Here is a 54,889-nt window from a genome sequence, read left to right as displayed (position 1 = left end):
GAACAATGCCGTCACGGGCGGGGCGTTGGTGCCGACGCTGGCGCTTGGCGTGCCGGGCGATCCGATCACGGCGATCATGCTGGGCGCGCTCGTCATCCAGGACATCGTGCCGGGGCCGCGGCTATTCACCCAGCACGCCGACCTGGTCGCGGCGCTGCTGCTCGGGCTCTTGATCATCAACCTGCTGATGCTGCCCATCGCCAAGTATTTCGCCTTTCTCTGGCGGCGGCTGCTGTCGCTGCCGGATGCGCTGCTGATGGCGGGTGTCGTCATCCTGATCGGGGTGGGCATTTTCACGCTCAACAATTCCGTGCTCGACCTCGTGACCGCACTTGTCGCCGGTCTGGTGGGGTACGCCCTTCGGCGCGCGGGCTATCCGCTGGCGCCGATCATCATCGGGTTCGTGCTGGGCAAGCTGCTGGAGCAGAACCTGCGCATGGGTCTGATCGTGTTCCAGGGCGACTGGACCCGCTTTGCCGCCAGCCCGATCGCCGCGGGTTTCCTGGCGCTGACGCTGGGCTTTTTGCTTTGGCCTCCGGCCCGGCGGCTGTGGCGGAAAAGGTCAACGAAAGGAACCGACTGATGCGGACCTGCCTGCCGCCAAGACCGCCCCGCCGTCCCGGCCGGACCGTGCCGACCGGGCTGATCGACGCCCATTGCCACATCGTCGGGCCGGCCGACCGTTTCGCGCTGGCGCAAGGCCGTGCCTACACCGCACCCGACGCGCCGCTCGAGCAATACCTTGCGCTGCGCGAGGCGCTCGGCATTTCGCGCAGCGTGGTGGTGCAGCCGGGGGCGCACGGCTTCGACAATGCCGTGACGCTCGATGCCATAGCCCGCATGGGCGAGAGCGCGCGCGGCATTGCGGTCGTCCCGCTCGACGTGTCGGAGGGCGTGCTGGCCGATTACGACGCCGGCGGCATCCGCGGCGTCCGCCTGTCCTCGATGCTGCGCGGCGCCTCGGGGACCGAGGGCATGCAGCAGCTTGCCCACAAGATCGCGCCCCGTGGCTGGCACATCCTGTTCCACCTGCACGACGCCGACGAGATTCTGGAACTGGAAAAGGCAATCCGGGCGTCGCCCGTGCCGATCATGCTGGATCACATGGCGCGCACAACCGGCGACATGGGGCCGGGCAGCGCGGCCTTCGGGTGCCTGTTGCGCCTTTTGGAGGATTGCGACCACGTCTGGACCAAGATCTGCAGCTGGTACCGCCTGTCCTCGCGCCCCGACTGGACCGACATGGCCCCGCTTGCGCAGGCGGTTCTGGACACCGCGCCGGACCGCGTGGTCTGGGGCTCGAACTGGCCTCACGTGATGCTGTTCGACGGGCCGGTACCCGACGATGCGGCGCTGCTGGACCAGGCGATCGACTGGTTCGGCCCGCACGCGCGGCAGGTTCTGGTCGATAATCCCGCCCGGCTCTATTTTCCGGGCGATTGACCCGGTCTAAGGGTCTGCCAGGATGTGGATATCCGGCATATGCGCAAGGTGATGCCCGTTCACCAACACATGCAGGAAATCGCGGCGAAACCGTTCGGCGATGGTCTGAAGCGGCACGCCTGTCCGGGTCGCTATCCCGACCTCGCGCTGGATCTCGGGCTCGGTCATCGGCAGGTGGACAAGCTGCGTTTCGGTCGGCAGTGCGGCCAATGTCAGGGCCGGCAGCACCGAACTGACCCCGCCTTCCTCGACGATCTTCAGGATCGACGGCACCCGCGATACCTCGTATTTCGCCTTGTCCAGCACGCTTGCATCCGACAGGTGACGGTCGATCAGCCGCCGGATCCCGGTGCCGCGGGTCATCACGACGAGGTTGGCCTGGTCCAGGTCGCGCCAGCGGATGAACTTGCGCGTGGCAAAAGGGTGGTCCTGGGTGCAGACAAAGCGGAACCGGTCCCGCAGCACCGGCTCGAACGCGATCTCACGGTCGTCCGAGAACAGGCAGGTCACCGCGAAATCGACAGCGCCCGATTTCACCTGATCGAGGATGCCGTCCACGTTCTCGTCGCGGATCGACACCGAGACCTTGGGGAATTGCTGTTTGAACACCCCCACCGTCGGCGGCATCAGCAGCGTTGCGACGGTCGACAGGCACGCGACCGATATCGCGCCTTCGTTGGTGTTGATCTCGCGCTGTACCTCGTTCAGGGCGCCGTCGAGATCGTCGAGAATCCCGCGCAGCCGCCGCATCAGCACCGCGCCCGCGGGCGTTGCCACGATCGTCCTGTTGCGGCGGTCCAGAAGCTCGGCATCGAGCAGGAACTCCAACTGCTGAACCGACTGGCTCAAGGCCGACTGGGACAGGCCAAGCTCGCTGGCCGCGCGGCTGAACGAGCCAAGGCGGGCCACCGCCATGAAGCCCTGCATCTGCCGCAAGGTCGGCCGGATGCGGGTCGGCTGGCTGCTCGCTTTCGGGCCTTGCTCGCTTGTCTCTTTTTCCCCGGTTTCGATCTCGGTCTTCTTTCGCTTAACCTCGGACCCGGCGAGCGTGCGTCGCACAGCGACCGCAGGTCAACCGGAACGTCGCACCAATCCCACCCGGCACAGAAACGATGACCTGAATCCCGGACACCGAAGTGGGCCGGAAGGTGAACTGGAAAAGCGCTGACGACGCCACCGCGCAGAAGGGCCAGGCGTTCGCACACGGTGCAGACGCCGGATTGACGCCGCGCTCCTCGCGCCTTCGCCTTTCGTCATGGCCTCTGCGCGCCGCTCACCCCGACATAGACCGCGCACAGCGTGTGGGTGGAGGCGATGAAGAGCCGATTGCGCTTGGGGCCGCCGAAGGTGAGGTTCGCCACCATCTGGGGCATCTTGATGCGGCCCAGCGGGCGGCCCTCGGCATCGAACACCCGCACCCCGTCCTGCGCGCTGGACCAGAGGTTGCCCTGCACGTCCACCCGGAACCCGTCGGGCACGCCGGGCGCGACCTCGACGAAAACCTCGCCGCCGCTGAGGGCGTTGTCGTCGCCCACGTCGAAGACGCGGATATGGTGGGGCCCGTCGGGATCGTGGCTGAGCCCGGTATCGGAGATGTAGAGCTTGCTCTCGTCGGGCGAAAAGGCCAGCCCGTTCGGCTTGACGAAATCGTCGGCCACCACGGCGATCTCGCCCGTGGCCGGGTCAACGCGAAAGACGAAGCAGCCTGCCTGCTCGGGCTCGGCCCGGTGGCCCTCGTAATCCGACAGGATGCCGTAGGTCGGATCGGTAAACCAGATCGTGCCGTCGGATTTGACCACCACATCGTTGGGCGAGTTCAGCCGCCCGCCCTTGTAGCGGTCGGCGATCACCGTGATGGTGCCGTCGGGTTCGGTCCGGGTAACGCGGCGGGCGCCATGTTCACAGCTGACCAGCCGTCCCTCCCGGTCGCGGGTGTTGCCGTTGGCGAAGTTGCTGTCGGCGCGGAACACGCCGACGCCCATGTCCGGCACCCAGCGCAGCATGCGGTTGTTGGGGATGTCCGACCAGACCAGATAGCCCCCATCGTCGAACCAGACCGGGCCCTCGGCCCAGCGGCAGCCGTCGAACAGCACCTCGACCTCGGCGATCGGCACGGTGAGGTCGCGGAAGCGCGGGTCGAAATACTCGTAGGCGTCGCCGACAAGGGCCATGGTGTCCTCCTTCAGGTTCGGCGGCGCGTGCCGCTGGCCGCAACGATCACGCCGATGATGATGAGGCCGGTCAGCACCATGCGCACCCCCGCCCCCGCGCCGAAGGTGTTGAGCATGGTGACCAGCAGAAACAGAAACAGCGCCGCGCCCCAGAGGCCCGGCACGTTGGCAAAACCGCCCGCGACCGAGGTGCCGCCGATCACCACCACGGCGATAGAACTCAGCAGGTATTCCTCGCCCATGTTCAGCGCCGCGCCGCCTGAAAAGCCGGCCAGCAGATAGCCGCAGAGCCCCGCCAGCGTGGCCGACAGGATGTAGGTGGCCGCGCGGATCCGCTCGACCCCGACACCGGCCAGATGGGCGGCGCGCGGGTTCTGACCGATGGCGACGACGCCGCGGCCGTAGAGCGTGCGGGTCAACAGAACGTGCCCGGCCACGGCCAGCACGGCCACGCAAAGCGCGATGACCGGGACGCCGGCGATCTTGGCGGTGGTGAAATCGGCCAGCGCCGCGGGCGGCTTGACCCGCAGGCCACGGTTCCACCAGATCGCGGCGGACTGGTAGATGAAGCTCGACGAGAGCGTTGCGATGATCGGCGGGATGCGCAGCAGGCGGATCAGCGCGTAATTCACCGTGCCGACCACCAGCCCGATGCCCAATGCTATCAGCAGCCCGACCGGGATCATCGCCGCCGCCCCCGCCATCGTCTTCATTGCGACGGTGCCCGCCAGCGTCATGCAGGCCGGGATCGACAGATCGACATTGCCGGGCCCGAGGGTGACCACGAACATCTGGCCCAAAGCCACGATGACGTAGAACGCCCCGAAGGTCAGCGCCGCGCGCAGCACCTCGCCCGCGCCCTGCCCGCCGGTAAAGGCGGCGGTGGCGCCCCAGACCCCCAGCGCGCCGACCCAGGCCCAGACCCAGGGCTGTTTCAAAAGGTTCAGCGTCGCGGTCATCGGCGAACCTCCCCGCGGCTGATGAGAACGCGCAGCGCCAGAACCAGGATCAGGATCGCCCCCTGCGCCCCGATCTGCCAGTCGGGGTTGAGCCGCAGGAAGGACAGGAACGACCCGGCCAGCGCCAGCGTCACCGCGCCGATCACCGCGCCGATCGGCGAGACGCGCCCGCCCACGAATTCGCCCCCGCCCAGGATCACCCCGGCGATGGACAAAAGCGTATAGCGCAGCGCGATATTGGCGTCGGCCGAGGTGGTCAGCCCGACCAGCGCCATTCCCGACAGCACGCCGAAAAACCCGGCCAGCGCGAACATCGTCATCTTGATCCTCAGGATCGACCAGCCGGCGCGCGCCAGCGCCTGCGGGTTGCCCCCTGCCCCGCGCAGCACCGTGCCCCAGGCCGAGCGCATCAGCAGCACATGCACGGCCAGCGCCAGCACCACCGAGGCGATGATCGGGAACGGCACGATGGGCGGTTTCAGCGTCATCAGGCTGCGGATGTAGTCGGGCGCCGCGCCGCCCGGTGTCGGCAGCACCAGTACCGCCAGCCCAAGCCAGACGAAGGACATGCCCAGCGTGACCACGATGGAGGGCAGGTTGCGCAGATGGATCAGCGCGCCCAGCCCGGCATAGGCCGCCACCAGCCCCGCAAGCGCGAGCACGCCCAGCAGCGGCGCGTCGTGCAGCCATGTCGCGGTGATGCAGGCCACGAGGCTGACAAAGGCCCCGATGGACAGGTCCAGCTCGTTGACGCAGAGGATGAACATCTGCGCGATGGTCGCCAGCGCGATGGGCACCGCGAGGTTGAGCAGCAGGTTGAGCCCGAAATAGCTCATGGTCCGGGGCTGCAGCCAGAAGATCGCGATCAGCAGCGCGGCCAGCGAAAGCGGCGGCAACAGCGCGCGCAGCACGCGGGGAGAGACCGGCGCGCTCATGCGTCCTCCCGGAACGAGGCGTGCAGCACCCGTTCCTCGGTCATCTCGGCGCGCGCCAGGTCAGCCACGATCGCGCCCTCGCGGAACACGTAGACATGGTCGCAATGGACAAGCTCGTCCATCTCGGTGGTGTACCAAAGGAAGGTGCGGCCCTTGGCGGTCTCGGCCCGGATCATCGCGTAGACTTCTTGCTTGGTGCCAACATCGACGCCGCGCATCGGGTCGTCCATGGCAATGATCGCGGCGGTCGATCCCAGCGCGCGGGCGAACAGCGCCTTTTGCTGGTTGCCGCCCGAAAGCGACAGGATCGGGTTGCCGATATCGGGGGTGCGGATGCCGATGCGCCCGCGCCACTCCTCGGCGAAGGCGCGCGCCCGGCCGTGGTCGAGCAAGGGGCCCGACAGGAATTGCCGCAGCGAGCCGATGGCGATGTTCTCGGCGATGGACCAGAGCGGGAACACGCCGTCGCTTTGCCGGTCGCCGGCCACCATCGCCACCTCGCCGTCAACGACGGTGCCCGGACGGTGGTCGAAGATCTGGACCAGCAGCTCGGTCTGGCCCTGCCCGCTGAGCCCGGCCAGCCCCACCACCTCGCCGCGATGGGCGGTAAGGGCCAGGCTGTCCGGCCCCGGCGGGCTGGCCTCGACCACCACCGGCGCGTGGTCGCGGATCGCGGCGGTCTGCGCGGTCTCGCGCGGGGCGGCCTCGGCGACGCTGCCCATCGCCGCCACCAGCTTGCCGCGGTCGAAGGCCGTCGCCGCGTCGAGCGCGACCACGCCGCCATCGCGCATCACCGCGATGCGGTCGGCGGTGTCCAGTATCTCGCCCAGCAGGTGCGAGATCAGCACGCAGGCGCCCCCGCCCTCGACATGGCGGCGCACATGGGCCAGCAGCTTGCCGGCCGCCACCGAATCGAGCGACGAGGTCGGCTCGTCGAGGATCACCACCCGCGCGGGGGTATCGGTTTCGGCGAAGGCGCGGGCGATCTCGACCATCTGGCGCCGCGCGATCGACAGGTCGCCCACGATGTCGTCGGACGAGATGCCGTGGCCGGGAAAGATTTCGTCCAGCCGGCCGCCGATCAGTGCCCGCGCCCGGCGCCGCCAGCCGGGCCCCGAGATCGCCTTGTGCGAGATGCGCGCGTTCTCTGCCACGGTCAGGTTGGGGCAGAGCGAGCCCTCCTGATAGACACAGCGCACCCCGTGGGCCAGCGCCACATGCGGGGCGTAGCCGCGTGTCAGGTCGGTGCCGCCGACCTCGATCCGGCCGGCATCGGGGGCAAGGTTGCCCGACAGCACGTTCATCAGCGTGGACTTGCCGGCCCCGTTATGGCCGACAAGGCCCAGGCACTGGCCGGGGGCCAGCGCCAGCGTCACCCCGGTCAGCGCGTGGACGGCGCCGAAACTTTTCTCGACGCCGTCCAGCCGGACGACCGGTGTCGCATCGTCAGCCATCGGGGCCGCCTACATCGCGCCCCCGCCGATGACCTCCTTGGCGTCTTCCAGCGTGTAGTTCACGTTGGCCACGCCGCCGGGCTCTGTCCGTTCCAACGCCTCCTCCAGGTTCTCCTGGTCGATGCGCAGGAAGGGCACCGTCAGATCCTTCGGCACGTCGGCCCCGTCGAGGACCTGCTGCGCGACCCAGAAGGCCAGGGTCGAGACGCCCGGCGCGATCGAGACCGACATCGTCTCGTAGCCGTTGGCGTCCTTTTGCTCCTTCCACCAGGTCAGCTCGTCGTGGCGGTTGCCCATCACGATGATCGGCATCGGCCGGCCCGCGGCCTTGAACGCCTGTGCCGCGCCGTAGCCGTCGCCGCCCTGGGTCACGACCGCGGCGATCTCGGGCAGCGAGGGCAGGATGCCCGCCACGGCCTTTTGCGCCACGTCCTGCGCCCAGTTGCCGTGGACCGAGCCGGCGATCTCGAACTTGCCGGTCTCTTCCACGCCCTCGTGAATGCCGGCGCTGATCGCGTCATCGACGAAGACGCCGGCAAGGCCGCGAATCTCCAGCAGGTCGCCACCGTCCAGCCGGTCGGCCAGATAGAGCACCTCGTCCTTGCCCATCTGCTTGAAATCGACGGCGATGCGCCAGGCGCAGGGCTCGGTCACGATGCCGTCGAAGCTGACGACCACGACGCCTGCGTCGCAGGCCTCGCGGACCGCGCCGTTCAGCCCCTCGGGCGAGGCGGCGTTCAGCACGATGGCGTCATAGCCCTGCAGGATAAGGTTCTGGATCTGCGCGGCCTGCTCGGTCACCTGGTTCTCGGCGGTGGTAAACGCATCCGCCTCGGCGACGACGCCCTCCTCCACGGCCTCGCCCGTTACCTTTTCCCAGCTTCGCAGCATGGCCTGCCGCCAGGAATTGCCCGCGTAGTTGTTGGAAAGCGCGATGCGTTTGTCCGAGGTGTCGGCCGGCGCCATAGCTGCCGTGCCAAGCGAAAGAAGCGCGGCGCAGGCCACGGTTGTCATGGTTTTCATGGTATTCCTCCCACTATGTCTGCCGCAGGACGCGGGCCGTTGTCCCAAGTGCCGGCCTCTGTTTCCTCCCTGCGACGCCCCGAGGGTAAAATCCGGCCGCGCGTTTCGGAAGGGGGTTTCGCAATAAAAACGCATTGGCGCCGAATGGCGGCCCGGCGCTGGCGCGGCGCCGCGCAATGGCGTAGGCCAGAGAGACGCGGGACGGGAGGACGTGCATGACCCATATCGCTGATGCGCGGGGAGCCAGGCGATGACGGCGGCCGACTGGATCGCCGCCGATTGGGGCACGTCGAAGCTGCGTCTTTGGGCGATGGCCGGCGACGGCTCTGTTCTGGCGGCGCGCAGCGCGGCCAGCGGCATGGGGGGGCTGTCGCCCGAGGCGTTCGAGCCCGCGCTGCTGGCGCTCGCCGACGACCTGCTTGCCCCCGGCCGGGCGACCGAGGTGGTGATCTGCGGCATGGCCGGGGCGCGGCAGGGCTGGATCGAGGCGCCCTATGCCCCCCTGCCCTGGCGCCCCGCCGCGGCCGGCGCCACGACCGCGCCCAGCACCGACCCGCGGCTTTCGGTGCGAATCCTGCCCGGGCTTTGTCAGGATGACCCGCCCGACGTGCTGCGCGGCGAGGAAACGCAGATCGCGGGGTTTCTCGCTGAAACCCCCGATTTCGAGGGGCTGATCTGCCTGCCCGGCACCCATACCAAATGGGTGCGCGTCGCGGCCGGCGCGGTCACCGCCTTTCGCACCGCGATGACGGGCGAGGCTTTCGCGCTGTTCGCAGAGCGCTCGGTGCTGCGCCACGCGATGGACGAAGGGTGGGACGAGTCGCATTTTCGCGCGGCGGTCGCCCAGGCCGCGAACCGCCCCGAACGGGTGGCGACCGATCTCTTCACGATCCGCGCGCGGGCGCTGCTGGACCCGGCCCCGCCCGGCGCGGCGCGGGCCCGGCTGTCGGGCCTATTTCTGGGGCTGGAACTGGCCGCGACGCGGGGCATGTGGGTCGGCCAGAGCGTTACCGTGCTCGGCAGCGCGGATTTGACGGCGCGTTACGTCTCTGCGTTGGATACCCAAGGCGCCGCGGCGCGCCCGGTCGACGGCACGCGCCTGACGCTGACAGGGCTGTGCGCGGCCCGCGATGGATTGAGGGCGGCGGGATGACCCGGAACATCATTGCTATCTTGCGGGGTATCACTCCCGACGACGCGCTTGGCGTCGCCGGGGCGCTGATCGAGGCGGGACTCACCCGCATCGAGGTGCCGCTCAATTCGCCCGACGCGCTCGACTCGGTCGGGCGCCTGGCCGAGCATTACGGGGCGCACGCCGAGATCGGGGCGGGCACCGTGCTGAGCGCGGCCGAGGTTGCCGCGGTCGCCGCCGCCGGCGGCCGGCTGATTGTATCGCCCGACACCAACCCCGAGGTGATCCGCGCCACCAAGGCCGCGGGCCTCGTCTCGTGCCCCGGCGCGATGACCCCCACCGAATGCCTGGCCGCGCTGCGCGCCGGCGCCGACGCGCTGAAGCTGTTTCCGGCGGCCTTGATCGGGCCGGCCGGGCTGACGGCGATCCGCGCCGTGCTGCCACGGCACACCCAGGTGCTGGCCGTCGGGGGCGCCGGGCCGGACAGCTTTGCCGCGTGGTTCGCCGCCGGGGCCAACGGCTTTGGCATCGGCACCGCGCTCTATTCCCCCGGCGACAGCGCCCGGACAGTGGCTGCCCGGGCGCGCAAGATCGTTTCGGCCTACGACAGCGCGGCCACCTGACCAGTGCAGGCCTGCTGCCGTCACGCCGTTTCTTGGCGCGCACGGTGCACCAACCGCCGAAGGGCGTGGCAGGTCACCGGGCCGGACCCCGGGAAAAGGCGTCGAAACGCAAGCCGCCGCTTTGATTGCGTGTCTCAAGGCGGAGGACACATACCACGACTGCGCCCGGCCCCATTCCCTAGTCGACGCCGTAGATGAATAGCCTTGAGTGGGTCCCGTCATCGGAAACCACGAACAGCGTTTTCCCCGACGCATCGAGGGCGATGCCTTCGGCATTTTCGATGGGCCGGACCTTGTCGCCGTCGCGCCAGAGAAAGTCGAACCGAAGGGCGGGTCCGGCCTCTTCGGCCAGATAGAACACGCATCTTCCGGTATCGCTGGCGATCCATATCCCGCCCCGTGCCGCATCATGGGCAAGGCCCGAGGCATCCAGCCTGTGGTCGTTCATGCCATGGGCCACGAACCCGCGGTCTCCGCCGAGGGGAAGGACCGAGACAATCTCGTCCAGATCGGGTGAAATCCGGATCAGCAGGCGCGGTGCGCGTTCGTTCACCACAAGTACGGCGCCCGTTTCGGTATCGACGGCGATGCCTTCGGGCGAGAGCTTGTCGAGGTCTCCGTCCATCGCGGCGGCCAGCTTGTCCGACCCTGTCATCTCGCGCAGCGCAAAGCGTTCGGCGCGTTGCGGGGAGTGCCGGTCGATGGCGACGATCTCGGCATGCTCTTCGGACAGCACGAGTATCCGGCGCCCCGTTGCGCCCAGCGCGATACCCTCGAGGTCGACCAGGGCGTCGATCTTCGGCCCGACCTCGATGACCTGGCCCTGTGCATCCAGGCGAAACAGGCGCCGCGTGTCGTCGCTGACGGTCCACAAGCCGTCAGACCCCGGCCCGATCATCAGGCCGGAGGGCTCGGTCAGCCCGGCCTTCTTGTCATGGAGCGGATAGCTGCGGAGAAAACTCAGGCTGGCGGGCGGGCGCAGTTTCCCCGGATCGGTCGATTGCGCCTCGGCCGCCGGCAGGACCGCGGCCCAGAGCGCGGTGGCGATCGCGGCGCCGGAGCGGAGCGCGGCTCGCATCGGCCTAATCGATATGCCAGTCGGAAACGCCACTGTCCTTGCGGGCCTGAATCTCCGACATCTCCTGCACGAGGGCCGATTGCGCCTGCGGCATCCGGCTGGACAGGGCGTAATGGGCCACCGGCTTGAACTTGGTCTTGGCAACGGAAACGACCTTGAATCCCTTGCCCTCTAGGTGCTCCTGCAGGCGGCGCACGGCGCCCGGATCGCTGCCCTTCTCGTCGAACTTGACCTCCAGGCCAAGGGCCTGGCCCCTGCCGAAGAGAAAGAGAACCACCCAGGCCGCCACCGCGCCGATCAGTGCCATCACCGGCAGGTCCAGCCCGACGGCGAGCCCGATCAACGACACGATGACCATCTGGCCGGTGTCCGCAATGGTGCTGGATTCCATTCGGAACCGGAACAGCCCGCCGATCCCGAAGATGACGAAGCCGATCAGGTAGCCGTGGTGGACCACGAGGAACCCGGTCAGCATGCCGATCAGCGCGAACAAAAACATGCCCTTGCGCAGGTCGTCGGTCACCGTCCGGGACCGGTACGCAATATTGACCGGGTGAAAGGCCAGCAGCGCCGTGAGAAGCGTGACCTCCGTCAGTGACAGGGCGAAATCGAGCATCTCGCGGAAGTTGACGATCTGCGCCCAGCCCCGGCCGCGCACCTCGATCTCGGCCGGAATCATGAGCGAGCCTTCGGACGCCTGTGCAAACACCGCCGGGGCCAAGAGGATGGCCAGCCCCATCACGAAGGCGGACAGGGCAATCCTGTGGAGGTCGAAATTTCGGCGCATCATGTGTCCTGTCTGTTCCCCGGGCGTCGTGGGCCCGTCTCTATTGCCAGCGCACATCTGGTAAAGGCGCCTTGTCCAAGCGGTCAATCACCCGCGACTTGCTGCGCAGCGCGGCGGGCAGGTCCCCGATCTCGACTCGCTTGTCGAAAGCCGGCCCGCTCAGCGCCCAGACCCCGATATCACCCTGTTGCGTAATGTCGAGCACGGTGATCGCCTGATCGCTTCGATCGTTGTCGCCGATCAGGCGCCTTGGCCCGGACCCGAGGCAGGCTTGCGATATCAGGGCGATCCCGCCGGCCGAGCCGGGGTAAAACGCGTGGTGATGCCCGGAAAGATGCATGTCGATGCCAAGCCGTCCGAACAGCCGTTCGAGGGCCGGGTCGCCGATCACCTCGGTCTCGCGCCCCTGCGCGAACGGCCAGAGCGGCAGATGGCTGAACACGATGCGCGCCGGGCCTGCATCCGCCAGCGCCGTTTCCAGCCGCTGCATCTGTGCCGGCCGAAGCGGCCCGACCGTGGTCACGTCGAGCGAGACGAACCGCACCCCGCCGAGGTCGAAGGCGTAGAAGAACGGGTAATCGGCCCCATCGATGAATTCGACATCGGGCCGCCGCCCGCGCCATTGCTCTGCGTAGATGCGCCGCTCGCGCTCAAAACCGTGATAGGCCGAGGCGTCGTGGTTGCCCGGCGTGACGGCGAGGGGGATGCCGGCGCGGGCCAGCGGGTCGCTGACGGCGGCATGAAAGCCGGCCCACATCCCCCGCACCTCTTTGCCCGACAGGTGCGGGCGGCGCTGGCCCGCCACCATGTCGCCGGTCGAGATCACGAGGTCGGGTCGCAGGCCGATGATCCTCTTCACCGCCGCCGAAACGCGCGGATCGTAGCGGACCGAGCCGTAGCTGCCGTTGAGATCCGAGATCACGACGACGCGCAGCGGCGCCGACCACGCCGAGACCGGCAGGGCGAGAACCAGAACGACCAGCAGCGCGCCCAGCCTAGCCACCGTCGCACGCCACTTTCTCTGGCGTCACCGCCCCGGTCAGCAGGAATTGCGCGGGATCGAGGTCGAAGATCAGCTCGCCCCTCTGGCAGCTCTCCTGCAGGATGCCGGTGGCGAGGCGCGTATTCTTGACCACCTGCGACACCTCCCGGTCGGTCAGGCCAAGGCTGCTTTCCAGCCAGCCATAGATCGGCCCCTGCGCCTGCAGGTCGGTATCGAGCGCAACCAGGCGGCGATAGACGCCCCCGTCGAAATGCCTCAGCTTTTCAAGCATTTCGGTCGACTTGGCGAAATTGGCGTAGCGCACGAGGCCACCGGCATCGTTGTCGTTGAGGTTCGTGCGTTTGAGCAGCAGCGCGCCCTCGGGCACGTCGCCGTCGCCCGGCTCGTGATGCTTGGCCTTCTTGTGCTTCAGCTTGCCGTCCTCGATCCAGTAGTAATAGGGCGTGAAGTCGATATTGCCGATCCGGTCCTGCTGGCTGAAGATGTAGTCGAGCAGCACGATTTCGGAAATCTCGCGCATCCACCAGGCCATCTGCTGGGCGGGCACGTCGGGCCCGAGATCGCGGTTGATCTGCCCGTCCTTGCGCGCCTCTTTCAGCCCGTGGGCGATCGCCTGGTCCAGCGGCAGGGAAGAGCGCAGCGCCAAAAACCCCGGCGTTTCCTGGAAGTCGTAATTTTGCCCCTTGCCCCAGCCCGATTCGCGGGTGCCGTTGACCTCGGACCCGTAGCGATGCCCCGGACTGGACAGCAGCACGCCGTAGATCTGTTCGCGGTCGGCGGTGAACATGTGATCGGTGGGGGAATAGGAGGCAGGGTTTTTCTCGGCCTCGACGAGGTGGCGCCAGCCCTCGTGGTTCATGCGGCCGGTTTTGCCCGACAGCGACAGGCCTGGGCGGGCGACCTCGGCCCCATGCTCGGCCGCGTCCATCGCGCGCCACACCGCGACGGGCACCTTCACCGCCATGTCGAAGTAGCGCGAGAAATGGTAGTAAAGCAGCGACGAGGTCGAGAAGGTGCCGCTGGTGCCCTCGGCGTTCATCGTGACCTTGAACTTGGCCAGATCATCCTTGGCCAGGTCCTTGGCGGCCTTGCCCTCCGCGCAGGCGTTGCGCTGGAACCGCGCCCGGTCCCCTGCATAGGGTCCCTCGCTGATGTCGTAGATCATCATGCCGGGGCTGGTGCTCCAGGTCTTGGGGCAGAGCGCGACGTCAGGGCCGTAGAGGTCGATCGCGCAATACGCGGCCTCGTCCTCGAGATCGCCTTTGGAATAGTCGCCGCCGGGGATCTGGGCGATCTGCACGCAGCGCTCGGTGATGCCGTTGGGACTTGTGAACGTCTGTGCCGTGCCGCGAACCGCGTCAGAGGCCAGCGCCCCGACGGCCGAGCCGAAAAGGAACGCCCCGCCAAGAAAAGCGATTGTCTTCATCTCAGACCTCCGGACCGGTCATTTCGGGCAGATGGCCGCGCGCTCCGCGGCGCTGATCGACAGCGCCGGGTCGACGCTGAACCTGTCGAATTTCTTGTCGATCCAGGCATCGCACCCGCCGCCGCACGGCGCCCCGTTGCGTGCTTCGTTCCAATAGGCTTTCGCGCGGTCCTCGCTCCAGCCGCAGAACTGTACCAACGCCATCGCGGACAGCGCGCCAGAGGCGTGAACTCCCCACATGCAATGAACCAGAACCGGCCCTGACGAGGGCGACTTGATGGTATCGTAGACCGCCTTCATCACGTTGGCCGGCCGTGAGGAACGCGCGGACTGGTAGTCGAGCGCGCCCGTGCTGCACGACGTGGTGCCGTACTCGGTATTCTTGCCGAAATCCGCGTAGAAGGCGCGCGAAAACCCTTCCCCGCAAAGCGCCTGCCGCTGGGCCGTGCTCATCCCCGTCCGCGCCTTGTCGCCGCCGGAAAACCCGGCGCGGTAAAGAACGCCGCTCAACACCGGGCGGAAGAAGGTCATGCCGTCAGGAGTGCCCGGCCCCGTTCGGACAAGCATCGCGTCCCGCGACGGGCCACCGGTTCGCGCGGTAATGTCGGCGGCGTGGCAAGGTATCGCCAAGAGTACCGCTGCAGCGAGCGACAAGGCAATTTTCATGAGATGAGGTCCCCTTTGAAATAACTGCACTCGGATCATCATCAGCCAAGACAATTGGCATCACGACCCAATGCTCCGGCAAGATACAGGGCCAGTGTGTGCACATGAGCCCCGAGCAAACAATACGGATCCCGGCCAAGGCCGAAATGATCTTCCGATCCGCTTTTTCGGCGCCTCGATCGGAGGCGATTCCACGTTTCCGTCTTCAGCATCCTGCGGGCAGGCCCGCCGCAGACGGCGCGCGCATGGTTGGCGAGTTGTCTGAAAGCTGCGAAAGCGCCGAATGCCCGGTCGCCGCCCCGGCGACAACGGGCGCATGTCGCCTTTGGGGCAGCATGAGCCGATGCTGCAGGCACAGAATGGCAAGGTCTTGTCATGGTGGGTTTCCTCGCTCCATCAGAAATGGCGGGCCCAAGCCCTTCAGCCGAATACCGCGAACCCTTGGTCGATCCGCGCCAGGATCGCATAGCTCAGGACAGCCAGGATCGCGGCCAGCATGCCCCCGCCGAGCAGCAGATAGGCCACAAGCCGCGTCACGTCCGGCCTGAGGGCATCGGCGGTCTCGTCATCACGGCGCTGCGCCACTGCGGCGATCGCGGCGACATGGCGCTGCATCCCGAAGAGCAGCAACCAAGGACCAGAAAGACACCGGTGGCGACCAGGCTGATGCCGAGAAACGTGCCGCCTTGCGGGGCCCGGTCCGCGATGAACAGGCTGGCCGTCACCAAGGCTCCGGCGGTAAAGCAAAGGGCGATTGCGGCGAGAAAGACGGCCTGGAACAGGAAACCCAACCTTCACCTCCTGTCCGTTTCCGACGCCGGCCCCGGCATGCCACGGGGCCGTAAAAGATGCGCCCAAGCCACTATGCCCGCCCGCAACCGCATCTCCATGCCCTTCGGGCCGGTCGCCGACGTTTGTATTCGGCGGTGCCGAAATGAGTGTTGCCAACGCTATTGCACGCTGATCGTGCCATCTGGCAGGACGAAACCGCGGCGGGGCATGTCGGCGATGCAGCCCGTGTCGGGCGTGGCGTCCGGGTCGTCTAGGAAGGCCCTCAGGATCTTCCCGGCGCACTGGTTGATCTCGCCGAGCTGGACATGCGTGCCTTGCGGGAACTCGACGATGGTCGCGCGCGGCAACGTCTCGGCGACGAGTTCGCTCCGGATCACGGGGGTGCGCGCGTCCAGATCCCCGGCAAGGATCAGCGTCGGCACGTCCGTGGTCACGTCCACGTCCGTGTCGTCGGGCAGCGAGGGCACATCGACCGCCCGGCAGAATTCGACGTATTCCTCCAGCACGGCCGCACCGTAGGCGCGCGCATAGGCGCTGGCGTCGGGTTCGATGATCATGTCGTCGGCCGATGTCACCGGATCGTCCGAGCACACCACGGCCATATGCATCAGGATGGCCGAGCCGCCCTCGGTCGCCCCGCGGGAGGCGACGATGGCCGCGCCTTTCTGGTCGCCCAGCAATGCGGCCGCCGAGGCCCGGCCATCGGCCAGCATCGTGTCGAGAACGGCCGGCAGAGCGTGGATGCCGATCTGGCCGGTCTGGAAGCCGAAGATGGTCTCGGCGAGGTCGGCCTCGGTCAAGGTAATAGCGAGCTGCGTCTCGGGGTCGGCGGGATCCTGATAGGTGGTCTCGATCGGCCCCTCGTCGAAAAGCGCCATCGCCCGGTCGACCATTTCCGTGACGTTATAGGCCGCGCCGCACTTGGCATCGGCGGCACAAAGGGCGGCGAGCTTTCGGGTGGCGACGTCGACGTCGCGCACGCGCTCCTGCACCCAGCTTTTCCGCGACAGCGAGTTCGCCCCGTCGAGTATCACCGCCTCAAGGCTGTCGGGGAAATCGCGCATGTAATGCTGGCCGAGCTGGGCGCCGTAGGACGCGCCGTAATAGACGATCCGGCCATAGCCCAGGGCCTGACGCGCCGCGTCCAAGTCGGCGGCGATGCGGACGCTGTTGTATTGCGCAAGATCGACGCCGGCCGCGCGCGTATCCGCGACGCAGTCGGCGAGCACTTGCCAGCTTAGCTCGAGCATTTCAGCCTCGTCGAGCCCGCGTTCCTTGGCCTCCCAGGGCAAGCTGTAGGCAGACGGGCAATCGAGCGTGGGGATCGCGTTGCGCGTGCCCCGCTGGTCGAGGAGTACGACGTCTCGCTCGTCGAGGATCGGACCCAGGAAGGCATCCCCGAAAAGCAGATGCGTCGGTGGCTTGATGAAGCTGTCGCCCGGACCGCCGGCCAGCATGAACAGCGGGGCTTTCGGATTTTCCGCCTTGGCGGGCAGCCGCAGGAAACCCAGCTTGATCTCGGGTCCGTCCGGCCGATCCGGGTTTTCCGGCAAGACCACGTAGCCGCATTCCTGAGCGACCGGCGGCGTGGTCTCGGGGGCGGCGAAAAAGCAGTCTTCGAGCGGTTCGACACTCGCCTGCGCAGAGACGGCCGATGCCGTGCAGGTCGCTGCAAGACAGAAAGCCCCGACCGTTGAGATCAGGCGGAACCCGCTCATCGCAAGAAGGCAATCATTGAAATATCCCAATTGAGTCCGCTTTCTCAGAAAACCGATGGGGATGGCCGGCCGGTTGTGGGTTTTGGCCCTCTCCCGTGAGAGAGGGCCGGACTCTCTTCAGCAGTCTTGAGCGGGCAGCATGGTCAGGTCCGAATAGCGGCCGTCGGAAGTGGTGATCCGGGCACAAGCCCCCGTCGAGCGGTTGAACCACCACGTGGTCAGGCCCTGGGTGCGAATGGCCTCGTAGCCGAGGTTCTGAAGACCCATTTCGGCCTGACCGGCGCGCGCGCCCTCAAACGAGGACAGGTCGTATTCGCTGCCGACCATCGGGCGGCCGGGCTCGGTCGACGCGGTTTCCTCGACGCAGCCCGAAAGCGCGGCAAGCGCGGCGGCGGTGACGGCGAGTTTGAGTTTCAGGGTCATATTGGTCTTCCTTTCACTTATAGAACTTGTAGCGGCCCGGTTTCCGGGCCAGGCGTTGCCCGGATAAGGGCGTTGTCGACGAAATGCCCCGCTCATCCCGCGAGGCGGCGGATCACACGTATGATCATCAGCAGAAGGACCGCGCCGATAAGCGCAGGCACGATGGCCCCGACCACCCCGCCCCCAAGGGTAAGGCCGAGCGCAGGTAGGAGATAGCCGGCGAGGATCGACCCACCGATCCCAATCAGGACGTCGCCCCAGAAGCCCGAGCCGCCACCCTTGACGATCAGGCTCGCAAGCCAGCCCACGATGGCGCCCACGACGATCATGATCAGCAACCCGATCAGCAAGCCGACACCGGCCCCGACCGCCTGCGCGGTTTCATCCTGAGCGAGGGCCGGCCCTGCGCCGAGAGACAGCGCAAGCGAATGGCGAAGCTCTTTCATGCTCAGTCGATCCCGAAGATGACGTTGTAGCCGGCCGTGCCGTTGCCGCGGTTGATCACCTCGACGACATGATCGCCCGATTGCCAAAGCTCGCCGCGGTACTCCCGGTCCGGCGTCATCTGCTCGAGCAGGAAAGAGCCGTCGGGGTTGAAGATCTGGTAGAATACGCCGTCAGTATCTGTCGCAACGCGGACGTACAGGTTTTGCCCGTTGTTGGCGCCAAGCACGTAGCGCGTGCTGCTGCCCGGCGACAGCGTGCCCGTAAGTTCCGCCCCCGACGTGCCGGCGTCGAAACGGACTTGTACGGTCGTGGTCGCGGGCTCCGACGATGCGCCGGCCATGGCACCGCCCCCGTCATCGGCGGCTTGCGCGACGGTCAGCTCGCCGACCGTGCCGTCGTTGTAGCCGATGCAGCGCCAGACGGTGCCCCCCGCGTCGCGCAGCATCACCAGCGTGCCGGCCTCGGAAAACTCGCTGCTGAGGATTTCGCCGCCGGCCTGGGCGTCGGGACCGCCCTCGGCGCGCAGTCGGTCAATGCAGCCGTCTATCGCGGCCTGCTCGTCGGCGATTGCCGGCGACGCGACCCCGAGGGTGACGGCTGTCGAGGCTGTTGCCAGGGCGAATGAAAAGGACTTCATATTTCTGGTTCTCCATGAACGAACTGATCTTAGGTGTTTCGGGCGAGGCGCATTTTCATACGTCGTCCGGTTCCGCCGCGCCGATGGCCAATATCCCGACGAGGGATAGCACAGGCGGCGCGGCAGAGGGCGGCCATCGCCGCCACCAGGGACTGACCTTGCTGGTCAGAGACGTCCGTTCCGGACGTTGAAGACCGTCCCCTCCGCATTGACGTTGCACACGGCATGCCGATGCCCGGCCGCGACCTCCACCCTGTACTCCTGACCGCCCGCTTGCGAGAAGCTGCCCCGGGCCGAAGCGACCACATGAATGTCACGCGGGTTGCGGTTCCACATGGCCGAGGCTTCACCGACGCAGCCGCGCATCGCCAGGTTGGGCGCGCCCTGTGCCGCGCCGTGCCGCTTGTAGGCAAGGCGGTTCGCGCGTTCCTTGTGCCCGGCGTCGTAGCCCGAGCCATAGGCCACGCTCGATCTGGCGGAGTTGTAGGGTTCGTTGTGCAGCCCGTCGCGGTAGCCACGCTCGAAATCCGCCGTCTGCTGACCATTCGCGGGGGCGTTACCTTGGCGGTAATGATCTTCGTGATGCGCCAACGCGGCAATCCCGAGGATCGCCAGCGCGGCGAGGGCCGCCTTGTCGCTTTCCTCGCTGGCGCGAGCGGGGGCCGAAGCCGTCGACGTCAGAACCAGCGCGGTCATCGCGGCGAGGGCAGGTCGTTTCATCTGAATTTCCTTCTGGAACATTTTGATTTTTCGTTCAGGTGCAACGTTGAGACCAATGGCTCTATCCAAAGCCCACGGGCGCAAGAAACATCCATTCGCGCCCGGTGCCGAGGCCCCCTCACCGATCCTGACGTTTCATGAGAGGCACCGATTTGGGTGGACTCTTCGCGTACGGATGAGTCCGGGGCAATCCGAATTGCGAAATGGTAATCCGGATTCCGAAGTTGACCCAAAAAAATTTCAGCAGGCCATTTGCTGGATGCGGGGCGATCATATGGAGGTTTGGACGCGAAGAGGGCTTTGCACGTGCAGGCGAAACGGCTTGGCCCCGCACGATTCAATGTAAAACCGAGCGGGCGGCAATTGGTTAAGCGAACTCAGCGCCACAAATGCCGTACGGCATTTCGATCCGTCAAAGCCCGGCTTTCACTTGGGCTTTTCGAAAGAGCCGGGAAGCATCAGAACCTCATGTTGAAACCGACGCGAAGCTGATTGGCCACGAGGCCGTCGCGGGCCTCGACCTGATAGTCGACGAAGTAGTTGACCCGCTCTCCCTTGCCGTCCAGCCGCAGCCCAAGAATCCCGACATCCTCGCCTGGACCGGCCGTGAAGACGTCGAAGGTGCTTGCCGGCGCGTTGACCAGGGACGCGCTGCCGTTGATGTCGCTGTCTCCGAGTTCGCGGGAATAGGCTGCGCGAATTTCGGGGCGCCACTTGATGCCGCCGGCCCCCCTGTAGGTACCGTGGGCACGCAGGCCGAGAACACCCTGGCTGCTGTGTAAAACCTCTCCGGACACCTTGCGGGAGAGCGTGTCGGGGCCGCCTTCGGTGTAGCCGTCGCGGTCGACATACTGATAGCGAAGGCCGACCGTCGGCTCCAATGCGCCCCATGAGGTGCGGATGATCTTGCCGGCCTCGATCCCGGTGAAGATGCTGGTCGCGTTGGTGCTGCCCGAGACCGCGTCGCCATAGCTTCCCACGCGAATGGCACGGTCCATATCCAGCCAGTTGTAGCTGATCCCGACGTTACCGTTCAGGAACCAGTCGCCCGAAGTCCACGTGCCGTAAGCCGCGGCCTCCAGCGTGTTGACCTCGTCTTGCGAGCCGGTGTCAGTAGAGATGCCCGCGCCAGAGTAGCTGAGCGCGACACCGGCCAACAGGTTCTCCGAGACACTCTGGTCGGCGCCGAGCACAAAGCCCCGGGTCCAGGTATCCGAGCCGTTCAGGTAGTCGCCTTCGGCATATCCCCCCAGGATCTCGCCCCAGGCCTGGCGGTCGCTTGCCGGCACGGCCGCGTCCCGCGTCAGGCCGCGGGACATGTCCGCGGTTCCGTCGCGGCGGTCGCGCAAACGGCTTGCCATCGTGTTCTGGAACGCTCTTGTGTTGAGGACAGTGACGAAGGTCGGGTCCTCGTCCAGGCCGGCCAGCGAATCCAGCGCGTCGTTGATGGTGCCCAGCGCCAGGGGGTAAAGCCCCGCGACCAGGTTTGCCTGATCCGTCGTGGTGGGCCGTTGGTGCGGTTCCGGCAATATCGCGGACGCGGCCTGGCCGACGGATTGCTGGGTGCTGGTCTGGGCAACGCCGAGCGTGGTCAGGTTTCCATAGTCCGTCGGGATACTCGAAACCTGAACCTGGTGCGGGGCGTAGATCAGTGCGTATTTCGTGCCGTCCTTGGCGTGCGTCTGGTTCACTTCGCCGTAGCTTCCGCTGATCGAGACGTATTCAACGGTGCCCAGATCGCTCGGCGGTTCGACGACGACGACCGAACTGACCGTTCCGACCGGAATCGAGGTCGGTGTCGTTTGCACGCCGGTCGGCGTCTGCGGCTGCGGTGTCAACGTACCACCGGCGAGTTGCACGCCGTGGTGCCTTACGGCGATCCCGGTCGCCGGGGGTGTGCCGGTCGTGGGCGGCGTGCCGGTCGAGGGTGCGACGACGACGGGCGTCGTCACGTTCGATGTCGGGCCGGCGATCAGCGCCGGCACCAGAACCGGCGTGGCGGTGGGCGTTGCCGTCGGCACCAAAGACGGCACATGCGTCGGCGCAAGAACCGGCCGGCCACTCGGCACGAGATGCGGCGCGTTGATCACGGTGACCTGCGGAGGCGCGATGTAAACCGGGTCGGTATTCTCGACCTGGAGGATGACGAAGCCTGCGCCGCCCGCCCCGTCCGGGATCGCCTCGCCGGGCGCGGCGGAGGTGCCGCCGAGGTTCGTGGCCTCAAGGTTCAAGTGAAAATTCTGGCCGTTAGGCAGCGATGCCGGGTCGAGGACGATGCCGGGCGCGGTGCCCTTTACGCCGCCATCCGCGGATATCACGTTAATCCCCTCCAGCGCCGGGACCGTTGCGTTGGCGTCGAAGGTCACGTCGATCACCGTCGGCCCGTAGGGCCGGCCCGCGCCGACAGCGCTTTCGCCGAAGGTCGCGGTTCCGCTGACGTTCAGGCTGTCCGACACGAGCCCGCCGACCGGGTTTTCCGCGGCATCGATCGCCAGGATACCACCGGCGAGAAGATTGAAATCGCCCACCGTCAGCTGCTCGCCGGGTGTGCTGCCGCCCGGGGCGAGCGTGCCCCCCGGCCTGACCACGACCTCTCCCGTCGTCGCGCCGGTGCCGCTCATTCTCGCGCCCGGCGCAACGAATACACGGGACGATGTCAGGCTGCCGTCGAGCCGAAGCTCGCCCCCCCTGATCGTCGTGGCACCGGTATAGGTGTTCGCACCGGTCAGCGTGACCGTGCCTGGGTTCTGCTTGTCAACGGCACCCGAGCCGCTGATCGCACCGCTGAACGTATATCCGGGGAACGTGTTGAAGACCAGCACGCCCTCGTTGAGAACATCGCCTTCAATGGATCCGGGGCCGCCAAGCTGCAGCTTGCCCGAACGGATCTCAGTGCCGCCGGTATAGGTGTTTCTACCCGTCAGCACGGTGACGCCCGAACCGGCCTGAACGACCTTTCCCGATCCGGTGATCTTGCCACCGTAGGTAAGAACGTCACCGCGCTTGAAGCGTAGCGTCCCCTCATTCGCCACGTCGCCGACAATCGAACCGGACGCGCGCCCATTGCCAAGCTGCAGCGTGCCAGCATCAATTGCCGTAGCTCCCGTATAGGTGTTTCTTCCTGTCAGGATCAGGGTGCCGTCCCCGGTCTTGCGCAGGCTGCCCTGCGTCCCGTCGGCGGCGTCCGAGATCACGCCGGACGCCCTGATCTCGCCCGATGCGTTCAGGGCCGAGAAGGTCAGGCGGCCAGCGAAATCTCCGATCGTCCCGTTCGAGGTGCTCGGATCGTTGGCAGCCTCGAAATCCTGTCTCAGCGTCAAAGCGCCGTCGCCACGCAGAACAAAGGTATTGATCCCCGAATAGCGGGTTTGGCTCTGGTCAACCGCGATCGGACCATCGGTGCGCCATTCGGCGGTCGCCTGAAGGGGGCGCGCAATCACAGACTTGAGACAAGGCAGGGGGGGCGTTCCAGCCGTGCATCGCCGATTGTACACGGGTTCTGCTTGTTGCGGTGGCCGGCCGACTGCGGCCGCAAACTCGTCCAGCGTTTTCAACGCTTTGGTGCTGACCTCTACATTCACGTCGCCCGACAGGTCCGAGCCATCGTTGTGGATCAGCAGGAAGTTCTCGCCGTTGACGTCGATGGCCGGCCCGCCCGAACCGCCCGCGATCCGACCGCTGTTGGTGATGCGGAGATCGTCGCCGGAAGACACGTTGATCGCGAGCATACCGTCTGTCGCCAGGATCGCCCCGGAAACGTCGTTCAGGATTGTGGCGCCATCCGACTGCGAAAGACTGATCGCGTCGCCGCGGCCGCCCTCGATGCTGATCGTCCCCCGGTTGACGATGGTCGCGTCGGGGGCGCCATTCACGAGTATCGTGTCCTGCTGACTGTTGCTCGGGGAAGGCGCGTAGCTGGGAAAGCCGGAGAATTCGAAGGTGATCGTGCCGTCGTTCGTCAGCGCTCCATCGTCCTGGAGCAGCACGGCCGACCCCGCGGAAGAGGCTCGTCGAATGCTCCCCTCGTTCCGGATGACGGTTCCGGGTGCGGTGGAGATCGCGGCGCTGCCCCTCAGATCGCTCGTCGTGGCGTTGAATGTCGGGCTGTCATCGACGTTGCTGATCTCGCCACGGTTGACGATTTCGAGCCCCGTGGCCGGAAGCGCGCCGTTGAGGTTGCCCTGTATGACCGGCCTCCGCCCGACCACCGCGAGTCTTCCGTCGTTCGTGAGACGGCTGTCTGGGCCGGTGAAAACGATCAGACCGGGCCCGGCGCCCGGGCCGCGGACCTCTCCGCCGCTTTCGATGGTGGCGGTGCTTCGCGGGCCGAAAAAGAGCGCGGCCTGATCTGACCCCTGTCCGAGACCCGATCCGGGGGCAACCAGTTCCGCGCCCGTCCGGATCGTGGCATCGAACGTGCCGGCCGGTGTCGCGGTGTCGAGATCCGCGCGTCCGTCGAAGCTCTGCAACCGGGTTCCCGGATCGCAAACCACGGACCCGCCGTCAGGCACGACATCGGTTACCAGGGGGCTGGAAGGTGCGCCGTTGACGGTGCAGTCCGCAGAGGCCACCGAGACGGCGGCGAGGGTCAGCGCACCGGCACCGTAAAGGGCGACCGCGCTGGTGGATGTCATGAAGTGGTGGAGTCGGGGAAATCTCATCTGGGGCCTCGTGAGAACGCTCGCCCCATATCTCCGGCGCGTGCGATTGAACCTGTCAGGTTCGGTTCCGGTTCACTCTCGCGTTCATTTCCGATGCCCCCACGAAGAAATGAATTGAACGATGGTGAAGGTGACACGTGTCGGGCCGCCGCGCTATCCGAAACGCGAAGTCCCTTGTCCACGGCACGCGGTCGAAGGGAAATCCTCTCAGCGAATGGCGCGGCGCAGCGTCTGGGACGGGCTCTCGCCGTAGCGTTGGCGATAGGCGCCCGCGAAACGGCCGAGATGTGCAAATCCGCTGTCGAGCGCGGCATCGGTGACCGTGGTCCCGCGCTCGGGCGACAGAAGACGGCTGCGGGCGCGCTCCAGCCGGATCTCGGCCAGCACCTCGCGCGGGGTCATGCCAAGCCCGTCGCGGAAGGCCGCCTGCAGGGCGCGCGGCCCGATGCCGACGGCGCGGGCGATCTGCTCGACCGTCAGCGCCTCGTCGGCATGTGCGTGCATGTAATCGCGGGCCGCGCGCACGCGGGCGGGGCATGTGGCGTCGGTCGAGGGCAGCGGCGCGGCGATCCCGTAGAACGCCTGCACGGCGTCGGTCACCACCGCTTCGATGGCGCCGCTCGCGGCCGGGCGGCGCAGCGGGCTGTCGGCATTGCGTAATTCCGCGAATGCATAGTCGAGAAAGCCGCGCAGGCTGCGTGCCTCGGCCGATGCGCCAACGGACATCATCGCAGGCAACTGCGTCTTGCGCGCTGTCGCGCAGGGCGGCAGAGGCACGAACGCGGCGAGGGTGCGCGCCCGCCCGGAGCGATCCGCCCGCATGTAGTTCTGCCGTATCCCCGGTTGGACAAGAAGGGTATCCGCGCCCGTCGCCTTTTGCGTAACGCCATTTCGCTGGAGCCCAACACGCCCGGTCACCGGCAGCAGCACGGTCACCCGCGATGTTTCGGTCACGGAATCGAAGCCGTCGGTCACGACCTCGCCGAGGAAAACCTCGCCGAGATTGACCCTGGAAACGCGTGCAATTCCGTCACAGGTATCGTGGAAATCCACCCGATGCATGGTCTCCGAGAGCTTGCCGGGCGACAGGTCGTCCTTGGCCCGCAGTTCGACCGATGTCATGCCGGTATACGTCACGTCACAGGTTCCCTGCTCGCCAAATTCGGGCCACTTTGCCGCAGGCAATATGGTCGCGTTGACCGGCCACGTCTATAGTGATCGGCCGCATTGGGGGCTCTTAAACAAAGAGCCGCGAAGCGATCGGAACGCCCGAGGCCCCGCCCCTGTGTTCGAGGGGCGGATGATCTCGTGCACCCCGGCTGGGGCGCGGCGGAAGGGTGCCGTCACGCCGTCGCCTTGGGGCGTTCACTTGGCTTGCGGCCGGTCCCCGGCCGGAGCACCCGGCGAGGGAAGCGGCCCGCCGTCGTCACCACGCGTCCGCCCGACCCAATGCGTCAGTGCCAGCACGAGCCCGAGCGACAGGATGGCGGCGGCGACGCCGATCAGGAAGAGGCCGGATGTGCTTTCGACCTCCAGAAGGATGAGCTTTCGAACGACCGCGAGAACGCCGATGATGATCACGGTCTTGACCTGGACCAGCCCACGGTGGCCTGCCGCCATCTGCTGGACCGAATGGGCCAGCTCCAGCGCGATCACCGCGGCCAGCACCCGGTCGAAGAGCGTCTGGAAAGTGGCGTAGTCCAGTGCACCCCCGAAGCCCAGCGTGGCCTGAACGGTCGTGCGCAGAAAACTGAACGTCGCCAATAGGATGACGACGCCCATTCCGGCCATCAGGATGGCCGCCACAGACCGCTCGAAACGCGCATACCATTTCTCGAAATCCACGTTTTACTCCTTTGGGGCAGGCGCCGGCTGCCCTTTTTGCGTTAAAGCTCAGGCTGCGGCCTGCGCATAGATCGAAGCGGCGGCCAGCACATTCAGCTTGGCGTCCGCCTTTCTTGCCTTTTCCAGATTGCTTTCGAGGGTCTTGGCATCGGCCAGGCCTTGCTGCTTGGCCCATGCGAAAAGCGCGCCATAGACCGCCATTTCGTAATGCAGAACGCGCTGTGCCGAGGCAACAAGCGCCGCGTCCCGCGCGGCGGCGGGGTCGATTTGCCCGGCCCAGGCGATCGCCTCGTCCAGAATGGCGATCATCGCCTGATCCTCGTGCAGCGACGGATCGGCCCCGTGCGTGTCCAGCAGCCTGGCGATACGCGCCGCATGGCGACGGCTGTTGTCGGCCTCGCCCAGAAAAAACTCTTTCAGGTCCGTATCGGTCGCCAGCGTGGCGAGTTGGTCGAATGCCTTGGCCGTCTTTTCCTCAAAGGACCGGGCCTCTTGCAGTTCGCTGAGATACAATGCCCGAAGGCCGACAACCGCCATGATGGAACCTCCGTCCGTTCAAGCCTGCCGAGACGGCGCGGTGGGCGCACATCCGCGTCGGGCGAACGCCCGTGCCGATGCCGCGACCGCCTCAACCTTCAATGGAGTCAACGTAAGCGACCGCGGGCAGTTCCATGGGACGGAAAGACCTGTCGACAACGCCCTCGGCCTTCGGAGTCGAGAGGTGGCGTGTGGAGGCCTCGGTCCCGTGCCAAGCGCAGCTCGTTTCATTCGCAACCGGGCGCAGATCGGCTAGGGTATCGCCATGGAGGAATTTCAACGCACAGTACGTCTGCTTTACACCGGGCGCAGCAAGCAGGCCCGCAGGTTTCGCTATGGGCTCATCGCCTTCGACGCGATGAGTATCGTCTATTTCATCGCCACGGCGGCGTTGCCGGTATCGCCTCTCACCACCGGGTTGAACACGGTACTCGGCATCCTGATCCTGCTGGACTTCTCGGCGCGGCTCTGGATTTCGGAGAACCGGGGCCGGGAGTTGCGACGCATCTACACCCTGGCCGACGCAATCGTCGTCGCATCGCTGCTGCTTGCGCCGCTATTTTCGGAAAACCTCGCCTTCCTGCGCATCCTGCGCGGTCTGCGCCTGATCCATTCCTACCACCTTTTGCGTGACCTCAGGCGCGAGAGCCTGTTTTTCCGCCAACACGAGGATGCGGTGCTTGCCGCTGTCAATCTGATCGTCTTCATCTTCGTCACCACCTCGCTGGTCTTCGTGCTGGCGTTCGATGCGCATGACGGCCTGGCGGGCTATATCGACGCGTTGTATTTCACGGTTGCGACACTGACGACGACAGGGTTCGGCGACATCACGCTGGCCTCGCCGGGCGGCAAGCTTTTGAGCGTGTTCATCATGGTCGTTGGCGTTGCGCTGTTCGTGCAGCTGGCGCGCGCCATATTCCAGCCCTCCAAGATCAAGTACAAATGCCCAGAATGCGGGTTGAACCGCCATGACCCCGATGCGATCCACTGCAAGCATTGCGGCGAATCCCTGAAGATCGAGACCACGGGCAGCGACGGGGCGTAGGCCCTGAGGTGGTTTTCGGGCGCGGCGTTCGGTGCCGGATACGCCACCCGTCCATGCACCGGGTCGCCGGGCGACCGTACCGGGACGTTCGAAACGGGTCTGGCGACCGAGACGTCCGCCCGCAACGATTGCGCGCTATCGCTCGCCCGGCACGCGGTCGCGGCCGAGGATCTCGTACGGGACTGCATGGTGCGGACCATGCGCAGCAGGCAACGGTTCACACCAGCTCCCTATGGCAAGATCGCTCTTTAAAATCCTGAAAATCATACCTTTCTACAAATCCCACAAGAGCTGGCGCCGGGACCCACATGTCGAGTTGAATGATGTCGATCCGCAGCTGAGCCGCTGGGCGTCGCAGGGCGCCTGGATGGCGGACATCGACCCCGCCCGTGGCCTGCGGCAGTTGCCGATGGATCAATGCGCAGCCGTCGGTCGCGCGCCGGCGAAAAGCTCGCCGCGCTGGCGTTTTCCAGGCCCGGCGTTCGATAGAGCGTCCGGCATTCAAAAGACGGCGTTCATTTGCAACGCAAACCCGGCGTCAGGCGTTGATCGGGTGACGACACCGCTTGGCGCCTTGGGCGTGGAAGGGAGATCATGGCCGACAGCGACAGCATGAATCAAGAGGAACTCCGGAAGGCGCCCGATCGCTTTTTCGACGATCCGATGGAGATCGTAGACGCGCAGCGCTACCGCTACGAGGTCAAGCTGGATCTGCTGCAGAGCTGGCTTGCACGGACGGCCGACGGCCGCGCGGCGGGACCCTCCGGCCAGGAGGTGCAGGCGGCAATCGTCGCCCTGCAGGCCAGGGCGGAAATGCATGTCGATAAACCCGCCGACGCACCTGACGTTCACAATTATGGCGTGGTCGAGCGCACCGACCTGCGCCGCTACAGCATGAGCTCTCTTGCGCGGCGTATCTCGCGGATCTTCCGGCGATAACGCCCAAGGCCCGGGTGAGTGGTGTTCGCGTCGGCAATCCAGACCAACGGAGACAGCCGCAGGATTGAGACCCATCACGTCGTCGACAGAATTCTTGCCGCGATCCGTGCATCGGGCCGGCTTGACGTGCCGATTTCAATCGGGCCGTTTCGGAGATCGATCGGGCGATCTAGGCGGCTCGCGCGCCCCTGATTGCGTTGACGTGAGTGGAAGATTTGGATGAGATAAAGCCGATAACGATCTGTTAGGGAATGAAATTCGACGTTCGGCACTACGGCGACTTCGCCTGGATCGCCACGTTGTCCGACGCCAGCGTGCCAAAGCCGGTCACCGGTCTGTCGGGCATGGTGACGGGCACCGACCAGAGCCAGGTCGACATCGGCGAGGAGACGGCCGCGCGGTCGTGATTTCTGGAAGTCCGGCCAGGGAGCGGAAGGGATTGATGCCGGCAATGGCCCCACCCCGCCGAAACGGCGCGAACCCCGCGTGCGCGCCTCGCATGCGCCTTGGCGGTTGGCGGACGGGACGGGCCGCCCCTATCGACAGCCCGCCGGCGCTGCTGCGAACCAAGCCTTCGCTATTCTTCCACCGTCTGGGGTGTTGCATCCTCTTCAGGCTCGGGCCCCAGCGGGCTCGAAAGGAACAGCAGAGAGGCAAACACGAACACGGCACACGCTGCCAGGACCAGAACGATCACAGGGCGGTGTCTGCGTTTCTGTTTTTTGATGTCGGTGTCCGGAGGGGTCATTGCTAAACTTTCTCATCCAAGTGTCATTGAGCGGTCCGCCGCCGCACGTTCCGAGCGCAGCATCGGTCGGGGGGTGTCATGCCGCACCACGAAGGGCGGAAATTCATTCCTACGTTGAGGGAACGCTTCAGCGGCCAGAACGTTCCTAATTCAAAGGCCCGGTCGCGGCACCGGATCGTCCGGCGCCGTTCGCTCTGGCAAGGAGGGATCGAAAATGGACCGTTCGGACCGGTACGATCTCACATCGAAACGCAAAGAGCTTTCGCGTCTGGTCGAACAGGTCCGCGCGAAAGCGCAGAGCGTCACCGATAGCTCGACCCCCGAGCTTCTCGATTCGCTCGATGAGCTGCTTCGCCGGCACGAGCACTGGCAGGCCATGGCAAAGACCGCGACAAGCCCGGAGGAGCGGGAGAGGCTCCTGCGGATCGGAGAGGACCTCAAGAAGATGATCCGAAACCTGCCGCTTTCCTATGAGTCGCCATGAGGCGACCGCCGCGCCCGGGGTGCGACATGCGGCCCGTCGGTGTCGGAATGCATTGTCAGCTGATCGAGGCTCGCTTCCCGGTCTTTCGCGGGTATTGCCCGGGCCTGGGCTGCGAGAGGGCATCCACCGCGCAACCGGCGGCCTGACCGGGCCGCCGCCTAGCCCAGCACCGTGATTTCCGGCGCGCGGCGTTTCAGGATGCCGCAGATCAGCCGCGCCAGCAGGCGGTAATCATCCTCTCTTGCCGTTCCCTTGCGCCAGACCATGCCGATGGTACGCGAGGGGGGCGTGGCGCGGAACGGGCGCGCCACGACGATATCCCGATGGGCAACCTCGGATTTCACGTAAAGCGCCGGCATCAGCGACAGCCCCATGCCCATGGCCACCATCTGGCGCAGCGTGTCGAGGCTGGTGCCCTCGTAATCGTGCGACAGCTCTGCGCCGCACTCCTCGCAAAGCGCCCGTACCTGTTCGTAGAGCTTGTGCCCGGGCTCCAGCGACAGGATCCGTTCCCCCCTGAGCTGGCCCGGCTCGATATCCGGCGCCTCTGCAAGACGGTGATCGCAGGGCATCACCACCTGGATCGGTTCGCGGAAGATCGACAGGGTTTCGAACTCCACGGTCTTCAGCGGCATCGGGAAGAACAGCAGGTCGAGCGCGCCTTCGTCGAGCCCGCGCAGCAGCATGTCGGGCAACCCCTCGCGCATGTAGAGCCCCAGCTTGGGGTGGCTTTCATGCAGGTCGGGCACGATCAGCGGCAAAAGGTACGACCCCAGCGATTGCACCACGCCCGCCCGGATGGTGGAGGCCAGCACCGCCATGTCGGCCCGCGCCATCGACCGGATTTCCTCGACATCGCGCAGCACGCGGCGCCCGCGCTCGGCGATCGAGCGGCCGATCGGGGTGAGGATGACGCGGGCCCGGCTGCGCTCGACCAGCTCGACACCCAGCCGCTCTTCCAGCGCCTTGAGCTGGGTGCTGAGCGTGGGTTGGGTGACGTGGCAGGCCTCGGCCGCGCGGCGGAAATGCAGGGTGTCGGCCACGGCGACCAGATAGCGAAGCTGTTGCAGGGTGGGCATCGGAACCTCTTATAGACTGTAGCTATCAATAGTATCCCGATTTTCGATTTGATCAATCAGGCGCCGCGTCTACCTCGGTTGGGAAATCACGAGGCAGGGTCGATGCAGCGTTTCAAGAACATACTGGTGGTCTGCGACGGGCAAAGCGCGTTCGAGAGCGCCTTCGACCGCGTGGCCGGGCTGGCCAGGGCCAATACCGCCGAAGTTACGCTGATCGACGTGGTCGAAACCGCCGAGGGCGAGCTGGCGCGGCTTTTCTCGGCGCTGCCCGGGGCGCGCGGGCACGAGATCGAAGACCAGGTGATCGACGTACATCGGGCGCGGCTGGAGGCGCTTGCAGCCCCCCTGCGCGAACAGGACGTACCCGTCCGAACCACGGTGCAGTTGGGCATTCCGTTTATCCAGATCATCCGCCGCGTCCTGCGCGACGGCCATGACCTTGTGGTGAAGGGGGCCCAGCGTGCCCCGGCGCAGCCGTTTCTGCGCGGACCCGACATGCACCTGATGCGAAAATGCCCCTGCCCGGTCTGGGTGCTGAATTCCAGCGCCGAACCGTGCGCGCGCCACATCCTCGCCGCCGTCGCCCCCGACCCGGACGAAAAGGTGCAAGGCGGCCTGAACCGCACGATCATGGAGCTCGCCACATCGCTGGCCCGGCAGGACGAGGCGCGGCTCGACGTTCTGAACGTCTGGGACCTGCCCGAGGAATCGACCCTGCGCCACAGCCTGGCCAAGGTGCCGCCCGAAGAGGTGGACCAACTTGTCGCCAATGCAGAACGGCAAAGTGCCTCGCGCCTGCAGCAGCTGACCGGCGAATTCGCCCGCTACAACGACCTGATGCGGGTGCTGCACATCAAGGGCATGGCGGCCGACGTGATCCTGGAACACGTGGCCGCCGAGGGCATCGATACCATCGTGATCGGCACGCTTGCCCGCACCAGCGTCGAGGGGTTTTTCATCGGCAACACCGCCGAGACGGTGCTGAACCGCGTCACCGCCTCGGTGCTGGCGGTGAAACCGAAAGGGTTCGTCTCGCCCGTCACGCTGGACCGCATCACCGAAGAGGCCCTGGCATGAGCGCGCCCGCTTCCGAAAGCGCCGCGCCGGCGCCGCTCGGCAACGGCTGGGTGGGCGTTCTGCCCGTGGTGCTGGCCGCGGCCCTTTTCGCGGGCTTCGCCTCGATGCTGCCGGCCGTCGCCGCGGGATCGGTGCTGCGCTGGCAGGCCGATTGGGTGCCCTCGCTGGGCCTCTCGCTTGCGGTGCTGGTGGACGGGCTCAGCCTGACCTTTGCGCTGTTGATCAGCGGGATCGGGGCGCTGGTGCTGCTCTACTCGAACACCTATCTCGCGGGGCACCCGCAATACGGACGCTTCGCGCTTTACCTGACGGCCTTCATGGTCTCGATGCTGGGGCTTGTGCTGGCCGACGACCTGATCCTGCTGTTCGTGTTCTGGGAGTTGACCACGTTCACCTCCTACCTGCTGATCGGGTTCTCGCACGAGGCCGAGACAAGCCGGCGCAACGCGCTGCAGGCGCTGTTCGTGACCGCCGCCGGGGGGCTGGCCTTCCTTGCCGGGCTGATCCTGCTGGGCTTTGCCGCCGGCACCACCCGGATATCCGATATCCTGGCGCAGGGGGACGCGCTGAAGGCGCATGCCCTCTACCTGCCGATCCTGGTGCTGCTGCTGGCGGGCGCCTTCACCAAGTCGGCGCAGGTGCCGTTCCATTTCTGGCTGCCCAACGCGATGGCCGCGCCCACGCCGGTCAGCGCCTTTTTGCACTCGGCCACCATGGTCAAGGCCGGGATTTACCTGCTGGCGCGGATGCACCCGGCGCTGTCGGGCACCGGTGTCTGGCTGTGGACGCTCACGATCCTGGGGGCGGTGACGGCGGTCTTTGCAAGCCTGCTGGCGCTGCGCCAGACCGACCTGAAACAGGCGCTGGCCTATACCACGCTGATGGCGCTGGGCACGCTGACGCTGTTCCTGGGGCAGGAGTCGGGCTACGCGATGACCGCGTTCGCCACCTTCCTGATCGTGCATTCGCTTTACAAGGCGGCGCTCTTTCTGGTGGTGGGCTGCATCGACAAGGCGACCGGCACCCGCGAGGCCGAGCTGCTGGGCGGGCTGGGCCGCGCGATGCCGATCACAGCGATTGCCGCCGCCGTGGCCGCGATGTCGATGGCCGGCTTCCCGCCCTTCCTGGGCTTCATCGGGAAAGAGTTGAAATACGCGGGCGCGCTCGCCGTCGCGTCAGAACCCGTTTTGGTGGCGGGCGCGGTGCTGGTGTCCAACGCGCTGATGCTGGCCGTGGCGGGCGTGGTGGCGTTCCGCCCCTTCTGGCGACCCGCCAGCGGTCCCCTGCCCCGCAGCCCGGGCGAAGCGCCCTGGGCGATGCTGTCGGGACCCGTGATCCTGGCTGCTCTCGGGGCGCTCTTCGGGCTGTACCCAGATGTCTTGCAGCGCGCGCTGGTGGCCCCGACGGTCGTGTCACTGACCGGGACACCCGCCGAGGTGAAAGAACTCAAGCTCTGGGCCGGGATCAATATGCCGCTGGTGCTCAGCGCGACGACCTTCGTGCTGGGCCTGGCGTTTTATGCGTGGCACCGCCCGCTGCGTTCGGCGTTGGAGGCGGCGTTCAGCCGCCTGCCCAGCCTCGATGCCGGCTGGGACCGGTTCCTTGACGGGCTGAAGGCGCTGGCGGCATGGCAAACCCGCGTGATCCAGACCGGGCGGCTGACCGATTACCTCTTTGCCACCTTCGCGACGATCCTGCTGGGGCTCGCCGCGGGCATCATGGCGGGCGGGCTTCCGCCCTTGGCCATCGACGTGAGCGGGGCAACCTGGGTGCATGTGGCGCTGGCCGCCCTTCTGCTGGCCGGCGCCGGGTTGACGGTGGGCAGCGCCTCGCGCATCGCGGCGATCGCGGCGCTGGGGGTGGTGGGAATAGGCACCGCGCTGGTCTTTATCGTGTTCGGCGCGCCCGATGTGGCGATCACCCAGCTTCTGGTCGAAACGCTGGTGGTGGTGCTGGTCGCCGTGGCGCTGCTGCGCCTGCCCGCCTTGGCGCGCGACCGGTTTCGTCCGGCCCATGCGGCACTGGCCACCGCGCTGGGCGCGACCGTGGCGCTGGTGCTGCTGGCGGTACTGTCCGCGCCGCTCGACCGCCGCCTGACGGACTATTTCGAGGCCGCAAGCTGGCCGGAGGCCTATGGCCGCAACATCGTCAACGTGATCCTCGTCGATTTCCGCGCCCTCGACACTTTCGGCGAGATCGCCGTCGTCGTGATCGCCGCGCTGTCGGCCTATGCGCTGCTGCGCACCACCAAGGGGGATCGGACATGAACTCCGTCATCCTGCGCGCCGGCACGCGCTACCTCGTCGGGCTGTTGCTGGTGTTCTCGCTCTACATGCTGCTGCGCGGCCATAACGAGCCGGGCGGCGGCTTCATCGGCGGGCTGACCGGGGCCACCGGGTTCATCCTCTACGCCATCGCATGCGGCACGCGCGATGCCCGCGCCGCCCTGCGCGTGGCGCCCCAGGCCATCGCCGTTGCGGGCCTCGGCCTCGCCCTCATCGCGGGGCTGGCATCGGCGCTGTTCGGGGACGCGCTGTTTACCGGGCAATGGCTGTTTCTGGGCGCCAGCGAGACCGACAAGGGCCTGCCGCTGTCCACCGTGCTGGTGTTCGACATCGGGGTCTATCTCGTCGTCTTCGGGTCAGTGCTGACGCTGGTCTTCGCCATGGAGGAGGAACTCTGATGGAAACGCTGCTTGCGCTGACCATCGGCGCGCTGACCGGTGCCGCGATCTACCTGATGCTGGCGGGCAACCTGATGCGGTTCATCTTCGGGCTGGTGCTGATCTCGAACGCGGCCAACCTGACGATCTTTGCCGCCGGGCGCCTGACCGAGGGCGCACCGCCCCTGATCGCCGAGGGCGCCGACACGCTGACCGGCACGGCGGCCAACGCGCTGCCGCAGGCGCTGGTGCTGACGGCGATCGTGATCGGCTTTGGCCTGTTTGCCTTTGCCATCGTGCTGGTGTTCCGCGCCTGGACCACCCTCGGCACGCTGGAGCCCGACGAGATGCGCCTGGCCGAGCCACCGGAGGCGCGGCCGTGAGTTGGCTGCTATCCCTTCCCATCGCGATCCCCTTCGCCACGGCGGTCCTGGCCTTCCTGCTGCGCGATCGGAGCGCGGGGCGCTGGGTCTCGGTCGGCGGGTCGGCGCTGCTGTTGCTGGCCGCGGCGCTGTTGATGCGGGCGACCCTGGCCGAGGGCGTGATCGCCGGGCAGATGGGCGGCTGGCCGGCGCCTTTCGGCATCACGCTGGTGGCGGACCTCTTGTCGGCGGTGATGGTCCTGATCACCGCGATCATCGCGCTGGCGGTGGCGGTCTATGCGCTCGCCGACATCGACGCGCGGATGGAACACCTGGGCTATCACGCGCTGTTCAACGTGCTGATCGCGGGCGTCACCGGCGCCTTCCTGACGGGGGATCTGTTCAACCTCTATGTCTGGTTCGAGGTGATGCTGATCGCGTCCTTCGGGCTGCTGGTACTGGGCGGCCGGCCCGAGCAGATCGACGGCGGGGTGAAATATGTGGCACTGAACCTCGTCTCCACCATCCTGTTCCTCACCGGCATCGGGCTGCTTTACGGGATGACCGGCACCCTGAACATGGCCGACCTGGCCCAAGCGGTCGACGGCACCGACCAGGGCCTGCTGACGGTGGTGGCGATGCTGTTCATGATCGCCTTCGGGGTCAAGGCCGCGCTGTTTCCACTGTTTTTCTGGCTGCCGGCCGCCTATCACACGCCGGCCTTTTCGGTGTCGGCGGTGTTTGCGGGGCTGTTGACCAAGGTCGGCGTCTACGCGCTGATCCGGATGTTCACGCTGGTCTTCGACCATGACACCGGGTTCACCCACCAGATCCTGCTGTGGGTGGCGGGGCTGACCATGGTGACGGGCGTGCTGGGTGCGGCGGCGCAAAGCGACATGCGCAAGATCCTGTCTTTCCACATCGTCAGCCAGATCGGCTACATGATCCTGGGGCTTGCCCTGTTGACCCCGCTCGCGCTGGTCGGCGCGGTTTTCTACCTGGTCCACCACATCGTCGTGAAGGCGAACCTCTTTCTGATCGCAGGCGCCGCCCAGCGGTTGACCGGCAGCACCGAATTGTCGCGTATCGGCGGGCTTTACAAATCCGCGCCTCTGCTGGCCGTGCTGTTCCTGATCCCGGCCTTTTCGCTGGCGGGCTTTCCGCCGCTCTCGGGCTTCTGGGCCAAGTTCCTGCTGGTCAAGGCGGCGCTGGAGGCCGAGGGCTGGGTGATCGCCGGGGTGGCGCTGGCGGTGGGTCTGCTGACGATCTACTCGATGACCAAGATCTGGGCAGCCGCCTTCTGGGCCCCCCATCCCGACGGCATCGCGCCCCGTCTGTCACTGATCGCCCCGCGCGAGCGCGCCGCGCTGCTGGCCCCGGTGGCGGGGCTGGCGGCGGTGACAATCGTGATCGGCCTGGCGCCCGAACCCTTCGTCGCCTTCGCCGAGGCCGCGGCGGCGCAGATCCTGGACCCATCGGCCTATGTGACCGCCGTACTGGGAGACCCCAAATGAGCACCTTCGGCAACAATATCCTGCTGGCGCTGGCCTGGGTGTTCCTGACCGGCTCAGTCACGCTGGGCGGCCTGCTGAGCGGGTTCGTGATCGGCTATGGCGCGCTCTGGCTGATCCAGCCGCTGACCGGGTCCAGCCAGTATTTCCGCCGGGTGATCGCCTGGATCAAGCTGGTGGTCTTGTTCCTCTATGAACTGGCCCTGTCCAGCCTGGAAGTCGCCCGCGACATCCTCACGCCCGGCCAGACCGCGCGGCCCGCGATCATCGAGGTGCCGCTTGACGTGCAAACCGATGCCGGCATCCTGCTGGTGACCAACCTGATTTCGCTGACGCCCGGCACGCTGAGCCTCGATGTGAGCGACGACCGCAAGACGCTGCTGGTGCACGCCATGTTCGCCGACGACCCCGAGGCGCTGCGCGCCACTCTGAAATCGGGGATGGAACGCTGGGTGATCGACGCCGTGGAGGGAACCTGATGGAGAATTTCTTTGCAATCGCATTGGAGGCGGGCTTTGCCATGATCGTGCTGTCGGTGGTGCTGGCCTTTGTCCGGCTGGTGCGCGGGCCCAGCCTGCCCGACCGGGTGGTCGCGCTGGACATGATGACCGTGTCCATCGTGGCCTTCTGCGGGTTGTCTGCGATCCGCCATGATGCCCCGGCCTTTCTGGACGTGGCGGTCGTGCTGGCGCTGGTAGGCTTTCTGGCCACCGTGGCGCTGGCGCGCTTTGCCGAACGCAACAGCGCCCGAAACCGGGGGGACGACGCATGAGCGATGCGATCACGTCTGTCCTCATCCTTCTGGGCGGGGTTTTCGGGGTGCTCGGCGCCGTGGGCCTGCTGCGCATGCCCGACGTCCTGATCCGTATGCATGCCTCGACCAAGATCGGCACGCTGGCCTGCGGTTTGATCGTGATCGCCGCGGCGGTGCATTTCGGCTCGGCCGACATCACGATCCGGGCGGTCGCGATCTTGCTGTTCTTGCTGCTGACCGCGCCCATCGCGGCGCACATGATCGGGCGCGCCGCGGTCTCGACCGGGGTGGCGCTGTGGAACACGCGGCAGCCCCCGTCCACCACCCCACGACCCAAGGAGACACGATGACCGCAGGACCCGCCGCCCGGGGCGACACGCCCAAAGCGCCCCTTGACCGGATGGAACGGCTGATCGGCACGCCCGGTTTTCAGCGCGCGATCATGGCGGTGATCGTGGTGAACGCCCTTGTCCTGGGGCTTGAGACGAGCGATGCGGCGATGGAGGCCGCCGGGCCGGTTCTGCTGGCCATCGACCGCATCTGCCTGGCGATCTTCGTCGTCGAGTTGCTGGCGAAAATGGTCGTGTTTCGCACCCGTTTCCTGCGCGACCCGTGGAACGTCTTCGACGCGGCAGTGGTCGGCATCGCGCTGGCCCCGGCCTCCGAGGGGCTGTCGGTTCTGCGCGCGCTCAGGGTGCTGCGGGCGCTCAGGCTGATCTCGGCTGTGCCCGCCATGCGCCGGGTGGTAGCGGCGCTTCTGGCGGCGATCCCGGGGATGGGCTCGATCGTGGCGCTTCTGGGCCTGGTCTTCTACGTCTTCTCGGTGATGGCGACCAAACTGTTCGGCGCGGCCTTTCCCGAATGGTTCGGCAGCGTCGGCGCCTCGGCCTATACGCTCTTCCAGATCATGACGCTCGAAAGCTGGTCGATGGGAATCGTGCGCCCGGTGATGGAAAGCTTCCCGCTGGCCTGGGCGTTCTTCGTGCCCTTTATCCTGCTCACATCGTTCACGGTGCTGAACCTGTTTATCGGCATCATCGTCGAGGCGATGCAGGCCCAGGCGACCGATGCCGCCGGCGACCGCGAGGCACAGGAATTCGCCCGATTGAGGGAGGAACTGCAGCTCATGCGACAGGAAATCCGGGCACTTGCGCCGGACGCCGACACCCCGCGGTCCGGCGCTGCCTCGGGCGACCTGCGCCAAGACGGCCACCGATAGGTCAATCCTATCAAACAAACCGCCTGGATAGGATCGTACCCGTACCCCGGCGCACCCACATCAACGGTGGTGCAACGAAAACAGGGAGTTCGACATGCTTGACCAGACAAGACTTTCACCGGCGACAGGCGCAATCGATGCAGAAAATGCGGTTCGTCCGCTGGTGTCGCCTGTCACGCCGCGGTTCGGAGGTATCGACCTGGTGGTGGACTGGGGCGGCGATGTCGAGACGCTGGCACACAGGCTGCGGGTGTGCGCCGGGCCTTGCGGGCTTCGGCTTGCCGCCATCTGGAAAGACGGGCAACTGGTTTGGCCCGACGCCGGTGCGCCCGCAGGGGCCGGGCGCGCCTGGCAGTGCCGGTTCACCTCGCGCGCGCCCGCGGCAGAGGCGGAACGCGAGATCCCGCGCCTTCTCTACCTGGTCGCCGGAACGGTGCGATGGACCCACGCACACAAGCTCGATGACGCCGGAAAAGCGGGGCACGCATCATGACCAAACGTCTTGCCGCCTCGGCCCTCGGCCCGCGCCTGGAAGCGCTGCGCGACCGTCACCGCCAACTCGATGCGCTGGTGCACGAGGAATACCGTCGCCCTCTGCCCGACCTCGACCGCCTGCGCAGCCTCAAACGCGACCGCCTTCGGCTGAAGGACGCCTTGTCCGAACTGGAAGGCACGATGCGCACAATTGCCCGCGCACCGGGTCAAAATCACTGATCCAGGCACGCGGCCCGCAGTGGCCGCGTCCCGTCCCCGCGCCGAAACGAACGCAACGTAGGACTGCACCGATGTTTCCTGGCCCACCCTTCGCCCTGATAGCCGCCTGCCGCCTGTTCCACAGCCCCTCGATCGACGAGTTGCAGGAAGCGACGGAGATCGAAACCGCCCATGCCGGCGATCCCGCGGCCCCCGGCAGGCCGCGCGGCGACGGCGCAGTGATCGACCTGCAACTCGGCGCCGCTGCCCCGCCCGATGGCGGTGATGTCACGTCGGCCTCGTGACGCGATCCGCCCGCCCCCTGTGCGGCGCTGGCGTCGCGTCCTGCGCCTCTTTCAGTACGGCCTGACTGCCCCCGGAGAAAGATGGACCAGGACCCGACGCTGAAACAGCTGAAGTACTTCGCGGCGCTCTCCGAGGCAGGCCACTACCGCAAGGCCGCCGAGCGCGTGGGAATAAGCCAGCCCTCGCTCAGCTTACAGATTGCCACGCTGGAGACCCGTCTGGGCCTGATCCTGGTGGAGCGCGGCCGGGCGGGCGCCGTGCTGACGCCCGCGGGGCGCGAGGTGCTGGCCCGGGTCGGCCGCATCCTCGACGACGTCGCGTCGCTGAACGACCTGTCGGCGCGGCTTAAGACGGGCATGGCCGGCGCGCTGCGGCTGGGGTCCAGCCCGACGCTGGGCCCGTATATCCTTCCCAAGGTCGTCCGCCGTCTGCATGCCCGCTACCCCTCACTGAGACTGTATATTCACGACGCGGCGCCCCGGCGCTTGCTGGAAGATCTACTCGCGGGCAAACATGACCTGATCCTGACCCATCTTCCCGTGAACTCCTCGGACGTGACGGTCGAGCGGCTGTTCCGCGAACCGCTGAAAGTGGCTGTTGCCCGCGGCCATCCATTCGCTGGGCAAGCTGCGGTGCGCGATGAGGAATTGTCAGGCCAGACCGTTCTATCGCTGTCCAGCGCCTTCACCCTGCACGATCAGATCATCGGACTCTGCCACGAGTTGGGCGCGACCCTGCGGCAGGATTACGAGGGCACCAGCCTGGATGCCCTGCGCCAGATGACGGCCATGGACATGGGGCTTACCTTCCTGCCGGCGCTCTATGTGCAATCGGAGGTCACGAACCGCGGCGACGATGTCGAGATCCTTTCCTTCCGGCGCGACCGCTTTGCCCGCTCGATAGGTCTGGTCTGGCGGGCGTCGTCCGCGGACGACGCCAGCTTCCGCCGCTTCGCCTCGGTCATCCGGGAAGTCGCTGAAGAGGATTTCCCCGGTCTCGTCAGCACAGAGCGATGAAGCGACCGGATTGGGGCCGTCGGTACCGCGGTCCCATGGCCCATTATCTCCAGAGGCCGTCGTTGTCCGGTCAGGCGAAAAAGCGGCCGGCGCAGACTCGGCAGGACCAGTCTGTCATGGTCGGTTTGTAGAACCTCACGATGAAATCGATCGCGTCCTGCCTGGCATCGAATGGACCCATCCAACGATCCACCAAACCCTGACAGACGCCATTTCGACGGTCATCAACCGGGCGGCTTGCAACCCGATTGCCCCATCTCCACAGTGCGGTATGATTGCCCTTGTGCCGCCCAGATCTGATACCACTCGCAAAGCGCAGCGGCGCGGTCACGCATGGTCCGCCGTGCGGGGAAAGCAGCCTCTTTTAGCGTGATGACTCCTTGCTCCGGGCCGCGTCAGAGGCCAATCATCGGTTCAAGGTCCAACAGACGGGAAATCATTTGAAGATGAGACCAAGCTGAATGGCGCGGCTGATCCTGCACATCGGCACCCACAAGACGGCGACCACCACTCTCCAGAGAACCTTCAAGCGCAACCGGGCGCTGCTGGCGGAGCGTGGTGTGATCTACCCCGAGATCGGCGCATCAGCCGGGCATCACGCGCTGGTCACCCACTGGTTCGACATGCCCCAGTTCGCCGGCCTGGACCGCCCGATAGATGCCGCTTGGCGGACCATCTCCGAGCGCTACGCCGGAACCGATGCCACGGTCGTGCTGAGCAGCGAGGAGTTTTCCCGTGGCGATCGCGATCGGCGTGTCGATTTCACCGAATTGCGCGCACTGGTATCCGATTTCGAGGACGTAAAGGTGTTGTGCCTGTTGCGTGAACAGGCCGCGTTCCTGCAATCGATCTTCCTCCAGATGGCGAAATCGCACCGTCAGGTCGGGATGTACTGGCGCGAGTTCTACGACAAGACCATGAAAACGCGCTTAGCCTCAGGGTTGTTTCTCAACTACAACCAGCTTTACGACCATATCCTGACCGGTTTCGCACCCGAGGAAATCATCTTCCTGTCCTACGATGCGGCGTGCCGTGCGCCCGGCGGCGTGATCGGCAAGATACTGGAGATGACGGGGGCGCCCCTGACGGCCGATGATCTGGACCATGGGCCGCCGGCGAATGTCTCGCCCGAGCCGCTCAGCTTCTGGGCGGCGCGAATGATCGCCGGCGGCCATCAGATCAGGCCCGAGCTTCTGGATGCCGTGGGCCAGGCCATCCGACGGCAGTTCGGCGAGGATTGCCGCACGACGATCTTCAACGCGTCCGAACTGCGCGCCGTCATCAACCATTTCGACGCCGCCAACCGCCGCTTCGTCGAGCGGGTGGCCGAGGTCCAGCCCGAGTTCGTACTACCGCCGTCGCGGCTCACCGAGGATCATGTCGACCGCGGCCAGTTGACGGCCGGATTCTGGATGACGGTGGCGCGCATGGTCTATGCAGAGTCGATGCAATCGGAACGAGAGTCCGGTTAGCGGAGGCTTTGTATCGACCTTGAAACGGGATAACGGCGTGCGGGCAGACAAATTCGAACCCGTCTGATCGAGGGCAGTGACGCTGTCGCTCATGCCGCGGCAGGGCCCCGCCACTTTAGCCAGTGCAGCGGCGCGATTGGTCCAGTGACTCTCTCGGCAAAGAGGCTGCGGCCGTCGCCGATGTGGTTCGACATGGAGGCGTGAACGGCGGCAAACATCTGAAGACGTCGCATACGCCGGAACCCGAGCAGACCTTGTGACCTTGTCGGTAGGTTGTGGCGGGAACAAGGTCGAGACACACCCCAAACGGGTTCCGGGTACGGTTCGAGGAACACGGAACCGGCGTCCGATGCGGATCAGCGGCGGCGAGACGCGCCAGGACCGGCAGGAATGCCGTTTCGCCAGGAATTCAAGCCCTTGCAGCGCCGGCAGATACGCTCTCCGAACCCTTCGCTCCAGAATTCGGTGTCGCAGCGAAGGCATCGGCGCGCGCGTGGTATGTCGCCCAAGGCCCTTTCGGGCGCGATGTCCGGCGTTGCTGCCTTAGCCATGGCCTTGTTCGCACTCATATCTGTGCCGCAACGAGGCGGGTGCGCGAGGGCGGCCACGTCTCCGGTCTCGAAGGCATGCCTTCGTTTTCGGCGGCCTGGATTGGCGTATTGTCCCGCGCAACTTGGTTATACGTGCTCGAGTCCGGCACATCCCCGTCGGACGCGGTCGTGCGGAGCCCCGAGTAGAGCTGTCGCAGATGCGCCTCGGTGACGCTGTCGGCCACCATCACGAGGCGCACCATCGGATCGGCCAGCATTTCTTCAAGAAAGAAGTCGGACAACGCCCTGCCCGTCAGCTTGTCCCGGGCGCGTGCATGGTCCAGGTCGGCAAGCAAAACGGTCAGGGTCCTTGCAAGCCCGGGATGTGATCTCCGAGGATGAAGCTTCACCAGAACGGAGGCTTTCCAGGCGTCGGGGTGCAAATGGTCCGACGGCGAAACCAGCTCGGTTTCGATCTCGTACTCTCCCGCCGAGAGCGTCTCGCCAAAGCCGGGAACGGTGAACGGCCGGGCGAAAACAGCAACGGTCTTGCTGGTCAGGTCGTCCATCGGCGCGGTCCTTTCCGGTGTTGCGGCGGGTGGTCCGCGCCGGCTTTCCGAAAAGCAGCGCGTGCCCCGTGCAAGTCTCAGGATGTCTTGGATTTCGGAGGCGCATCCTTGCCGGTGGCCTTGGGCTCTTTCTCTTTGGCAGGGGTCGCCGCGGTTTCGGCAGGCTTCGGCTGAATTGCGGCCGCAGCCCTGGCGGTCAGGTCTTTGAAAGACATTTCACAGATCCTTTGATTGGCCGGTGCCAAATCCCTTGTCCATGCCGGACCGGGATGTTTGGCGTCGGTATCATGTATATGGGGACTGGCGACCCGATTTACGATGGTGCGCCGCCAAGGAAACCATGGTCGGTCCGAATTCCACAAGGGTGAAGCACGAGAAGGCGCACACGGCGACGACCGGCGCCGAGACCAACAAACAAGGCCCGGCGGAATGTCCGACACGGATGAAACGGGCGGTGTCATGCAGACTGGCCCTTTTCCGTCGAACCGCGCATAGTCACTCACGCCCTGAAGTTCGCCGCGCGGAAAACCGACCGGTTGGCTCAGTACCAATCCGAACACAACTCAACCTTAAGGAAATCAGATGCCCAAAGGCAACAAGTCGCGCGGAAACCGAGAAGCGAAGAAGCCCAAGAAGGTCAAGGAAAAGGTCTTGGCAACGGCCGACTTCTCGAAAGGAAAATCGCAGGTCAGTATCGGAGAAAAGAAGAAACCGTAGAGCATGAAGATGATGCAGGCCACGACTGTGCCGGCCCCGATTGGGGCGCGCCAAGCTGTCTCTACGGAGTTTCGCGCCAAGAGCAGGGAAATGGCCCGCAGCACAATCCGTATTTCGGGTTAACCGAGGACGGCACTCACCTCGCTGAGCGATCGCGGGATCTCGGGTCCGAGTTGCGCAGTATCTGCGCGTTCTCATGCCTGCGGGAGGGCCGGTTCTGGCAGACCAATTCGAAGCAGTATCGGCTTGGACGGTGACGCTGTCCCCGATACCGCGCCGAGACCGCGCCACTCGGCACCGGCGGCGGCGAATTTCTGCGGACTTCGCATCCGCCGCATCCGACCTTGATGCCCGCTCTATGGCTGCTTAGCCGAACACCCCCGGCCGGCGACCTGCTGCCCGATGCTAGGCTACGCATGTCGTTCCGCGCGTAGTACCTCATGAATGAGCGGGTTTGGAAACTTCCGGCCGATCGTCACAGCCGCGAAGGCTTCCCGGACGTCGTCAAGACGGGCGTATTCCTTCAGTCTTCCAGCTTCCAATTCGTCCTGAACGACGATGGGAGGAATGACCGCGACACCGGCATCGGCGCGCGCCAGAAGGCGCAGCATGGCCATGTCATCCGCTTCTGCCGCGATCCGCGGGACGATACCGAGCCGTTCCAGAAGGGCGTCGAACCCTGCGCGGAGTGACGTCTCTGGGGTCGGCAGGACAAGTGGTTCCGACGCCAGAATGCGTGCGACATCGGTTTCGCCACCGGACAGCCGATCCGGTGTGCCGACAAGGCTGACAGGTTGGTCAGCCACGTGATGGACGAGATAGGGGCTGGCGGCGTCCCTTGCCGGGATGAGATTCGTCAGCACGATGTCGAGCGATTGCGCCTCGAGGCCGCGAAGGAGCACCTCCTGTGTTCCCGACCTCAGAACCACTTCAACATCGTCGCGCCCGATGAGGGGCGCGAGAAACGATATCTGGAAGTTCCGCGACAGGGTGGCAAGCGCACCGATCCTTAGAACACGACGCTTCGCCTCGGCGCGTTTCAGCGTCGATGTCAGGTTCTCTGCGGCCCTGAAAATCTCGTCAGCATGATCGAGCGCGATCCGGCCAGCTTCTGACAGGAACAAATTGCGCCCGCGCCGCTCGAACAGATCGTGGCCCAGGGCGGCCTCGAGCGACTTGATCTGCGTCGAGACCGCCGATTGCGAGATGTTGAGCGCCCGCGCCGCTCCCGTCAGCGTACCGTCCCTTGCGACAGCACGAAACAGGCGCAGGTGATGAAGATTGAGTTCCGACATCATTCCATAAATTAGAATGGTTTCTCTCATAATATGAAATTTTCTTTAAGTTTGCCATCACATATCCGGCGACCAAGGCCCCACACGGAGAAATTTCATCATGGTTTCGCTCTCGTTTCTTGCACCCTGCGTTCTGTTGGCTGTCGCGACCCTTGCATGGCGCCGGCCCGGCCGCCGTCCGGAGGGCTTGCCGCAACTTGCGGAATACGCGGCACTTGCGGCGCTTGCTCTCGCTGAGCTCGGAGTCGTGCAGGTCACGGTCGCCGGTCCTGCGATGCTCTCGGTTCTCGGCGGTCCCTTGGATTTGATCCTAAGAGCCGATCCGGTAACCGTCACTCTGGCGCTTCTCGTCGCCTTCATCGGTTGGGTCGTCATTCGCTACAGCCGCACCTATCTCGACGGCGAGGCGCAGGAGGGCCGGTTCCTGGCGCTCATGCTCGCGACATTGGCTGCTGTGCTGTTGTTCGTGCAATCGGGCAGCCTGGCCATCCTGATCCTGTCCTCGTTTCTGGTCGGATTGGGCCTGAAACGCCTGCTGCTGTTCTATTCCGATCGTCCCGAAGCCCGCAGGGCGTCGACGAAATTCGCGCTCGTCTGGCATGGTGCCGACGCGGCACTGGTTCTCGCGGCGGTGCTGCTGGCCGGGAGCTATGGAACCGGCGATGTCAGCAGGATTGCGACGGCTGCGTCCGATGCGAGCCTGACCTGGGCCGCCTCGCTTGCGATCGCGCTCATCGTTCTCGCGGCGGCGCTGAAGACCGCAGCCTTCCCGCTGCATGGTTGGCTGACGGAAGTCATGGAGGCGCCAACGCCAGTTTCTGCACTGCTTCACGCTGGCATCATCAACTCGGGCGGCGTCCTGCTGATTTCGCTGGCGGGCCTTGTGCAACAGAGCCCCGGCGCCATGGCGGCGCTCGTGATGATCGGGGGGTTCACCGCGCTCTTCGGTGCAGCCGTGATGCTGACGCAGAGTGCGGTGAAGACTTCGCTCGCCTGGTCCACCGTTTCGCAGATGGGGTTCCTGCTATTGCAATGCGGGCTTGGTCTCTGGGCACTTGCCCTGCTGCACATCGTTGCGCATTCGCTTTACAAGGCGCACGCCTTCCTCTCCTCGGGCGGCGCAGTGCAGGCCGTGGCGGGTTTGCGACGCCCGGGGCCGATCGCGGTCCCGAGAATCCTGGCGGTCCTCAAATCGTTCGCCCTCGCGCTAGTGCTCTACGCTGCGATCGCCACCGTCTTCACCGCGCTCGTGGGGCCGAAGACGGCCCAGGCGCTGGCCCTCGGCGCGATCCTGATCTTCGGCGTCGCCTACCTCGTTGCGCAGGGACTGGCCGACCAGGCGCCGGCCGAACTGACCAAGCGCACGTCGCTGGCGTCGCTGGGCGCGGCGGTGGCCTACTTTGCCTTCCAGGCAGCCGCGCAAGCCATCTGGGGACCGGCCCTGCCGCCGACGCCGGTGCCAGGGCCTTTGGAATGGGCGCTCATCATGCTTGCGGTGGCCTCGTTCGGCCTTGTCGCCTTCGCGCAGGCGCTCTTCCCGCTCTGGGCGCATCACCCCTCCACCGCCGGACTCCGTGTGCACCTCGCCAACGGCTTCTACCTGAACGCTTTGCTCGACCGCGCCATCGGCGGCTTTCGCAACCCGAAAACCCACTGAAATCATGGAGAACGACATGGTCCTGAAGCACTCGCAAATCGCACCCTCCCTGATGTCAGCGATCCTGAAAGCCGCCGAAGTTGCAGCGCGGCGCATCCCGCCCGCGTTCCCTCTGGAGGCGACCGTTGCGGTCAACCCGTTCCTCGGGCAGACCGGCGAAGACCTCGCAACGGCCTCGGCACGACTGCAACGGGTCGCGGGCGTTCGGGCGGTCCGGGCGGGTGCGGACCATGCCGCTGCCATCGAGGATGGACAGCTCACCGACGCAGTGTTGGCAGAAGCACTCTCCGCTTCGACGTCGCCTCTCAAGCCCAAGGACCTGGCCTCTCTCAAAGCGTTCGCGGCCGGAACCGCGACCTGCGAACCAACTGCCTTGCCAACCGTGGCCGACCTTGCGGCCGAGGCGACGGACGTGGACTGGCCTTCGATCATCGAAAAATCCGTTGGCGTTTGGGCTGCGGGGCAGTTCGACCGGGGCCAGGCCCTCTGGTCGCCAGCGCCCGACGCCGAAGCGTTCGCCTCTTGGCGCGCTTGGGCCACGCACGACCTGACCCCCGAGATCGCTGGCCTGACCGGATTCTGTGCCCATGTGGCGGCGGCTCCGGACACTGCAGATCGCGCAATCCTGCGCGCGGCCGAGGCACTGGGCCTGGACGAGGCCGCGGCGGAGACCGCCTTTCACCGTCTCTACATGGAACTCGGCGGCTGGTCGCAGCATGCGCGCTGGCTCTTGTGGCATGCGGAACTCACCGGTGGGACGGACCGGACGATGGCCGATCTGCTTGCGATCCGACTGATCTGGGAGGAAGCGCTTCTGGCGCATGTGCCGGAGATCGGAGAAAAGTGGGCCGAAACCGTCTCGGCGCATGGCGCACCAGTTAAGCCCTCGGCAGAGGATGTTGCCCTGGCAATCCTGCAAGAGGCGTCGGAGCGGGCGCATCAACGCGGGCTTTTTGCGGCACTGGACGGAGAAACCGCGCCGAAAGACCGCCCCGCGCTTCAGGCCGCATTCTGCATCGACGTCCGGTCCGAGCTCTTCCGGCGGGCGCTGGAAGACGTCGATCCGTCGATCGAGACGATCGGTTTCGCGGGGTTCTTCGGTCTGCCGCTGGCGCACAAGGCGCATGGCTCGGATGTCGTCGAGGCACACCTGCCGGTCCTTCTGAACCCGGCCGTCGTAACGACGAGCCATGCCGAGCCTGAAAAAGAGAAGGACGCCCGGATCGCCGCGCGCACCGCCCGGGCCTGGGGCCGGTTCCGTCAGGCAGCGGTATCGTCCTTTGCCTTCGTCGAGGCGGCAGGGCCGTTCTATGCCGGAAAGCTGGTGCGCGATGCCTTGGGCCGAGGAGCCAGGTCGGAAAAGCGGACCCCGGCGCCATGGGTTGTCGGCGGTCTCGATGCCAGGGCAAAGGCCGATACGGCAGCCGCCGTGCTGGGCGCCATGAGCCTGACCAAGGGGCATGGCGAGATCGTTCTGCTACTGGGCCACGGCGGACAGGTGACCAACAATCCGCACGAGAGCGCCTATCATTGCGGCGCTTGCGGCGGATACACGGGTGAGGTGTCGGCCCGGCTCTTGGCCGCTCTGCTGAATGATCCCGAGACCAGGACAGGTCTGGCTGAGCGCGATATCATGGTCCCGGAAGACACGCTCTTCATCGCCGGGCTGCACGACACGACGACCGACGAGATCACGATCTACGACGACGGGTTGCCATCAGACCGGGGCGACGACATCCGCCGGATGAAGGGCTGGTTGAAACAGGCCGGAAAGATAACCCGTGCGGAACGGGCGCCGAGCCTGCCCGGGGCCACGCCGATGACCATCGCCGAGCGCGCGCTCAATTGGGCCGAGGTCCGGCCGGAATGGGGTCTCGCCGGATGCGCCGCCTTCATCGCGGCCCCACGCGCGGCGACCGCAGGCAGGGACCTTGGAGGACGTGCCTTCCTTCACAGCTACGACTGGCAGGCCGACGACAGCTTTGGCACGCTGGAACTGATCATCACCGCACCTGTTGTCGTGGCAAGTTGGATCAGCCTGCAATATTACGGCTCGTCCGTGATGCCGGACGTGTTCGGTGGCGGCAACAAGCTCATTCACAACATCGTCGGCGGCATCGGTGTCATCGAGGGTAACTCGGGCCGGCTGAGACCGGGCCTGCCATGGCAGGCCGTTCACGATGGCGAAAAGCTGATGCACGAACCGCTGCGCCTATCCGTCATGATCGAGGCACCGCGCGAGGCGATCACCGGCGTCCTCATGCGTCATCCGGAGGTCCGCGATCTATTTGACAACGGCTGGCTGCATCTCTTCAGGTTGAAGGATGGCAAGGTCGATGCCCGGTATCGTCCCGGTCTGATCTGGGCGGAGCCGCAGGAGCTCCTCGCGGCGTGATACGGAGACCGGGTTGATAGAGCAAATCGAGGGCGAGCTTTTCTTGCCGGGAGCCCGGCGGGCCCCAGTCGAGCAGAGCACCAAAGCTTCTATGCCGTATTCAAGACACCCCAGGAGTTTCGGCCGGTCGCGGAGGGTCGGGATCTCGGCACCCTTCCGGTCGAAAGGGTTCTGTCACCGGGAATGATGCTGATATTCTCGGGTCGTCGCTGGATCGTGCAGGAGGTTCACGACTGCGAAACGGTTATCTTGGTTGCCCCTGCGATGCTCTGCCGCCCGAATCCTGCGGCTGAGAGACATCGAAACGTCGCAACCGCCGCCCGGTCAGGATCCGCGTAGGGCCGCCGCGCATCCCGCTGCGGGCCACACGGAAGCGATCTGTCTTGATCCTGTGTGTCTCGATGAAGGGAAGGAACGGTTCGGTATGGTCGACCATCGGCGGCGCCATCAGTCTCACGTCCTGGAGGGCGCTTGCCGTAAGCTCCGCCCATGCCTCGGCTATGTCACCGATGGGGCTTTCGCGGTCGCGCTTCACGATCCATTCGAAACTCGTTCTAAGCGCATTGCTCAGACGATTGATGGGCAGCTCGGTCTCGGGTTTCAACATGAGCTACCCGACCATCATTTAATACGTTTCGACACTCAGGATTCGATCATACGGGTATGGCGTGGACCCAGACCCGATCGGGGGAGAGCATCATCTCGCCCGGGTGCAGTTCGTATGTTACCAGCGGCCCGTCCTTGCCGGCGGAATAGTCGAGGCACAGCGCGTTCGGGCCCTGCAGCACCGGATCGCCGTTGAGCCAGTAATGGCCAAAGAAGACGGGGCGTTCGTGGGCGGGATAGGTCTGCGCCACCAATGAGCCTGGTAGCGGGGCATCCGGCAGATCGGCAAGGACCGGTACCGAGATCGCGATATCTCGCCAGCTTCGCGCGTCCGCATTCCACCATTGCAGCCGGACATGATCGCGGTGGGTGCCGTCCTTGTCACGGAAGGAAAACCCATCCGGGAGGCGGTGTTCGGGCCCTTTGGTGATTTCCTCCGCAAGGTGAAAAAGCTCGGCGGCCGGATCAGCGGCCCGAATCAACTGCTCGTCCGACAGCACTCCGTCTGCGGTGAGCTCGCGCAACCGATCAATCGAGCCATCGAGCCATCGATCCAGCACGCATGTACGGCGCGGAATCCCTCGGCTTCAAGAAACAGCGGGAGGCTGCGCATCCAGGCAAGCGCCTCCTCGGTCTCGTCGGCACCGACGGGAAACTCCGCCAGAAAGCTCCGGTGCTGGCGCAGGTTCTTGTCGGAGTGGGCCCGAAGCGGCAGGCCGGTTTCGGGGTGCGCCGTGTGAAAGTGAAGGGCGTTGAGTTCGTGATTTCCCATGATCGCGCGGGCCTTGCCGCTGTCGATCAGATCGCGCACCAGGCGAATGACGCCGCGGTTGTCAGGCCCGCGGTCGATGAAATCGCCCAGAAAGACGATGCTTCTCTCCGGGTCCGGATGGATCCAGCCTGCCGGGCTGCGCCGCCATCCGAGCGCGTCTAGCGCGGTCCGCAGTTTGGCGATCTGTCCGTGGATATCGGGGATGATGTCGATTGTTCCCATTCACTCTCCTGAAGCTCATTGCGGCGTCGGCCATGCGCCCTGCACGCCACCATTCACGGGCTCGCGACTGAATAACCGTAGCCGGTGCTGGCAGACGAGTTCAAACGGGCCTCCCAAAGGACAATGACGCTGTCCCCTATGCAGCGCCGCAGGAACGAAGCTTGTCGGTGACGATGACCTCGGGACGACCGTGCTTACGCATTGCTTTCCTGAGCAATTTCAAAGGGGCTTTCCTGTCACGGGTCTTGGTCACGAAGGTTTCCATAACCGCGCCCTAGAGATTCACCGCCCGCCTGAGGCAGTGCCGCTCGCCGTTGATCTTCACGAAATTCTCGTCGGGGTGCCACCGCCGGCGACTGGACCGCATTCCCTCGGTCCGCCGGTTCCGGTTCTCGGCTGCGAAGATCGGCCCGAGCCGATGCCACCAGATGCGCACCGTCTCGTGGCAGATGTCGACGCCGCACTCGTGCGGGAGGTCCTCGAAGATGAGGGGCGACTGAGGGCCCCGGATGTACATCATCACCGCCAGGCGGATGATATCCGGGCTCGTCTCGAACCACTTGATGGGGCTGGGTTCGGCCATGTGTCGACGCGAGCCAGCACCCTGCCCCGCCTCCGGCCGGGTATTTCCGACAGTGCCCCCTGCCCCGCCTCAAGCCAGGATTCCACGACACCTCCGTCATGGGGACAGGATAGGCGTTACGCAGCCCGGTGGTCGCCAAGGCCCGATATGGCCTGGATCAGGCTGTCCTCTGTCACTTCGTCAGAGGTGAAGGTCCGCATGATCCGGCCCGAATACATGGCCACGATCCGGTCAGACACATGCAGCACCTCGGGCATCTCGGAACTGATGACCATGACGGCGTAGCCTTGGGCTGCCAGGCCACGCAGCAGATTGTGAATCTCCGACTTGCTACCCACATCGATGCCCCGCGTCGGCTCGTCGACGATCAATACGTTGGGATGCATGGACAACCACTTGCCAATCACGATCTTCTGCTGATTGCCGCCTGAAAGGTTGCCGACCTTCTGTTTCCAGCCCGGTGTGCGGATATCCAGCCGATCACGGTACAGGTCAAAGATCGCGATCTCCGCTCCCTCGGCCACGAAAGGTCCTGCCTTCAGATCGTCCACCTGCGGCAGGGTCATGTTGTCCCGGCAATTCATGCCAAGAACCAGCCCCTGCCCCTTGCGGTCTTCGGGGACAAGGCTGATACCCCGTGCGATGGCATCGGCGGGCGAATGGATGCGCACCTCCTGGCCGTCAAGCAGGATCTTGCCCGCGGACGGATCGCGCAGGCCGAACAGCGTCTCGGCGATCTCGGTCCGCCCGGCACCGACCAGGCCATAGAAGCCGACAACTTCGCCGCGGTAGATCTCGAAGTCGATTTCTTGATAGAGGCCGCCGCAGCTCAGTCCCCGCACCTCGATCGCCACATCGCCCAGCTCATGATGCGAGGCATTTCGGCTGAGGTCGAGCTTGCGGCCAATCATCATCTGGGTGACGGATTCCTCGTCGGCATTGGCCGTCTCGACAGTACCTTGGTATTCGCCATCGCGCAGAACCGTAATTCGGTCGGTGATCTTGAAGATCTCCTCCATCCGGTGCGAAATGTAGATGATCCCCACACCATCCGCCTTGAGATCGGCGATCACGTCGAACAGCACGACTTTCTCGGCATCGGTCAGCGACGCGGTCGGCTCGTCGAAAATCACCGCCTTGGCGTCGACAGTCAAAGCGCGGGCGATTTCAACCATCTGCTGATTGGCGATGGACAGGTCACCGACGAGCGTCCGGGCATCGAACCCGACGTTGAGCTTCTTGAGGATCGCGTTGGTCTGTTCGGCGAGCCTGCTCCAATCGACCCGCCCGAAACTCTTTCGGGGCAATTCGCCGAGGTATATGTTTTCGGCGACGGACAACTCTTCGGCGAGGCTCAGTTCCTGGTGAATGAAGACAATGCCATTGGCCTTTGCTTCCAGTGGGCCGGACATCACGATCCGGTCACGCCCCATATAGATCCCGCCGCCGTCGGGCTGGTGCAGACCCCCCAGCACCTTCATCAGCGTGGACTTGCCCGCGCCGTTTTCACCCATCAAGGCATGCACCTCGCCCGGCAACACCGAGAGCGACACGTTGTCGAGTGCACGCACCCCGGGAAACGTCTTGACGATACCTTCGAGGCGCAGAATCGGGTCGGTCATAGCTTCAACTCCTCTTTGCCCCTGATGTTCAGCTGCCGGTCCAGGATCAGCACGGCAATCAGGATCAGACCGATCACCAGGTTTACCGTCGACGTGTCGGCGCCGATATGTCCCAACCCCTTGCGCAAGAGCTGTATGGCGATGACGCCGCCGAAGGTGCCGATCACGCTGCCCGCGCCGCCGGTGATCTTGGTGCCGCCCAGCACAACTGCGGTGATGACCCACAACTCGTAGAGCTGCCCGTCATTGGGATTCACCGATCCGCTTTCGGAGTAGAAGACCACTGCGGAGAGTGCGGCGAGAAAACCGATGATGGCGAAATTGATCATCATGTGCGGCCCGACACGGATACCGGCGTTCACGGCAGCCTCGCGGTTGTCGCCGATGGCATAGGCATTTCGGCCATGAACCGTGCGCGTCATCACGAACCAGATCGCCAGTGTCACGCCCAGCAGGAACCAGGTCGGCGTATGGATGCCCAGCAACTGCGCCTCGGCGAAATCCACCAACGTCCAGTTCAAGTGACTTGTGGGATTTTCGCCATTGAACATGAAGACCATGCCGCGATAGCCGAGCATCGCCCCCAGCGTCACGATGAACGCGTCGACGCCGGTCTTCCACACGATGAGCCCGTTCAGGGCGCCCAGCAGCGTGCCGACCGTCAGCGCCAAGAGCCAGGACACGGGGATGACCCAGTCACCGAGGCCGGCAAAGATCGGCCAGGTCATGCTGTCCAGCAAGACGATGGCCGCGATGGCGAAGGTTGCACCGACGCTGAGGTCGATATTGCCGTTGATCATCACGATGGTCATCCCAATCGCGATGATTCCGATCGGTGCCGACTGCTTGAGCAGCAGCAGCATGTTATCGAGATCCATGAAGGCGCTGTCGCTCAGCGACAGGAATTGCCCGGCGACGCTGAAAAAGATCAACTCCAGCAGAATGAAGCCCCAAATGGCGCCCTTCTTGAGCGCGTCGGAGAGTTTGCCCGCTTTCATCTATGCCTCCCTCACGCGATCGGCGACCAGAGCTTGCCGCGCTTGGCTGCGACGTCGAGCCAAACGGCAAGAATGATGATTACCCAAGTCACGACGAACTGGACGTAGAATTGCAGGCCGATCAACAGCAGGCCATTCTGAATGAAGCCGAGGATCAGGACCCCGATAACGGTCTTGAATACCGTGCCGGACCCTCCCAACAGGGACGCGCCGCCCAGGATGACGGCCGCGAGCACTTCGAGCTCGAGGCCCTGACCGACGGTGTTCTGCGACCCGAGGCTGCGGCTGGCTTGGATAAGACCGGCGGTCGCGACGCAGCCCGCGGACATCAGATAGCAGGTGAACACGGTCCGTGCGCGCCGAATGCCCGAAAAGGTCGCAGCGGTGCCGTTCCCGCCCACTGCATAGACCTTGCGCCCGAACGGTGTCTTGGCCAGCACGAGGCCCAACAGCGCGGCGAGCCCCGCGAAGATCAGGATCGGCACCGGGATGCCAAGCGCCGTGCCCTGTCCGAAGACGCTGAACCAGGTGCCCTCTTTGTCGGCGATGTCCATGTTCTGGCCGCCGGAATAGGTCAGTGTGAGCCCATGTATCGCCGACAACATCCCCAACGTCACGATCAGCGAGTTGAGCTTGAGATAGCCGACCAGGAAGCCGATCAGCCCGCCGAGGGCGAGCGTCATCAAGAACATCGCGGGGATCGCCAGAAACGGCCCGATCTTGTCATGCAGATCCAGCACCACGATGGTCGAGAACGACATCATCGACCCCACGGACAGGTCGAGATTGCCGCTAATGACCACGAAGGTTACGCCCAGCGCCATGACCCCCAGGATGGCCGAGGACCGCACGACGCTGAACAGATTGTCGACCGTGAGGAATTTCGGGTTCCCGAGGGCAAAGGCGATCATGAAGAGTGCAAAGGCGATCAGGATGCCCTGTTTCGCCAGAATACTGCCGATCTGCTGCTTGGTGAGTGTCGCCATGAACCCCTCCCTAAGGCCGCTGGCATTCCGTGAAGTGTCAGACTCGCGCCGCTTCGAAGGCCTTTCGGATCAGACCAGCGTCATGCCTCC

At 65.6% G+C, this 54,889-nt stretch carries 58 protein-coding genes and 1 pseudogene (2 of these 59 cut by a window edge); 27 read left to right on the top strand and 32 right to left on the bottom strand.

The features are described 5' to 3' along the window. Both Ga0609869_RS10490 and Ga0609869_RS10485 read left to right on the top strand, forming a co-directional pair. Positions 1 to 583, top strand: the 3' portion of a protein-coding gene (locus Ga0609869_RS10490) for a tripartite tricarboxylate transporter permease (RefSeq protein WP_125406922.1). The gene continues 911 nt to the left of window position 1, outside the view; only the last 583 of its 1,494 coding nucleotides appear in the window; its start codon lies beyond the left edge, outside the window; its stop codon occupies positions 581 to 583. Next, complete coding sequence (locus Ga0609869_RS10485; RefSeq protein WP_125406920.1) at positions 583 to 1,443, top strand: amidohydrolase family protein; 861 nt, start codon at positions 583 to 585, stop codon at positions 1,441 to 1,443. Before Ga0609869_RS10490 ends, Ga0609869_RS10485 begins: the two co-directional genes overlap by 1 nt. Before the next feature lie 6 nt (positions 1,444 to 1,449). On the opposite strand, the gene Ga0609869_RS10480 is transcribed toward Ga0609869_RS10485, so the two are convergent. From Ga0609869_RS10480 to Ga0609869_RS10455, 6 genes are all read right to left on the bottom strand, one after another. Then, the gene (locus Ga0609869_RS10480; protein WP_125406917.1) at positions 1,450 to 2,502 is read right to left on the bottom strand and encodes a LysR family transcriptional regulator; all 1,053 of its coding nucleotides are present in this window, start codon (positions 2,500 to 2,502) and stop codon (positions 1,450 to 1,452) included. Positions 2,503 to 2,696: 194 nt separating this feature from the next. Continuing rightward, positions 2,697 to 3,614 carry an SMP-30/gluconolactonase/LRE family protein gene (locus Ga0609869_RS10475; RefSeq protein WP_125406914.1) on the bottom strand — a complete coding sequence of 306 codons (918 nt, stop codon included), beginning with the start codon at positions 3,612 to 3,614 and terminating at the stop codon, positions 2,697 to 2,699. 11 nt (positions 3,615 to 3,625) lie between these two features. Further along, positions 3,626 to 4,573, bottom strand: coding sequence for an ABC transporter permease (locus Ga0609869_RS10470; protein ID WP_125406912.1), 948 nt, complete (start codon positions 4,571 to 4,573; stop codon positions 3,626 to 3,628). Continuing rightward, positions 4,570 to 5,508, bottom strand: a complete 939-nt coding sequence (locus tag Ga0609869_RS10465; RefSeq protein ID WP_125406909.1) for an ABC transporter permease — start codon at positions 5,506 to 5,508, stop codon at positions 4,570 to 4,572. The genes Ga0609869_RS10470 and Ga0609869_RS10465 overlap by 4 nt, the downstream gene beginning before the upstream one ends. After that, a complete protein-coding gene (locus Ga0609869_RS10460; protein WP_125406906.1) occupies positions 5,505 to 6,962 on the bottom strand; it encodes a sugar ABC transporter ATP-binding protein in 1,458 nt (485 codons plus the stop codon). The genes Ga0609869_RS10465 and Ga0609869_RS10460 overlap by 4 nt, the downstream gene beginning before the upstream one ends. Before the next feature lie 9 nt (positions 6,963 to 6,971). Then, positions 6,972 to 7,985: an ABC transporter substrate-binding protein gene (locus tag Ga0609869_RS10455; protein WP_125406903.1), complete on the bottom strand. Its 1,014-nt coding sequence runs from the start codon at positions 7,983 to 7,985 to the stop codon at positions 6,972 to 6,974. Between the two features lie 250 nt (positions 7,986 to 8,235). Here Ga0609869_RS10455 and Ga0609869_RS10450 point away from each other — a divergent pair, with 250 nt between their 5' ends. Further along, entirely contained in the window at positions 8,236 to 9,138 is a 903-nt protein-coding gene (locus Ga0609869_RS10450) for a 2-dehydro-3-deoxygalactonokinase (RefSeq protein ID WP_125406900.1), read from the top strand. Beyond that, a complete protein-coding gene (locus Ga0609869_RS10445) occupies positions 9,135 to 9,740 on the top strand; it encodes a 2-dehydro-3-deoxy-6-phosphogalactonate aldolase (protein WP_125406897.1) in 606 nt (201 codons plus the stop codon). Before Ga0609869_RS10450 ends, Ga0609869_RS10445 begins: the two co-directional genes overlap by 4 nt. Before the next feature lie 178 nt (positions 9,741 to 9,918). Here Ga0609869_RS10445 and Ga0609869_RS10440 read toward each other — a convergent pair whose 3' ends face one another. The 10 genes from Ga0609869_RS10440 to Ga0609869_RS10395 form a co-directional block, all read right to left on the bottom strand. Beyond that, positions 9,919 to 10,818, bottom strand: a complete 900-nt coding sequence (locus Ga0609869_RS10440) for an SdiA-regulated domain-containing protein (RefSeq protein ID WP_125406894.1) — start codon at positions 10,816 to 10,818, stop codon at positions 9,919 to 9,921. Between the two features lie 4 nt (positions 10,819 to 10,822). Beyond that, positions 10,823 to 11,605 carry an MgtC/SapB family protein gene (locus Ga0609869_RS10435; protein WP_125406892.1) on the bottom strand — a complete coding sequence of 261 codons (783 nt, stop codon included), beginning with the start codon at positions 11,603 to 11,605 and terminating at the stop codon, positions 10,823 to 10,825. Positions 11,606 to 11,645: 40 nt separating this feature from the next. Further along, positions 11,646 to 12,608 carry a metallophosphoesterase family protein gene (locus tag Ga0609869_RS10430; RefSeq protein WP_125406889.1) on the bottom strand — a complete coding sequence of 321 codons (963 nt, stop codon included), beginning with the start codon at positions 12,606 to 12,608 and terminating at the stop codon, positions 11,646 to 11,648. Then, positions 12,601 to 14,034 carry a hypothetical protein gene (locus tag Ga0609869_RS10425; RefSeq protein WP_125406886.1) on the bottom strand — a complete coding sequence of 478 codons (1,434 nt, stop codon included), beginning with the start codon at positions 14,032 to 14,034 and terminating at the stop codon, positions 12,601 to 12,603. The genes Ga0609869_RS10430 and Ga0609869_RS10425 overlap by 8 nt, the downstream gene beginning before the upstream one ends. Positions 14,035 to 14,052: 18 nt before the next feature. After that, positions 14,053 to 14,742, bottom strand: coding sequence for a hypothetical protein (locus Ga0609869_RS10420; protein WP_148102871.1), 690 nt, complete (start codon positions 14,740 to 14,742; stop codon positions 14,053 to 14,055). Between the two features lie 378 nt (positions 14,743 to 15,120). Continuing rightward, positions 15,121 to 15,315 carry a hypothetical protein gene (locus Ga0609869_RS10415; RefSeq protein ID WP_125406880.1) on the bottom strand — a complete coding sequence of 65 codons (195 nt, stop codon included), beginning with the start codon at positions 15,313 to 15,315 and terminating at the stop codon, positions 15,121 to 15,123. Positions 15,316 to 15,650: 335 nt separating this feature from the next. Continuing rightward, a complete protein-coding gene (locus Ga0609869_RS10410; RefSeq protein WP_125406877.1) occupies positions 15,651 to 17,210 on the bottom strand; it encodes an alpha/beta fold hydrolase in 1,560 nt (519 codons plus the stop codon). 117 nt (positions 17,211 to 17,327) lie between these two features. After that, on the bottom strand, positions 17,328 to 17,633 hold the full coding sequence (locus Ga0609869_RS10405) for a hypothetical protein (protein WP_245972335.1): 306 nt from the start codon (positions 17,631 to 17,633) through the stop codon (positions 17,328 to 17,330). A gap of 92 nt (positions 17,634 to 17,725) precedes the next feature. After that, positions 17,726 to 18,079, bottom strand: coding sequence for a GlsB/YeaQ/YmgE family stress response membrane protein (locus Ga0609869_RS10400; protein WP_125406874.1), 354 nt, complete (start codon positions 18,077 to 18,079; stop codon positions 17,726 to 17,728). 2 nt (positions 18,080 to 18,081) lie between these two features. Next, complete coding sequence (locus Ga0609869_RS10395) at positions 18,082 to 18,717, bottom strand: hypothetical protein (protein ID WP_125406871.1); 636 nt, start codon at positions 18,715 to 18,717, stop codon at positions 18,082 to 18,084. 14 nt (positions 18,718 to 18,731) lie between these two features. On the opposite strand from Ga0609869_RS10395, the gene Ga0609869_RS10390 reads away from it, so the two are divergent. Further along, a complete protein-coding gene (locus tag Ga0609869_RS10390; RefSeq protein WP_170168844.1) occupies positions 18,732 to 18,908 on the top strand; it encodes a hypothetical protein in 177 nt (58 codons plus the stop codon). Here Ga0609869_RS10390 and Ga0609869_RS10385 read toward each other — a convergent pair. The 5 genes from Ga0609869_RS10385 to Ga0609869_RS10365 form a co-directional block, all read right to left on the bottom strand. Continuing rightward, positions 18,883 to 19,458 (bottom strand): hypothetical protein, encoded by a 576-nt coding sequence (locus tag Ga0609869_RS10385; protein ID WP_125406868.1) that lies wholly within the window; start codon positions 19,456 to 19,458, stop codon positions 18,883 to 18,885. The two genes, Ga0609869_RS10390 and Ga0609869_RS10385, sit on opposite strands and share 26 nt — an antisense overlap. 437 nt (positions 19,459 to 19,895) lie before the next feature. After that, positions 19,896 to 24,071 (bottom strand): autotransporter outer membrane beta-barrel domain-containing protein, encoded by a 4,176-nt coding sequence (locus Ga0609869_RS10380; protein WP_170168843.1) that lies wholly within the window; start codon positions 24,069 to 24,071, stop codon positions 19,896 to 19,898. A 234-nt stretch (positions 24,072 to 24,305) separates the two neighbouring features. Next, the gene (locus Ga0609869_RS10375) at positions 24,306 to 25,235 is read right to left on the bottom strand and encodes a helix-turn-helix domain-containing protein (RefSeq protein ID WP_125406862.1); all 930 of its coding nucleotides are present in this window, start codon (positions 25,233 to 25,235) and stop codon (positions 24,306 to 24,308) included. 228 nt (positions 25,236 to 25,463) lie between these two features. Then, positions 25,464 to 25,943 (bottom strand): phosphate-starvation-inducible PsiE family protein, encoded by a 480-nt coding sequence (locus Ga0609869_RS10370; protein WP_211336823.1) that lies wholly within the window; start codon positions 25,941 to 25,943, stop codon positions 25,464 to 25,466. Between the two features lie 48 nt (positions 25,944 to 25,991). Next, positions 25,992 to 26,480, bottom strand: a complete 489-nt coding sequence (locus Ga0609869_RS10365) for a YciE/YciF ferroxidase family protein (RefSeq protein WP_125406860.1) — start codon at positions 26,478 to 26,480, stop codon at positions 25,992 to 25,994. 265 nt (positions 26,481 to 26,745) lie between these two features. On the opposite strand from Ga0609869_RS10365, the gene Ga0609869_RS10360 reads away from it, so the two are divergent. The 5 genes from Ga0609869_RS10360 to Ga0609869_RS10340 all read left to right on the top strand — a co-directional run bounded on the left by Ga0609869_RS10360 (position 26,746) and on the right by Ga0609869_RS10340 (position 29,696). Continuing rightward, positions 26,746 to 27,525 carry an ion channel gene (locus Ga0609869_RS10360; RefSeq protein WP_125406857.1) on the top strand — a complete coding sequence of 260 codons (780 nt, stop codon included), beginning with the start codon at positions 26,746 to 26,748 and terminating at the stop codon, positions 27,523 to 27,525. Between the two features lie 232 nt (positions 27,526 to 27,757). Next, positions 27,758 to 28,141, top strand: coding sequence for a hypothetical protein (locus Ga0609869_RS10355; protein ID WP_170168842.1), 384 nt, complete (start codon positions 27,758 to 27,760; stop codon positions 28,139 to 28,141). Continuing rightward, the gene (locus tag Ga0609869_RS10350; protein WP_125406854.1) at positions 28,120 to 28,464 is read left to right on the top strand and encodes a hypothetical protein; all 345 of its coding nucleotides are present in this window, start codon (positions 28,120 to 28,122) and stop codon (positions 28,462 to 28,464) included. Before Ga0609869_RS10355 ends, Ga0609869_RS10350 begins: the two co-directional genes overlap by 22 nt. A 251-nt stretch (positions 28,465 to 28,715) precedes the next feature. Beyond that, the gene (locus Ga0609869_RS10345) at positions 28,716 to 28,871 is read left to right on the top strand and encodes a hypothetical protein (RefSeq protein WP_170168841.1); all 156 of its coding nucleotides are present in this window, start codon (positions 28,716 to 28,718) and stop codon (positions 28,869 to 28,871) included. A 555-nt stretch (positions 28,872 to 29,426) separates the two neighbouring features. After that, positions 29,427 to 29,696, top strand: coding sequence for a hypothetical protein (locus Ga0609869_RS10340; protein ID WP_125406851.1), 270 nt, complete (start codon positions 29,427 to 29,429; stop codon positions 29,694 to 29,696). A gap of 158 nt (positions 29,697 to 29,854) precedes the next feature. Here Ga0609869_RS10340 and Ga0609869_RS10335 read toward each other — a convergent pair whose 3' ends face one another. Then, entirely contained in the window at positions 29,855 to 30,775 is a 921-nt protein-coding gene (locus Ga0609869_RS10335; RefSeq protein WP_125406848.1) for a LysR substrate-binding domain-containing protein, read from the bottom strand. 102 nt (positions 30,776 to 30,877) lie between these two features. Here Ga0609869_RS10335 and Ga0609869_RS10330 point away from each other — a divergent pair, with 102 nt between their 5' ends. From Ga0609869_RS10330 to Ga0609869_RS10265, 14 genes are all read left to right on the top strand, one after another. Then, positions 30,878 to 31,852, top strand: a complete 975-nt coding sequence (locus tag Ga0609869_RS10330) for a universal stress protein (RefSeq protein WP_125406845.1) — start codon at positions 30,878 to 30,880, stop codon at positions 31,850 to 31,852. Beyond that, on the top strand, positions 31,849 to 34,119 hold the full coding sequence (gene mbhE / locus Ga0609869_RS10325; RefSeq protein WP_125406842.1) for a hydrogen gas-evolving membrane-bound hydrogenase subunit E: 2,271 nt from the start codon (positions 31,849 to 31,851) through the stop codon (positions 34,117 to 34,119). Before Ga0609869_RS10330 ends, mbhE begins: the two co-directional genes overlap by 4 nt. After that, a complete protein-coding gene (locus Ga0609869_RS10320; RefSeq protein ID WP_125406840.1) occupies positions 34,116 to 34,535 on the top strand; it encodes a Na+/H+ antiporter subunit B in 420 nt (139 codons plus the stop codon). Before mbhE ends, Ga0609869_RS10320 begins: the two co-directional genes overlap by 4 nt. Continuing rightward, positions 34,535 to 34,897, top strand: a complete 363-nt coding sequence (locus tag Ga0609869_RS10315; protein ID WP_125406838.1) for a Na+/H+ antiporter subunit C — start codon at positions 34,535 to 34,537, stop codon at positions 34,895 to 34,897. Before Ga0609869_RS10320 ends, Ga0609869_RS10315 begins: the two co-directional genes overlap by 1 nt. Then, complete coding sequence (locus Ga0609869_RS10310) at positions 34,894 to 36,390, top strand: Na+/H+ antiporter subunit D (RefSeq protein WP_125406835.1); 1,497 nt, start codon at positions 34,894 to 34,896, stop codon at positions 36,388 to 36,390. The genes Ga0609869_RS10315 and Ga0609869_RS10310 overlap by 4 nt, the downstream gene beginning before the upstream one ends. Further along, entirely contained in the window at positions 36,387 to 36,866 is a 480-nt protein-coding gene (locus Ga0609869_RS10305; RefSeq protein ID WP_125406832.1) for a Na+/H+ antiporter subunit E, read from the top strand. The genes Ga0609869_RS10310 and Ga0609869_RS10305 overlap by 4 nt, the downstream gene beginning before the upstream one ends. Beyond that, the gene (locus Ga0609869_RS10300; RefSeq protein ID WP_211336822.1) at positions 36,866 to 37,159 is read left to right on the top strand and encodes an MrpF/PhaF family protein; all 294 of its coding nucleotides are present in this window, start codon (positions 36,866 to 36,868) and stop codon (positions 37,157 to 37,159) included. Before Ga0609869_RS10305 ends, Ga0609869_RS10300 begins: the two co-directional genes overlap by 1 nt. Further along, positions 37,156 to 37,491, top strand: coding sequence for a monovalent cation/H(+) antiporter subunit G (gene mnhG / locus Ga0609869_RS10295; RefSeq protein WP_125406829.1), 336 nt, complete (start codon positions 37,156 to 37,158; stop codon positions 37,489 to 37,491). Before Ga0609869_RS10300 ends, mnhG begins: the two co-directional genes overlap by 4 nt. After that, entirely contained in the window at positions 37,488 to 38,360 is an 873-nt protein-coding gene (locus Ga0609869_RS10290; protein WP_245972334.1) for an ion transporter, read from the top strand. Before mnhG ends, Ga0609869_RS10290 begins: the two co-directional genes overlap by 4 nt. Positions 38,361 to 38,454: 94 nt before the next feature. Further along, the gene (locus tag Ga0609869_RS10285; RefSeq protein ID WP_125406826.1) at positions 38,455 to 38,853 is read left to right on the top strand and encodes a hypothetical protein; all 399 of its coding nucleotides are present in this window, start codon (positions 38,455 to 38,457) and stop codon (positions 38,851 to 38,853) included. Further along, positions 38,850 to 39,074, top strand: coding sequence for a YdcH family protein (locus Ga0609869_RS10280; protein WP_125406823.1), 225 nt, complete (start codon positions 38,850 to 38,852; stop codon positions 39,072 to 39,074). The genes Ga0609869_RS10285 and Ga0609869_RS10280 overlap by 4 nt, the downstream gene beginning before the upstream one ends. Before the next feature lie 71 nt (positions 39,075 to 39,145). After that, positions 39,146 to 39,358, top strand: coding sequence for a hypothetical protein (locus Ga0609869_RS10275; protein ID WP_125406820.1), 213 nt, complete (start codon positions 39,146 to 39,148; stop codon positions 39,356 to 39,358). Between the two features lie 81 nt (positions 39,359 to 39,439). Next, on the top strand, positions 39,440 to 40,375 hold the full coding sequence (locus Ga0609869_RS10270; RefSeq protein ID WP_125406817.1) for a hydrogen peroxide-inducible genes activator: 936 nt from the start codon (positions 39,440 to 39,442) through the stop codon (positions 40,373 to 40,375). Between the two features lie 461 nt (positions 40,376 to 40,836). Continuing rightward, positions 40,837 to 41,847, top strand: a complete 1,011-nt coding sequence (locus tag Ga0609869_RS10265) for a sulfotransferase domain-containing protein (protein ID WP_125406814.1) — start codon at positions 40,837 to 40,839, stop codon at positions 41,845 to 41,847. A gap of 565 nt (positions 41,848 to 42,412) precedes the next feature. On the opposite strand, the gene Ga0609869_RS10260 is transcribed toward Ga0609869_RS10265, so the two are convergent. Then, positions 42,413 to 42,946 (bottom strand): hypothetical protein, encoded by a 534-nt coding sequence (locus Ga0609869_RS10260; RefSeq protein ID WP_125406811.1) that lies wholly within the window; start codon positions 42,944 to 42,946, stop codon positions 42,413 to 42,415. Between the two features lie 582 nt (positions 42,947 to 43,528). On the opposite strand from Ga0609869_RS10260, the gene Ga0609869_RS10255 reads away from it, so the two are divergent. Then, positions 43,529 to 43,663: a hypothetical protein gene (locus Ga0609869_RS10255; RefSeq protein ID WP_281273299.1), complete on the top strand. Its 135-nt coding sequence runs from the start codon at positions 43,529 to 43,531 to the stop codon at positions 43,661 to 43,663. Between the two features lie 410 nt (positions 43,664 to 44,073). Here Ga0609869_RS10255 and Ga0609869_RS10250 read toward each other — a convergent pair whose 3' ends face one another. Continuing rightward, positions 44,074 to 44,958, bottom strand: a complete 885-nt coding sequence (locus Ga0609869_RS10250; RefSeq protein ID WP_125406808.1) for a LysR family transcriptional regulator — start codon at positions 44,956 to 44,958, stop codon at positions 44,074 to 44,076. Between the two features lie 100 nt (positions 44,959 to 45,058). Here Ga0609869_RS10250 and Ga0609869_RS10245 point away from each other — a divergent pair, with 100 nt between their 5' ends. Further along, entirely contained in the window at positions 45,059 to 46,615 is a 1,557-nt protein-coding gene (locus Ga0609869_RS10245) for a proton-conducting transporter transmembrane domain-containing protein (RefSeq protein WP_125406806.1), read from the top strand. 52 nt (positions 46,616 to 46,667) lie between these two features. Continuing rightward, positions 46,668 to 49,010, top strand: a complete 2,343-nt coding sequence (locus Ga0609869_RS10240; protein WP_438826880.1) for a YbcC family protein — start codon at positions 46,668 to 46,670, stop codon at positions 49,008 to 49,010. Positions 49,011 to 49,254: 244 nt separating this feature from the next. On the opposite strand, the gene Ga0609869_RS10235 is transcribed toward Ga0609869_RS10240, so the two are convergent. The 8 genes and pseudogenes from Ga0609869_RS10235 to Ga0609869_RS10195 all read right to left on the bottom strand — a co-directional run. After that, complete coding sequence (locus tag Ga0609869_RS10235; protein ID WP_125406803.1) at positions 49,255 to 49,617, bottom strand: hypothetical protein; 363 nt, start codon at positions 49,615 to 49,617, stop codon at positions 49,255 to 49,257. 46 nt (positions 49,618 to 49,663) lie between these two features. After that, entirely contained in the window at positions 49,664 to 50,116 is a 453-nt protein-coding gene (locus tag Ga0609869_RS10230) for a metallophosphoesterase family protein (protein WP_245972330.1), read from the bottom strand. After that, positions 50,095 to 50,610 carry a metallophosphoesterase gene (locus Ga0609869_RS10225; protein WP_245972329.1) on the bottom strand — a complete coding sequence of 172 codons (516 nt, stop codon included), beginning with the start codon at positions 50,608 to 50,610 and terminating at the stop codon, positions 50,095 to 50,097. The genes Ga0609869_RS10230 and Ga0609869_RS10225 overlap by 22 nt, the downstream gene beginning before the upstream one ends. A 139-nt stretch (positions 50,611 to 50,749) precedes the next feature. Beyond that, a pseudogene (locus Ga0609869_RS10215) lies at positions 50,750 to 51,193 on the bottom strand (DDE-type integrase/transposase/recombinase); the annotation flags it as partial. Between the two features lie 116 nt (positions 51,194 to 51,309). Then, a complete protein-coding gene (locus tag Ga0609869_RS10210; protein ID WP_125406794.1) occupies positions 51,310 to 52,815 on the bottom strand; it encodes a sugar ABC transporter ATP-binding protein in 1,506 nt (501 codons plus the stop codon). Then, positions 52,812 to 53,813: an ABC transporter permease gene (locus Ga0609869_RS10205; RefSeq protein WP_125406791.1), complete on the bottom strand. Its 1,002-nt coding sequence runs from the start codon at positions 53,811 to 53,813 to the stop codon at positions 52,812 to 52,814. Before Ga0609869_RS10205 ends, Ga0609869_RS10210 begins: the two co-directional genes overlap by 4 nt. An 11-nt stretch (positions 53,814 to 53,824) precedes the next feature. Next, positions 53,825 to 54,799: an ABC transporter permease gene (locus tag Ga0609869_RS10200; protein WP_125406788.1), complete on the bottom strand. Its 975-nt coding sequence runs from the start codon at positions 54,797 to 54,799 to the stop codon at positions 53,825 to 53,827. Positions 54,800 to 54,868: 69 nt separating this feature from the next. Further along, positions 54,869 to 54,889, bottom strand: the 3' portion of a protein-coding gene (locus tag Ga0609869_RS10195; protein ID WP_125406785.1) for an SDR family oxidoreductase. 777 nt of this gene lie beyond the right edge of the window; 21 of the gene's 798 nt are visible here — the last part of the coding sequence; its start codon lies beyond the right edge, outside the window; its stop codon occupies positions 54,869 to 54,871.

Source organism: Rhodovulum iodosum, from assembly GCF_041020385.1.
Lineage (GTDB): Bacteria > Pseudomonadota > Alphaproteobacteria > Rhodobacterales > Rhodobacteraceae > Rhodovulum > Rhodovulum iodosum.
Note: the sequence above shows the minus strand (reverse complement) of the source record. Positions and strands in the feature narration are given on the sequence as shown.

Bases quoted from the DNA above. Each gene is read 5' to 3' on its own strand.
- Ga0609869_RS10485 (WP_125406920.1), top strand. From the start codon at position 583: ATGCGGACCTGCCTGCCGCCAAGACCGCCCCGCCGTCCCGGCCGGACC.
- Ga0609869_RS10475 (WP_125406914.1), bottom strand. From the start codon at position 3,614: ATGGCCCTTGTCGGCGACGCCTACGAGTATTTCGACCCGCGCTTCCGC.
- Ga0609869_RS10470 (WP_125406912.1), bottom strand. From the start codon at position 4,573: ATGACCGCGACGCTGAACCTTTTGAAACAGCCCTGGGTCTGGGCCTGG.
- Ga0609869_RS10465 (WP_125406909.1), bottom strand. From the start codon at position 5,508: ATGAGCGCGCCGGTCTCTCCCCGCGTGCTGCGCGCGCTGTTGCCGCCG.
- Ga0609869_RS10460 (WP_125406906.1), bottom strand. From the start codon at position 6,962: ATGGCTGACGATGCGACACCGGTCGTCCGGCTGGACGGCGTCGAGAAA.
- Ga0609869_RS10455 (WP_125406903.1), bottom strand. From the start codon at position 7,985: ATGAAAACCATGACAACCGTGGCCTGCGCCGCGCTTCTTTCGCTTGGC.
- Ga0609869_RS10450 (WP_125406900.1), top strand. From the start codon at position 8,236: ATGACGGCGGCCGACTGGATCGCCGCCGATTGGGGCACGTCGAAGCTG.
- Ga0609869_RS10445 (WP_125406897.1), top strand. From the start codon at position 9,135: ATGACCCGGAACATCATTGCTATCTTGCGGGGTATCACTCCCGACGAC.
- Ga0609869_RS10440 (WP_125406894.1), bottom strand. From the start codon at position 10,818: ATGCGAGCCGCGCTCCGCTCCGGCGCCGCGATCGCCACCGCGCTCTGG.
- Ga0609869_RS10435 (WP_125406892.1), bottom strand. From the start codon at position 11,605: ATGCGCCGAAATTTCGACCTCCACAGGATTGCCCTGTCCGCCTTCGTG.
- Ga0609869_RS10425 (WP_125406886.1), bottom strand. From the start codon at position 14,034: ATGAAGACAATCGCTTTTCTTGGCGGGGCGTTCCTTTTCGGCTCGGCC.
- Ga0609869_RS10420 (WP_148102871.1), bottom strand. From the start codon at position 14,742: ATGATGATCCGAGTGCAGTTATTTCAAAGGGGACCTCATCTCATGAAA.
- Ga0609869_RS10415 (WP_125406880.1), bottom strand. From the start codon at position 15,315: ATGCAGCGCCATGTCGCCGCGATCGCCGCAGTGGCGCAGCGCCGTGAT.
- Ga0609869_RS10410 (WP_125406877.1), bottom strand. From the start codon at position 17,210: ATGAGCGGGTTCCGCCTGATCTCAACGGTCGGGGCTTTCTGTCTTGCA.
- Ga0609869_RS10405 (WP_245972335.1), bottom strand. From the start codon at position 17,633: ATGACCCTGAAACTCAAACTCGCCGTCACCGCCGCCGCGCTTGCCGCG.
- Ga0609869_RS10400 (WP_125406874.1), bottom strand. From the start codon at position 18,079: ATGAAAGAGCTTCGCCATTCGCTTGCGCTGTCTCTCGGCGCAGGGCCG.
- Ga0609869_RS10395 (WP_125406871.1), bottom strand. From the start codon at position 18,717: ATGAAGTCCTTTTCATTCGCCCTGGCAACAGCCTCGACAGCCGTCACC.
- Ga0609869_RS10390 (WP_170168844.1), top strand. From the start codon at position 18,732: ATGAACGAACTGATCTTAGGTGTTTCGGGCGAGGCGCATTTTCATACG.
- Ga0609869_RS10385 (WP_125406868.1), bottom strand. From the start codon at position 19,458: ATGTTCCAGAAGGAAATTCAGATGAAACGACCTGCCCTCGCCGCGATG.
- Ga0609869_RS10380 (WP_170168843.1), bottom strand. From the start codon at position 24,071: ATGACATCCACCAGCGCGGTCGCCCTTTACGGTGCCGGTGCGCTGACC.
- Ga0609869_RS10365 (WP_125406860.1), bottom strand. From the start codon at position 26,480: ATGGCGGTTGTCGGCCTTCGGGCATTGTATCTCAGCGAACTGCAAGAG.
- Ga0609869_RS10360 (WP_125406857.1), top strand. From the start codon at position 26,746: ATGGAGGAATTTCAACGCACAGTACGTCTGCTTTACACCGGGCGCAGC.
- Ga0609869_RS10355 (WP_170168842.1), top strand. From the start codon at position 27,758: ATGGCAAGATCGCTCTTTAAAATCCTGAAAATCATACCTTTCTACAAA.
- Ga0609869_RS10350 (WP_125406854.1), top strand. From the start codon at position 28,120: ATGGCCGACAGCGACAGCATGAATCAAGAGGAACTCCGGAAGGCGCCC.
- Ga0609869_RS10345 (WP_170168841.1), top strand. From the start codon at position 28,716: ATGAAATTCGACGTTCGGCACTACGGCGACTTCGCCTGGATCGCCACG.
- Ga0609869_RS10340 (WP_125406851.1), top strand. From the start codon at position 29,427: ATGGACCGTTCGGACCGGTACGATCTCACATCGAAACGCAAAGAGCTT.
- Ga0609869_RS10335 (WP_125406848.1), bottom strand. From the start codon at position 30,775: ATGCCCACCCTGCAACAGCTTCGCTATCTGGTCGCCGTGGCCGACACC.
- Ga0609869_RS10330 (WP_125406845.1), top strand. From the start codon at position 30,878: ATGCAGCGTTTCAAGAACATACTGGTGGTCTGCGACGGGCAAAGCGCG.
- mbhE (WP_125406842.1), top strand. From the start codon at position 31,849: ATGAGCGCGCCCGCTTCCGAAAGCGCCGCGCCGGCGCCGCTCGGCAAC.
- Ga0609869_RS10320 (WP_125406840.1), top strand. From the start codon at position 34,116: ATGAACTCCGTCATCCTGCGCGCCGGCACGCGCTACCTCGTCGGGCTG.
- Ga0609869_RS10315 (WP_125406838.1), top strand. From the start codon at position 34,535: ATGGAAACGCTGCTTGCGCTGACCATCGGCGCGCTGACCGGTGCCGCG.
- Ga0609869_RS10305 (WP_125406832.1), top strand. From the start codon at position 36,387: ATGAGCACCTTCGGCAACAATATCCTGCTGGCGCTGGCCTGGGTGTTC.
- Ga0609869_RS10300 (WP_211336822.1), top strand. From the start codon at position 36,866: ATGGAGAATTTCTTTGCAATCGCATTGGAGGCGGGCTTTGCCATGATC.
- mnhG (WP_125406829.1), top strand. From the start codon at position 37,156: ATGAGCGATGCGATCACGTCTGTCCTCATCCTTCTGGGCGGGGTTTTC.
- Ga0609869_RS10290 (WP_245972334.1), top strand. From the start codon at position 37,488: ATGACCGCAGGACCCGCCGCCCGGGGCGACACGCCCAAAGCGCCCCTT.
- Ga0609869_RS10285 (WP_125406826.1), top strand. From the start codon at position 38,455: ATGCTTGACCAGACAAGACTTTCACCGGCGACAGGCGCAATCGATGCA.
- Ga0609869_RS10280 (WP_125406823.1), top strand. From the start codon at position 38,850: ATGACCAAACGTCTTGCCGCCTCGGCCCTCGGCCCGCGCCTGGAAGCG.
- Ga0609869_RS10275 (WP_125406820.1), top strand. From the start codon at position 39,146: ATGTTTCCTGGCCCACCCTTCGCCCTGATAGCCGCCTGCCGCCTGTTC.
- Ga0609869_RS10270 (WP_125406817.1), top strand. From the start codon at position 39,440: ATGGACCAGGACCCGACGCTGAAACAGCTGAAGTACTTCGCGGCGCTC.
- Ga0609869_RS10265 (WP_125406814.1), top strand. From the start codon at position 40,837: ATGGCGCGGCTGATCCTGCACATCGGCACCCACAAGACGGCGACCACC.
- Ga0609869_RS10260 (WP_125406811.1), bottom strand. From the start codon at position 42,946: ATGGACGACCTGACCAGCAAGACCGTTGCTGTTTTCGCCCGGCCGTTC.
- Ga0609869_RS10255 (WP_281273299.1), top strand. From the start codon at position 43,529: ATGCCCAAAGGCAACAAGTCGCGCGGAAACCGAGAAGCGAAGAAGCCC.
- Ga0609869_RS10250 (WP_125406808.1), bottom strand. From the start codon at position 44,958: ATGTCGGAACTCAATCTTCATCACCTGCGCCTGTTTCGTGCTGTCGCA.
- Ga0609869_RS10245 (WP_125406806.1), top strand. From the start codon at position 45,059: ATGGTTTCGCTCTCGTTTCTTGCACCCTGCGTTCTGTTGGCTGTCGCG.
- Ga0609869_RS10240 (WP_438826880.1), top strand. From the start codon at position 46,668: ATGTCAGCGATCCTGAAAGCCGCCGAAGTTGCAGCGCGGCGCATCCCG.
- Ga0609869_RS10235 (WP_125406803.1), bottom strand. From the start codon at position 49,617: ATGTTGAAACCCGAGACCGAGCTGCCCATCAATCGTCTGAGCAATGCG.
- Ga0609869_RS10225 (WP_245972329.1), bottom strand. From the start codon at position 50,610: ATGGGAACAATCGACATCATCCCCGATATCCACGGACAGATCGCCAAA.
- Ga0609869_RS10210 (WP_125406794.1), bottom strand. From the start codon at position 52,815: ATGACCGACCCGATTCTGCGCCTCGAAGGTATCGTCAAGACGTTTCCC.
- Ga0609869_RS10205 (WP_125406791.1), bottom strand. From the start codon at position 53,813: ATGAAAGCGGGCAAACTCTCCGACGCGCTCAAGAAGGGCGCCATTTGG.
- Ga0609869_RS10200 (WP_125406788.1), bottom strand. From the start codon at position 54,799: ATGGCGACACTCACCAAGCAGCAGATCGGCAGTATTCTGGCGAAACAG.